Genomic DNA, 55,218 nt, shown 5'->3' with positions numbered 1-55,218 from the left:
ACTTCTTCGCCGGTGCCGGATCGCTCAACTACGGCCACAACAACCCGGTGCTGAAACGCGCGCTGATCGACTACATCGAGCGCGACGGCATCACCCACGGACTGGACATGGCCACGACCGCCAAGCGGGCCTTCCTCGAGACGTTCGAGAACGTCATCCTGCGCCCCCGCGACCTGCCCTACAAGGTGATGTTCCCCGGCCCGACCGGCACGAACGCCGTCGAGTCGGCGCTGAAGCTCGCCCGCAAGGTCAAGGGCCGCGAGTCGGTCGTCTCGTTCACCAACGCCTTCCACGGCATGTCGCTCGGCTCGCTCGCCGTGACCGGCAACGCCTTCAAGCGGGCCGGCGCCGGCATCCCGCTGGTGCACGGCACCCCGATGCCGTTCGACAACTACTTCGAGGGCAAGATCCCCGACTTCCTCTGGTTCGAGCGGCTCCTGGAGGACCAGGGTTCCGGCCTCAACAAGCCGGCCGCCGTGATCGTGGAGACCGTGCAGGGAGAGGGCGGCATCAACGTCGCCCGTGCCGAGTGGCTGCGGGCGCTGCAGGACCTGTGCCACCGCCAGGACATGCTCCTGATCGTCGACGACATCCAGATGGGCTGCGGCCGGACCGGCGGCTTCTTCTCCTTCGAGGAGTCCGGCATCGTCCCGGACATCGTCACGCTGTCGAAGTCGATCAGCGGCTACGGCCTGCCGATGTCGCTCTGCCTCTTCAAGGGCGAGCTCGACGTCTGGGAGCCGGGCGAGCACAACGGCACCTTCCGCGGCAACAACCCGGCCTTCGTCACCGCCGCCGCCACGCTCGACGCCTACTGGGCGGACGGCCAGATGGAGAAGCAGACCCTGGCCCGCGGCGAGCAGGTCGAGCAGACGCTGCTGGCGATCTGCGCCGAGGACGCGACCGCGCAGTTCCGTGGCCGCGGTCTGGTCTGGGGCCTGGAGTTCACCGACCCCGCGCGCGCCTCCGCGGTCTGCGCCCGCGCCTTCGAGCTGGGCATGCTGCTGGAGACCTCCGGCCCGCAGTCCGAGGTCGTGAAGCTGCTGCCGCCGCTGACCATCACCCCCGAAGAGCTGGACGAGGGCCTGCGCACGCTGGCCCGCTCCGTCCGCGAGACCGCCTGAGCGGGGTACTCCCCCGCGCAGGCACCAATGAGCAGGACAGAAGAGAAAGGCACCATCGCACCGTGATCGTCCGATCTTTCAGTGACATCGAGAACACCGACCGGCACATCAAGTCCGCTTCAGGTACCTGGGAGAGCAAGCGCATCGTGCTCGCCAAGGAGAAGGTGGGCTTCTCGCTCCACGAGACCGTGCTGTACGCCGGCACGGAGACGTCGATGTGGTACGCGAACCACATCGAGGCCGTGCTGTGCACCGAGGGCGAGGCCGAGCTCACCAACGACGAGACCGGCGAGAAGCACTGGATCTCCCCCGGAACGATGTACCTGCTGAACGGGCACGAGCACCACACCCTGCGGCCGAAGACCGACTTCCGCTGCGTGTGCGTCTTCAACCCCCCCGTCACCGGACGGGAGGACCATGACGAGAACGGTGTGTACCCGCTTTTGACAGAGGAGGGCTGAACCATGACCACCGATGTACGCGCCGACCTGTACCCCTCGCGCGGCGCCGCCGAGATGACCACTCCCCGCCAGGACCCGGTCATCTGGTCCGCGCCGGGCGCGCCGGGTCCGGTCACCGCGAAGGACCTCCAGGGCTTCGAGGAGAACGGCTTCCTCACCGTCGACCAGCTCGTCACCCCCGACGAGGTGGCCGTTTACCAGGCGGAGCTGGCACGGCTGATCTCCGACCCCGGTGTCCGTGCCGACGAGCGGTCGGTCATCGAGCCGCAGTCGCAGAGCGTGCGGTCCGTCTTCGAGGTCCACAAGCTCAGCGAGGTCTTCGCGAAGCTGGTGGCCGACGAGCGTGTGGTGGGCCGCGCCCGCCAGATCCTCGGCTCCGACGTGTACGTGCATCAGTCGAGGATCAACGTCAAGCCGGGCTTCGGGGCCTCGGGCTTCTACTGGCACTCGGACTTCGAGACCTGGCACGCCGAGGACGGCCTGCCGAACATGCGGACCGTGTCCGTGTCGATCGCGCTGACCGAGAACTTCGACACCAACGGCGGGCTGATGATCATGCCCGGTTCGCACAAGTCGTTCGTCGGCTGTGCGGGCGAGACGCCGAAGGACAACTACAAGAAGTCCCTGCAGATGCAGGACGCCGGCATCCCGTCCGACGAGGTCCTGACGAAGCTGGCCGACCGGCACGGCATCAAGCTCTTCACGGGCAAGGCCGGTTCGGCGACCTGGTTCGACTGCAACGCCATGCACGGCTCGGGGGACAACATCACCCCGTACGCGCGGAGCAACGTCTTCATCGTGTTCAACAGCGTGGAGAACACGGCACAGGAGCCCTTCTCGGCACCGGTCCGCCGGCCCGAGTTCATCGGGGCGCGCGACTTCACCCCGGTGAAGTAGGGGCGTACGACGGTGGGTCGAGGGGCGGGACGCGGTGCGTCCCGCCCCTTCGGCGTGCAACTCGCTGGACCGCGCTCCCCGCCGCCGGAGAGAGTACGGTCCATGACCTCGCTCGTACAGCACATCACCATCGACTGCTCCGACGCCTACGAACTGGCCCTGTTCTGGGCCGGTGCACTCGGTTGCCCGGTATCCGACGACGACGAGCCCGGTGACCCCGAGGCGCTGGTCGAGACGCCCCGGGGCGCGCTGCTCTTCGTCTCGGTACCCGAACCCAAGAGCACGAAGAACCGGATCCACCTCGACCTGCGCCCCGAGGACCGGACCCGTGACGAGGAGGTCGAGCGGCTGCTCGCGCTGGGCGCCACGCTGGTGGGCGACCACCGCAAGCCGAACGGCCGGGGCTGGGCGACCATGGCCGACCCCGAGGGCAACGAGTTCTGCGTGGAGTGCGGCGCCGGCGAACGGGCCGCGCTGACCGGCACCCGGCTGCCCCTCACCGCCGACGACGTGACGTCGGCGGTCCGGCTCGCGGTCGACACCTTCGAACAGGCGGGGGCGGACGACTGGCGGAGGCCGGCGGGGACCCTGGAGTGGACCTGCTGGGAGACCGTCGAGCACCTGAGTGACGACCTCTTCGCGTACGCCGTCCAGCTCGGCCCGCGCAGGCCGCCGCAGGACCGTGAGGTGTCGTACCACTACGCGCCGCGGCGCGAGGGCGGCCCTGCCAACTCGGTCTTCGCCGATGCGGCGGCCGGACCAGCGGGGCTGCTCGAGTCCCTCGAGGCGAGCGGGGCCCTGCTGACGGCCATGGTGCGGACGACCCCCGCCGACGTGCGCTCCCACCACGTGTTCGGGCTCTCCGACCCGGAGGGTTTCGCCGCGATGGGCATCGTGGAGACCCTGGTGCACACGCATGACGTGGCCACCGGGCTGTCCCTCCCCTGGGCCCCGCCCCGGGACCTCTGCGACCGGGTGCTGGCCCGGCTCTTCCCGGACGCCCCGGACGACGCGGACCGGTGGGGCGTGCTGCTCTGGTCGACCGGCCGCGCGGACCTGCCGGGCCGCGACCGTGTCACGTCCTGGAAGTGGCACGGCGCGCCGCTCGACTGAGAAGTCATCTCATTTGGTGAGTCTGCGGTAGCAGATGAGGGTGCAGGCGATGCTGGTGAAGGCGAGGAAGGGCCGGCCGCTCAGGAGCGGCAGGTTGCCTTCATCTGCGCGGCCGCGTGATGGGCCTTGCCCCAACCGCTGGACGAGTCGTCACCCCGGTCGAGGAGCTTCACGCCGATGGTGAAGCCCTTCACCGGGAACGTGCCGGCGTTGACCCACTGACCGCGCAGACCGGCCTGGTTGACGGTGAAGCTGCTGTACTTCGTCGACCGGTCGTTGGCGTCGACCAGCACGTGATAAGTGGAGGGGTGCCCTCCCACGTACAGGGTTGTGTTGCTGTGCGGGATGAACACGGAGATCTGGCACGTACGCGCTCCGGTGCCTGGCCGCCACCACCACATCACCCTGCTCTTGGCGTCTGTGGCCGTGGAACCGGACATGGGTACCGCAGCGTAACTGCCGTTGCACCCGTCACCTGTCCAGGCTCCGGTCGACCGGGTGTACCAGCCCGCTGTGCCATCGCTGAAGTAGTTGACCTGCTTGTGGCCGCCACCGGACGGGACGGGACAACCGTGGCCCACGACCCCCGTGTACACGACGGTGGAGGCGGCCTGCGCCTTCGGTGCCTGGGACGAGGTGCCGGATTCCGGAGTCGGCTTGTCCGCGGTGGAGGCGGGTGCGGTACCCGTTCCGGGCTCGCCGGCCCCGCCCTTCGCCTCTTTCTCCGGGATGTCTCCTCCCGCCGGGGAGCCGGCTTCGTCCGAGCCCGGGCCGGACACCTCCGCGCCGCTGCCCCGGACCGTGGCCCCGCCGTCCCGCTGGGCATCGGGTGAGGCCGCAGTGAAGGATCCGGGCGCGCCCGTGCCGCCCCCGAGCACCGTGCCGGGGACCTCGCTCGCACCGGGGCGCCTACCGTCCCCGTCGTCACCGACGGCGATCAGGAAGGGGATACTGACAAGCAGGACACCGACGATCGCCGCGGCTGCCAGTAGGGCCTTACCGGGGCGGCCCACTTCCTCGGGAGCGGGTGCGCCGCCGTCCGCACCTGTTGCTGCGGGGCTGGATTGCGCCCCGTCACCATCGGCGCCGATGGCTGCCGTGGCCGGCCGCCCAACGTCCTCGGAGACCAGGGACGCCCCGACCGGCGCGGCCCCGGCGGCAACTCCGGCCCCTCCGGCATCCCTGCCCCCTCCGACATTCACGGCTATTTCGGACTGCCCTGATTCCTCTGATTCCACAGGCTTCCCGGCCTTCGCGGTGCCCTCGGCCGCCACCGTGCCCACCCTGGGCTTCTTCGGCTGCACAGGCCCTTCGGTGCTGACGGTACCGGCAGCCGAGACCTCGGTTCCGGCCACTCCGCCCCTCGGTTCCGGAGCGGAGGCGGGCATGGATCCGGCCGCAGGATCCCGCTCACTCGACTCCGGCGCAGGAACCCGGTCCGGAAGGCCGGCACCACCCTTCTGAGGGGTCGGGTCTTTCCGCTCGGCCGCCGCCTCTTCGTGCTGGGGCATGGTGATGGGCTCCTCCGGGTGACAACTGGCGGGGACGGCATCGCGCGGCAGGCAGAGCCACGGAGTGCCCGTCGGCGACAGTCCCCGCCCCTCGGGCGTCACAGCGGGCCCAGCCGAGAACAGCACGCAGGTGGCCTCCCGCCATACGCGCCCGTCCCCGCGGGCACGGTGAATGATGCCTTCGAGTCCTGCGGCCGATGGATGCGAGGCAAACCGTATCGTGTGCCTGCTCGAGGAGGATCGCTCGGCCTCCCGAAGGCACAACGAAGGTGAACAGACCTCGTAGGAAGAACACCTGACGGTGCCTCTGAACGAAGACCACCGGTCAGCCCGGCCGGCAGAAGTGACGAACCCTTGAGAGGCCATCTCATTTGGGTGACGCAGTTATTCTGTGAGTCACGGTGGGGATCGTCGAGCGGCTGGTGCCGGAGGCGCCGTCGCGGCCTCAGGGCGGTGGTCGGCGTCGGCGCGGCGACCGGGAAGTGCCGGCCGCGATCGTCTTCGTGGCCACGTCGGGTTGTACCTGGCAGCAGGTGCCGTCGGCGTCGTTCGGCCCCTCAGGGGCGACGGCTCACCGTCGTTTCTCCGAGTGGTCGAAGGCCCGGGTGACCTGCGGCGACGGTTACGCGAGCGCGGCATCACCCACCGCATCGCCCGCAAGGGAGTCGAGTCCTCACAAAGACTGGGCCGCCACCGCTGGACCGCTGAACGCACCATGGCCTGGCTCGCCGGCTGCCGCCTCCACCGACGCTGCGAACGCAAGGCCGACCACTTCCTCGCCTTCACCAGCATCGCCTGCACCCTCATCTGCTACCGCAGACTCACCAAATGAGATGACTTCCAAGGACTGTCCCGTAGGGCTCTTGTTCGGATCAGGCCGGGCTCGCGGGCGGCGCCGGGCATCGCCGTGGCCGGCTCCGCTTGTCCGCCCGTCCCGGGGGTAGCAGCGGAGCATCGGCCGACAAGAGGAGCTCGAAGTGTCCGAAGCGCGTGACGTGGTAGCCGCGATTCTCGAGGACCACCGCACCATGGAGGAACTCCTGCGGCGGATGCGGAGTGTCGAGGAGGACCGGGAGTCGGCGTTGAAGGAGTTCGCCGCACTCCTGGTCGCCCATGGAGAGGCGGAGGAGACCGAGGTGTATCCGGCGCTCAAGCGGTTCCGGAACGTGGACGACGAAGAGGTGGACCACGGGGTGGAGGAGCACCAGGAAGGCAACGAGGCGCTCCTCGCCCTGATGGAGGTGGAGGAGGTCGGCTCCGACGACTGGGACGAGAAGCTGGAAGAGCTCGTGAAGGCCATCACGCACCACCTCGACGAGGAGGAGCGCACGATCCTCAACGGAGCCCGGGAGAACGTGCCGGACGAGCGCCGGACCGAGCTGGGTGCGGTCTTCCTCCGTGACCGGGAGAAGCACCTGAAGGCCGGCTGCGGGAGCGTCGACAGCGTCCGCAGGACGGTCGAGGCGCACTGAACGCCGCTGTTCGCAGCGGTGCACGGCGTCGGACCGCCGGGTCCCCGGGGCGCGGTGACCGCCCCAGGGACCCGGGACCCGACGGGCGAGGCCGTGGGGGCGGTCCCGGCTTCGGTGTCAGCCGACCCGCCGGGCCAGCACCTGCCCCGGCCAGGTCCCGGACAGGAACGTGTCCGTGGGGACGAAGCCGTTGCGCTGGTAGAACGCGACGAGTCCGCCCCCGCCGCCCGCCCAGCAGTCGACCCTCAGCAGATCCACGCCTGCCCGCCGGGTCTCCTCCACGGCGCGGGCCAGCAGTGCCGCACCGATGCCCAGACCCGCGTGCCGGCGGTCGGAGACCAGGAGGCGCACGTACCGCTCCGGTTCCCCGGCCGCGGCGATCGGCATCTGCGGGCTGGGCCCGGAGTCCAGCACCATCGCACCCGCGGGTGCGCCGTCCAGCTCCGCGATGTACGGCGAGTTCTGTGTGGTGTAGCGCTCGACCCGCGCGGCGCCGCCGGACGTCTGCGAGTACGGGGTCGTCCCCCACTGTTCGGTGTTGCCACGGGCGTTCATCCAGGCAACGGCGGAGTCGAGCATGTCCAGGACGGCGGGTGCGTCTGCCGGGCCACCGGGCCTGATCCGTAGGCCGTGCGTCGTGCCGTGCGTCGTGTCGTCGTTCACGGCGGAAGTCTGCCACGCGGGCCGGTGCGCGCCCCGGCCCGCGGCCTCCCGCCCCGGGCTCCGCCAACCCGGGTCCAGTCGACCTCGACCTGACGGACGGTGCCGTACCGCGTGATGCCGGGCGGATCAGACCGGACCAGGGAGCGGGGTCCGGTGGCGGTGGCGGTCCGGCGCCGTTCAGGCCGTGGTCTCAGCCCGAGAGCACGTCCAGCGCCCGGTCGACGTCGGCCTCGGTGTTGTACAGGTGGAAGGCCGCGCGCAGGTTCCCGGCCCGGTCCGAGATCCTGACCCCCGCCCGCGCGAGTTCGGCCTCCCGGCTGCCCAGTCCGGGCACGGCGACGACCGCCGACCCACCCGGGACCGCCTCGTGCCCGATGCCGGCCAGCCCGGCGCGGAAGCGGGCGGCGAGCCCGGTGGCGTGGGCGTGCAGCGCGTCGACCCCGATCTCCGCCAGCAGCTCCAGGGACCGTTCCGCCCCGTGGTACGAGAGGAAGGCGACCGGTTCGTCGAACCGCCTCGCGGTGAAGGCCAGTTGGCCGACGGGCCCGTACGTGCTGTTCCAGCGGTCCTCCGCCGACACCCAGCCCGCGTAGAGCGAGGGCAGCGTCTGCTGCGCCTCCTCGGTCACGGTCAGGAACGAGGCTCCCCGGGGGCAGAGCAGGAACTTGAAGCCCCCGGTGACCGTGTAGTCGTACGCCCCGGCGTCCAGCGGCAGCCAGCCGGCCGACTGGCTGGCGTCCAGCAGGGTCCGGGCGCCGTGCGCACCGGCAGCCGCCCGGACCGCGTCCAGGTCGGCGACCCTGCCGTCGGCGGACTGGACGGCCGAGAAGGCGACGACTGCGGTCTCCGGCCGCACGGACGCGGCCAGTTCCTCCAGCGGGACGTATCGCATCCTCAGGTCGCCCCGGACCGCGAACGGGCTGACGACCGAGCTGAACTCACCCTCCGGGGCCAGGACTTCGGCACCCGGCTCCAGCGAGGCGGCGACGAGCCCCACATGGGCGGCGACCGAGCCGCCGACGGCGACCCGGTCCGGGGTGACACCGGCGAGCCGGGCGAACCCGGCCCGCGCGCCGTCCACCGCGTCGAAACCGCCCGCACCGGCCCGGCGGCCCGAGGCGTTGTCGTCGGCGAGCGCCTTGACGGCCTCGACGGTCCGCCGGGGCAGCAGACCGTAGCTCGACGTGTTGAGGTACGTGGCCTCCGGTGCGAACTCGGCGGCCGTGACCAGGTGGATCTTCGACGTCTCCATGCGTCCCAGCCTGGCGCCCCCTCGTCTCCCCCGTCAATCACGGGGAGTCAGGGGGGTGCCCTCAGGGAGTGCTCACACGTGCTGCCCCGGCGCGCCCTGGGGGACCTCGCAGGCCCCGTCCGGGCCGCAGGCCGCGGCGTCGTCGCCGAGCGTGGTGAGCGCGCTGACCGGACGGTCCTTCCAGGCCCGGTCAAGCGCCTGGGCGAAGACCTCGGACGGCTGTCCGCCGGAGATCCCGTAGCGCCGGTCGAACACGAAGAACGGCACCGCGTTCGCACCCAGCTCGGCCGCCTCGCGCTCGTCGGTCCGGACGTCGTCCGCGTACGCCTCGGGGTCGGCCAGCACCGCGCGCACCTCGTCGGCGTCGAGACCGGCCTCGACGCCGAGTTCGACCAGCACCGCGTCGTCGAAGACGGAACGCTCCTCGGCGAAGTTCGCCCGGTAGGCGAGGCTCAGCAGTTCGTCCTGGCGCCCGCGCGCCTTGGCGAGGTGCAGCAGCCGGTGGATGTCGAAGGTGCTGCCGTGGTCACGCCCCTCGGAACGGTAGCCGAGCCCCTCGGCCTGCGCGTTCGCGGCCACGTTGGCTTCCATGCCACGGGCCTCCTCGGGGGTGCGCCCGTACTTCTGCGCCAGCATGTCGACCACCAGCTCGGTGTCGCCCTTGGCGCGGCCGGGGTCGAGCTCGAAGGAGCGGTGGACCACCTCGACCTCACCCCGGTGTGCGAACCCGGCCAGGCCCTTCTCGAAGCGTGCCTTGCCTATGTAGCACCAGGGGCAGGCGATGTCGCTCCAGATCTCGACGCGCATGACTCTTCTACTCTCCAGCTCTGCTGTACGGGTACGGAGGGGACCTCCGCCGCCCGTGCAACGTTCGGCCGGGGCGGCTGATTCCCCGCAGCGCCACGGGGCCACGCCCGGCCCACGTCGGACCGGGCCCGGCGGCGCTCCCCGCGCGGCTCGGTGCCCTCGGCCCTGAGCCTGTCACGTGGCCGAGCAGCGGTAGGGGCCCGGAATCCCTTCGGACTCCGGGCCCCGAGCGTGCTGTCCCTCCCGCCGGTCAGCTGCCGTCGCGCAGGCCGCCGGGGCCGGTGGGGCGGAAGGCGACGCGGTCGAAGACCGCTTCGCAGCCCTTGCCGGTGGGCGACTGGACGAGGAAGCCGACGCGTGCCGACGCGCGCTCCCGCTCCGTCCCCAGGGTGAAGAGACGGACGAAGGTCCAGCGTTCACCGTCCTCCGAGGCGTGGAAGGCGAAGGCGCCGCCGATGCGGCTGAGCCGCAGCCAGTGCGTGTCCCCCTCCACGACGGCGGAGTTGACGTCGTCGGAGTGGCCCCGGGTCACCACGGTGCAGACCGTGGGGAGTTCCGGGGAGAGCTCCAGGCAGAGCTTCGCCCAGTCGCTCTCCCCCACGTGGAGGTAGAGCACGCCGGCGTCGAACGCCGAGGCGAAGCCGACGCGCACCCTGGCGATCAGCTGGAAGTCGCCCTCCGGGACCGCGCCGAGGAGGCGCGGCGCGTCGGACGCGGGTTCCAGGGCGTCGCCGCCGGGCGGGACGAACCGGTCCTGCTCGGGGCCCGCGGATCCGGTGAGCACCCCGTCCTCGTACGCCCATCCCCCCTCGGGCCCGTACGACTCCAGGGCGAAGGGGAGTTCGGGGAGGCTCGGCGCCGTCATGCGCTCCGCCCGTCCACCCGGCGGGGCAGGCCGAGCGGGTTGTCCTCGCGCAGCTCGGGCGGCAGGAGTGCCTCCGGTGTCGTCTGGTAGCTGACCGGGCGCAGCCAGCGCTCGATCGCGGTGGCGCCGACCGAGGTGGAGGTCGAGGTGGTGGCCGGGTACGGGCCGCCGTGGTGCTGGGCGGGGGCGACGGCGACGCCGGTCGGCCAGCCGTTGACGAGGACGCGCCCGGCCAGCGGGGTGAGCTCGGCCAGCAGTCCGGCGGCGTCTCCGTCGGCCTGCTCCGTGGCGATCTGGAGGGTGGCCGTGAGGTTGCCGGGCAGGCGGGAGAGCACGGCGGTGACCTCGTCGGCGGAGTCGTAGCGCGCGACGACGGTGACCGGGCCGAAGCACTCCTCCAGCAGCGCGTCGTGCGGGCCCTCCTCGGCCAGCCGCCGCGCCGGTACGGTCAGGAACCCCGGGGAGACGGTGTGTTCGCCGCCGGCACCCGGGGTGACGGGGGCCTCCACGTCCGGGAGCGCGGCCCGTTCGGCCACTCCGTGGACGAAGGCGTCCCGCATCCGGTGGTCGAGCATGATCCCGCCGGCGGTGCCGCTGACCGTCCGGGTGAGGGACTTGAGCAGCTGGTCGCCCGCCTCACCGGACGGGGCGAACACGAAGCCGGGCTTGGTGCAGAACTGCCCGGCGCCCATGGTCATGGAGCCGCCGAGCCCCTCGCCGATCTGCTCCGCCCGCTCGGCCGCCGCGGCCTCGGTGACGACGACGGGGTTGAGGGAGCCGAGCTCACCGTGGAAGGGGATCGGGGCGGGGCGGGCCGCGGCAGCGTCGAAGAGCGCCCTGCCGCCGCGGACCGAGCCGGTGAAGCCGGCCGCGGAGACGAGCGGGTGCTTGACCAGCTCGACGCCGGCGTCGAAGCCGTGCACCAAGGTCAGGACGTCCTCGGGCAGGTCGTGCCGTGCGGCGGCCCTGCGCAGGATCGAGGCGCAGAGCTCGGAGGTGGCGGGGTGGTCCGGGTGCGCCTTGACGACGACCGGGCAGCCCGCGGCGAGCGCGCTCGCGGTGTCGCCGCCGGGGACGGAGAAGGCGAGCGGGAAGTTGCTGGCGGCGTAGACGGCGACGACGCCCAGGGGGATCTTGTAGCGGCGCAGGTCGGGCCAGGGGGGCGTCCTGCTGCCGTCCTCGTGGTCGATGTGGACGTCGAGGAAGGCGCCTTCCTCGACGACCTCCGCGAAGGCGCGCAACTGGGCTGCGGTGCGCGCGAGTTCGCCGGTCAGCCGGGCCGGGCCGAGCGCGGTCTCCGCGTCGGCGGCCTCGACGACGTGCTCCTTGGCCTCCGTGAGCAGATCCGCGGCGGTGCGCAGGAAGGCGGCGCGCACGGTGCGGTCGGCCAGCGCGCCGCGCACGGCGTGCGCCGCCCGGACGGCACGGTCGACCTCCTCCGCTGTAGCCTCCACCGCGACCTGCTCACGCGGGTTCCCCGTGCGGGGGTCGACGCTCCAGACTGGTGCTGCTGCCACCGTGTTTCCCTTCCGGTCCACTGCCACACATGAGAAGTTGTTCGGTATTCTGAACAGAGTTCCTGATCGTGAATACACAGGGACTCTATTTCCGGGTGTTCGGTATTGGCAAGAAGTCGCAGGGTCGTACAAGAAGGCTGGAAGGGGCATAAGGCATGTCGGTTGCCGAGTCGGGTGGGGCACAGGTCAAGTCCGCTGTTCGGACGGTGGAGCTCCTCGAATACTTCGCGGGGCGCCCCGGTATGCACTCGCTGGCCGCCGTCCAGGAGGCCGTGGGCTATCCCAAGTCCAGCCTCTACATGCTGCTGCGCACCCTGGTCGAGCTCGGCTGGGTCGAGACGGACGCGACGGGCACGCGGTACGGCATCGGCGTACGCGCCCTGCTCGTGGGCACGTCGTACATCGACGGCGACGAGGTCGTCGCCGCGGCCCGCCCCACCCTGGACCGGCTCTCCGACGACACCACGGAGACCATCCACCTGGCCCGGCTGGACGGGACCAACGTGGTGTACCTCGCCACCCGGCAGTCCCAGCACTACCTGCGCCCCTTCACCAGGGTCGGCCGTCGGCTGCCCGCGCACTCCACCTCGCTCGGCAAGGCGCTGCTGGCCACCCACAGCGACGAGCAGGTGCGCAAGATGCTGCCGGAGACCCTGCCGGCCCTGACCGAGCACACCCTCACCGACCGCGAGAAGCTGATCGGGGAACTCCACCTCATCCGCGAGCAGGGGTACGCGGTGGACCGCGAGGAGAACACGCTGGGGCTGCGCTGCTTCGGCGTCGCGATCCCCTACCGCACTCCCGCGCGCGACGCGATCAGCTGCTCGGTGCCGGTGGCCAGGCTCACGCCCGCGCACGAGCAGACGGTCAAGGACGCACTGCTCGACGCCCGCGACCGGCTCACCCTCGCGACCCGCAGGCTCTGAGGACGTGGACGTCACCCTGCGCGAGGTGCGCGACGCCGACCTGCCGCTGTTCTTCGCGTTCATGAGCGACCCGGAAGCGGTCCGGATGGCCGCCTTCACCAGCGCCGACCCCTCGGACCGGGCGATGTTCGACTCCCACTGGCAGCGGATCCGCGCCTCGGACACGGTGACCATACGGACGGTGCTCGCCGACGGCGTGGTGGTCGGCACCGTCGGGGTGTACGGGGCACCGGCCGAGCGCGAGGTGACCTACTGGGTGGACAGGGCGCACTGGGGCGAGGGCCTGGCGACCGCCGCGCTGCGGGCGCTGCTCGACGCCGTACCGGACCGTCCGCTCCACGCGCGGGCGGCGGCCGACAACACCGGCTCGGTAAGGGTGCTGCGCAGGTGCGGGTTCACTGTGACCGGCACGGACCGGGGGTACGCCGAGGCGCGCGGCGAGGAGACCGACGAGGTGCTCCTGCGGCTGGACGCCTGAGGGCCCCTCCACCGTCCCGGGGGCCGGGCCGGAACGTGAGAAAGCGGTGAGAAGGGACACGAACGGGAACGGCCGGGGCGGCCCCGTTCGTCCCTCCAGCGGGATGAACAAGACGATCAGGCGCGCCTCGGTCTTCTGCCTGCTGATGGTCCTCGCACTGCTCGTGCGGGCGACCTGGGTGCAGGTGTACGAGGCCCGGGCGCTCGCAGACGACGAACACAACCGGCGGAACACCATCGCGCAGTACGCGCAGCCGCTCGGCGACATCATCGTGGCCGGATCCCCGGTCACCGGTTCGAAGGAGACAAGCGGCGACGACCTCCGCTACAAGCGCACCTACCCGAAGGGTGCGCTGTACGCGCCGGTCACCGGCTACAGCTCGCAGGCCTACGGCGCGACCCAGCTGGAGGGCATCTACAGCCATGTGCTCGACGGGACCGACGACCGGCTCAAGAATCCCGCCGATCTGGTCACCGGCAAGCAGACGGCCCCGGGCGACGTGCTGACCACGATCGACCCGGCCGTGCAGAAGGCGGCCTCCGACGCGCTGGGCGACGACCGGGGAGCGGCCGTCGCGATGGACCCGAAGACCGGCCGGATCCTCGGGATGGTCTCCTCGCCGTCGTACGACCCCTCCGACATCAGCGGCACGTCGGACGGTGACGCCTGGCAGAAGCTGCTGGACGCCGAGGACAAGCCCCTGGTCAACCGGGCGCTGCGGCAGCCCCTGGCGCCCGGCTCGACGTTCAAGCTGGTGGTCGCGGCGGCGGCGCTGGAGAACGGCCTGTACGGCTCGGTGGACGAGCCGACGGACAGCCCCGACCCGTACACCCTGCCGGGCACGTCCACGGTCCTGAAGAACGAGAGTGCCTCCGCCCCCTGCGAGAACGCCACGCTGCGCACGGCGCTCCAGTACTCCTGCAACACCGTCTTCGCGAAGGCGGCGGCCGACCTCGGCCAGGACAGGGTGAAGGCCATGGCGGACGCCTTCGGCTTCGACACCGAGAAGCTGGACGTGCCGGTGCGGGCGGCGCGGAGCGTGTACCCGACCGGCATGGACGAGGCACAGACCGCGCTGACCGGGATCGGGCAGTTCGAGGTGACGGCGACCCCGATGCAGATGGCCATGGTCTCGGCGGCCCTCGCCAACGGCGGCGAGCTGGCCTCGCCGCACATGGTCTCCAAGGTGACGGACGCCGACGGCTCGACGCTGGAGGAGTTCCCGGACGGCGACACCGAGCGGGTCGTGAAGGAGTCGACGGCCGAGCAGCTGCGCAGCGCCATGGCCACCGTCGTGGAGAAGGGCACCGGAACCAACGCGAGGATCGACGGCGCCGAGGTGGGCGGCAAGACGGGAACCGCGCAGAACGGCGTGGACAACAGCAACACCCCGTACGCCTGGTTCACCTCGTACGCCCAGGACGACTCCACCGGTGAGCAGGTGGCCGTCGCGGTGGTCGTCGAGGACTCGGGAGCGGCCCGCTCCGAGGTGAGCGGCAACGGCCTGGCGGCGCCGGTCGCGCAGAAGATGATGAAGGCGGCCCTGGGACGCTGAGGAGGCGGAGACCCGCGACCGGGCTGCCGCGACCGCGCACCCGGTGGCTCGCGTAGCCCGGCACCCGTGGAAACCCGGAGTGGTTCCTCGGGGTCAGGGGGTTCAGGTTTTCGCCGTGTTACGCCTTACTGGAGACGCACCCTCGTCGAAGCGCTTCCGGGGTGCGCGTCGGTACGCTCTCGCCCCGCGCCGGGTGCGGGGAACGTACACAACCCGTGCGAGCACCCAGGCTCCAGTGCAGGGAAGAGGTACCCGTGGGCACGGTCGTGGACGATGCTGCTGCCGCCGAGTTCCATACGTTCTTCGAGGCGCACTACGCCGAACTCGCCCGACTCGCCCATCTGTTGACGGGCGAGGCCGACGCCGCCGACGATCTGGCCGCTGACGCGCTGATGGCGCTCTGGCGCCGCTGGGACCGGGTCAGAGGCGCCGATCACCCGGCGGCCTACGCGCGCGGGGTGGTGGCCAACCTGGCCCGTACACGCATCCGCAGCGCGGTGCGCGAGCGCCGGAGGATCGCGCTCTTCTGGGCGCCCCGCGGGGACGGCCACGCGGCGGACGGACCCGACGTGCCGGCCGTCGTCGACGTACAAGGGGCCCTGCGCCGACTGCCGTTCCGCAAACGCGCGTGCGTGGTCCTGCGCCATGCCTTCGATCTGTCGGAACGCGACACCGCCCTGGTCCTCGGGGTCACGGTCGGTACGGTGAAGAGCCAGACCTCGCGCGGGGTGGCGGAACTCCAGCGGCTGCTCGGACCCGAGTCCCCGGCGGCGCAGGTACAGGTGGCGGCCGCGGGCCGGCGCACCGGAGGAAGGCAGTGATGGACGAGGACCTGCGGGAGCGGCTTCGCGCGGCCGCCGCTGCGCACCGCCCCGACCGGGAACGGATGCTGGCCAGGATCGAGCGAGGCATGGCCGAGGAGCCCACGGCCCGTCCCGCACGCGCCACGCGCGCCCCTGTGCCGTGGCTGCGCGTCGCGGGCGCCGGCGTGGCGGTGTGCGGTGTCCTGGCCGCCGGAGCCCTCGCGGTCGCCTCGGCGGGTCACGAGGAGCCGCCAGAGGGACGGCAGGTCGCCGCCGATCCCGCTCCGCGCGGTCCTGCGACCGCGGCGCCGTCCCCCGGCCAGGACGGGGCGCTGCCCTCCGCGAAGGGGCCCCTGTCGTCGGACGGTTCGGTGGACCCGCACAGCAACCGGTACTGGGCGCAGAGCAATGTGATGGTCGAGGCCGCCGGGCCGCTGTCCTCGCTGACGGTCGAACTGCGCGTCGCGTTGAACGGCGGGGTGAACACCACCGGTTCCTGGCGTTCGCTGCCGGAGGGGGACTTCGTGGTGTCGGAACGCGAGGAGGACGGCTTCCTCGTCTACCGCTGGACGCTGCGGAGCGGCAGGAGCGTCCCCGCCGGTACGCACACCTTCGCGGGGCAGTACAACCACGCGGAGGGCGCCCGTGACGCCGGCCGGGACGACTACACCGCGCGGACCGACACGGCGGGCGAACAGGTCGCGGTGGGCGGGCACTTCACCGGGGAGCACTGAGGCCGGCGAGCACCGGACCCGAGGGACACCGGGGCGCGAGATGCGCGTCCGGGAAGGCGGAGCACGATCACGGCAACCCTTTCGCGGGCGGGCGACCCATGAGCGCGACAGCGGCAAGAAGGTCAAGCCGTGCGTCCGCTACACCGGGAACGACACCGGTGCCGAGCCGAGCGAGACGGGCAGCGGCCCGGACGGCGCGTACTGCCGCTACACCGCGTCGGACCTCAGCTACGACTAGGCGTCGGCGGTGCGGGGGCGCGGGCACCCGTCGTGGCCCCGCCCCCGCGTCGTACCGGTCGCGCCGCCCCCGCCCTGTCAGCGGCGGGGGCGCTCTCACGCGTAGGGGCGCCAGTCGCCGAGGTAGTCGGCGGGGGTGTGCGCGCGGGCCTCGGAGGCGGTCAGCCGCGGGCGGTTCCCGGGGACGACGACGCGTGCGCCGGGGCCGGTGTTGCGGTACTCGGCGAAACGCTGGTCCTGCCAGGGGAAGCCGGCGGACATCGTGCCGTACGGCGCCGCCGCGTCGATCCCCGCGCCGAGGTGGCTTTCGCGGACGGTCAGCATCGGGTGCGCGGTGAGGTCGGAGGAGGGCACCCAGGGGCGGGCCAGCTTGTAGTACCCGTCCGGGGCGGTGCTGGTGACGCGCGAGCGCCGGACCAGGTAGCCGTGGGGGTTGGCCCCGGCGGTGCTGGGTGCGAAGACGAAGCCGTACGGGGCGGCGGCCAGGTCGGTGCGGGTGAGCGTGCGGAAATGGCAGCGGTCGTAGACGGCGGTGGCGCGGCCGAACACGAAGTCGACGTCGCCCTCCACGTAGCAGTCGCGGTAGTACTGCCGGGCGAAGGCGGTCAGCGCGAGGGAGTCGGCGTACAGGGTGTCCTGGTGGCCGAGGAAACGGCAGCCGTAGAACGCCGACCGGTCGCCCTGGACCTTGATCGCGACGGCCTGGGTGCCGGTGTACTCGGGGTGGTCGGAGCGCAGCCAGTCGTTGGCGAAGGTCAGGTCGCGGGCGGTGAGGCCGGCCGCCTGGACGGTGACGGTGGCCGAGCCGCTGGTGCCGTAGGTGCCGGAGCCGTCAGGTCTGGGCGTGCCCGCGGCGTTGTCGTACACGACGACCGTGTCACGGGGGTCGCCGCTCGCACCGATCAGGGTGAGGTCCGTCTGTGCCGCGGTGACGGTGACCGTGCCGCGGTAGACGCCGGGGGCGATGACGAGGGTGCGTCCGGTTCCGGAGGCGGCGGCGACGGCGGACCGCACGTCGGTGTGGTCGCCCCGGCCGTGCGGGTCGACGTAGAGCGTCAGCGGGTCGAGGCGGCGGGACGGTGAACCGTGACGGCCGAAGGGACGGGGGCGGGCGGGCCTGGCGTGGGCGGCGGGAGTGCCGAGTGCGAGGGCCGCGCCCGCACCCGCGAGCAGGGACAGGGCACCGCGTCTGCTGGGCATGGCGTTACTCCTTGCGAGGAGGGGGCGGGCCGGAGCGGCGCCTTCCGGGGTGGTGGAAGGGTGCGGTGCCGCTCCGGCCGGTTCCGGGGTGGGGTCAGCGGAGGGACGGCTTGCCGGCGCCCGCGCCGAGGCCCACCAGCAGCGGGACCAGGAGCGGGTGGTCGACCTCGGTACGCAGCGCCGGCGTCCAGCCGGCGCCCTCGGTGAGCTGCTCGGCGGGCACGCCCGCGTTGTGCACGGCGATCAGGTCGGTCCTGCGCCCGTTGACCCAGTTGTCCTCCGCCGTGAGGGAGGACTCGGACCACTTCTTGAGGATGGTCGCCTTGTCGAAGCCGGCGGGCACGGTGAAGGCGTTGTGCTCCGCGACGAGCTTCGACTCCGCGCCGATGCCGTAGGAGTAGCCGTATGCGGCGCCCTTCGTCGCGACGAAGTGGTTGTTGTACGAGTCGACCTGGCCGAAGCGGACGCGGGGCGCGCGCTCCTTCACGTCCTTGAAGAGGTTGTGGTGCAGGGTGACGCGGAGCCTGCCCCGGTCGCTCGCCCCGGCGCCGTCGCTGTTGCCGATGAGCATGGTCTTGTCGTGGTCCTTGAGGACGTTCCACGACACGGTGACGAGGTCGGCGCCGCGCACGATGTCGAAGAGGCCGTCGTGCTGCTGGAACACCTGCCCGAAGTAGGAGGGCTGGTCGGCGTCGGGGCGGTCTCCGTCGCCGAAGGTGTTGTGGTCGACCCAGACGTGGCTGGAGCCGTACACGACGAGGTTGTCGTACTCGGAGTTCCAGGCGCCCTTCTCACCGTCGGTGGGGTCCCACTGGGGGAAGCAGTCGTAGGTGTCCTCGAAGGTGACGTTGCGGACGATGACGTTCGAGACGTTCTTCACCTGGAGGCTGGCGCCGATGATCGTGGCGTCCCTGCCGGTTCCGACGAGCGTGGTGTTGGACGGGACGTTCACGTTGACCGCGGCGGCCTGGAGCTTCGCGGAGGCGGCACGGGCGTCCTCCAGCGGGCCCGCCGGGACCTCCTCCGTGCCCCAGACGGCCGGGTCGTAGGCGGCGAGGTACTTCTCCAGGGTGTAGCCGTCCCGCTGGTACGCCTCGCAGCCGATCGGGTTGCCGTCGGCGTCGGAGTTGCCGTGGACGGTGCCGGCGATCCTGACGATCTTCGGCGCGTCCCCGGCGTCCTCGAACGCGGCGATGAGCTCGGCACGGTTGGTCACCGTGTAGACGTGGTCGGGGGTGGCCGCGGCGCCGCCCGTGGTGGAGCCGTCGGCCGCGGCCCAGCCGTCGCCCGCGGGGAGCACCGAGCGTTCGATCCCCCTGCCGTGGTGCGGAGGGGATGCCTGGGCGGGGACGGCCACGGCGAGGGCCAGTGAGGCGGAGCCCATCACCACGGCGATGGCTCGGACGTGTCTCATGCGTGCGGGCATGGCGAATTCCTGACTGTCGTACGCGGGAGTGGAGAGGGGAAGGGGAGGCGGGGATCAGGCCTGCGGCCAGGTGATCCACGCCTCGGGTACGGGCTCGTCGAGGCGGCGCAGATCGCGCCGGGCGAGCACGCGCCCGTCCAGCAGGGCGCGTGCGGTCGTCCTGGCCACCTCGACGGCGCCCCGGGGACGGAAGTGGGTGTTGTCCTGCCTGCCGTCCGGGTAGTTGGGCGACTCGCCCGGCTCGAGCCAGTTGAAGTACGGCTTCGTCCCGTCCGGGCCGAGCCGCTGCCAGTGGGCGAGGGAGAGCGCCTGGACGTCGAGCAGGGGCACGTGCTCCTCGGCGGCCAGGGCACGCATCGCCGCCGGGTACTCGCCGTGGGTCGCCTTCGCGGTCCCGTCCTCGGCGAAGCGGCGCCGCTCGACGGGGGTGATGAGCACGGGCTCCGCCCGGCGGGCGCGGGCGCCTTCGACGTACTGGCGCAGGTAGTCCTGGTAGGTGGTGTACGGGTCGGTGCCGCGGGCGGGGTCCTCGGTCTTCTCGTCGTTGTGCCCGAACTGGATCAGGACGAGGTCACCGGGGCGGACACCCTCCAGCAGGGCGGTGAGCCGGCCCTCGTCGACGAAGCTCTTGGAACTCCGCCCGTTCATCGCGTGGTCGGCGACGGCGAGGGAACGGCCGAGGAAGAACGGGAGGGCCATTCCCCATCCCGTCTCGGGCGCCGCGTCGGCGTACTTCAGGGCCGCCGTCGAGTCGCCCGCGATGTGCAGGGTGCGGGGCCGGGGTCTGCCGCCGCCGTGGGCCAGGGCGGGGGTTGCGGTGAGGGCGAGCGGCAGCGCGAGCAACGCGGCCGCCGTTCGTCTGCGGGTGAGTGACACGGAGGAACTGCCTCTCTCGTGGGACGAGCCTGAGGGTTGCTGCGCGTGAGGAGGGACCGGCGGCGGGGCGCGACCCGGCCCGCCGCCGGTCCCCCGGTCACCTGGGTGCCGGGCGGGTGTGCGGCCGGCTCAGCCGTTGCCGAGCTCCTGCCACTCCTTCTGGGCGGCGTTCAGCTCCTCGGCCATCTTGTCGAGGAACGCCTTGGCCGTGGTCTTGCCGAGGAGCAGCTTCTGGAACTCCGGCTCGTTGTCGGCCTTGCTGATGTTGTTCCAGTCGGGCAGGTAGTACGGCAGGTTGACGATCGTGGTGGAGCCGTCGGTGAGGGCCTTCGCGGCGAGTTCGGTCGGCTCGGTCGCGGAGATCCACGGGTCCTTGGCGGCCTCGGTGTTGGCGGGGATGGCGCCGGCGGACTCGTTCCACTTGCTGTTCGACTCGTGCGACGCCGCGAACTCGATGAACTTCCACGCGGCGTTCTTGTTCTTGCCCGAGCGGAACAGGCCGAGCCCGTCGACGGGGTTGGAGACCTGGACGCGCTTGCCGCCGTCCCCGACGGGCGCGGGTATCCCGGCGAACTTGTCCTCGCCCAGCGCCTTCAGGTGGTCCTGGTAGGAGCCGAGGTTGTGGCTGAGCATGCCGATGGTGCCGGTGTCCCACTGCGCGACCATCTTGGTGAAGTCGTTGTTGACGTCGGCGGAGGGCGTCGTCCTCTTGAACAGCGCGGCGTACTTCTCGAGCGCGGCGACGTTCTTCGGGTCGTTGAGCGTGGTCTTCTCGCCGTCCCAGAAGTCCGTGATCCCGCTCTGGCCGTAGACCGCGTCCAGCGCCTGGGCGATGGAGCCCGCGCCGCCGCGGATGGTGTAGCCGAACTTGTTGTTCTTCGCGTCGGTGAGCTTGTCCGCGGCCTCGTAGAACCTGGGCCAGGTGGTGGGCGCCTCCAGGCCCGCCTGCTCGAACAGGTCGGTGCGGTACCAGAGCGCACCGTTGTTCGCGGAGGTGGGGACGGTGTACATGTCGTCGCCGCGCCCGGCCGCGTCCCTGACGCTCTCCACCATGTTCTCGACGAGCTTGCCCTTCAGCGGCGACTTCTCCAGCCGGTCGCTGATCGGCTCCAGGGCCTCCTGGGACACGATGTTGGCCAGGTAGGCGGTGCCGACGCCACCCACGTCGGGCAGCCCGCCGCCGGCGATGGCCGTGTCGTACTTGGACTGGACGTCGGCGATCGGGATCGGGACGTACTTGACCTTGATGTCCGGGTTCTTCTTCTCGAAGTCCTTGATGATCTCGGTCCAGACGGCGGTGCGTGGACCACCGTTGTTGTCCCAGAAGGTGATCTCGCCCTTGCCGCTGCCCTCCGTGCCTGAGCTGCTGCCGTCGTCGCCGCAGCCGGTGGCCGCGAGGGCGAGCACGGCCGTGAGGGACACCGCGGTCGCGGTACGCCCCCGGAACGTCGTCGAGATGTTCATATCGGCTCTTCTCTCTCGGAATCTGTACGCGGGCGTGGGGGGAGGTCGGTGGGTCGTGCGGTGCGGAACGCGGTGAAGCCGGCCGTCCCGGAGGGCCCCGTGCCGGCCGGTGCCGTGGCGAAGAGGCCCAGCAGGGCGCCGACCCAGCGCCAGGGTGCGGCGGCGAAGACCTGGCCGGACGGGCGGAACCCCGCGCCGTCGCCGGTGTCGGCGTGGAAGCGGCAGCGCGCCCCTCGGGAGACTTCGACACGGACCCGGACGGACGCGTCGGGCGCGGGACGGGGGTGCGCGGCGTCCCGCTCGTGCTCGGCGACGGATTCGGCGTACCGGTGGACGAGCCGCGCCGTCCCGTCGGGTCCTGCCTCCAGGCCGATCCACGAGAAGGCGTCCCCGAGCACGGCGAGCCCGGCCTTGGCACCCGGCTCGACGGTGTCCAGGGTGATGCCGGTCTCGACGGTGAACTCCTCGGCGGGCATCCGCTGGACGAGGACGTTGGGCAGGGCGCGCAGGTCATGGGCGTACGCGGTGCGTACGCAGCTGAGGCGCAGCCCGTCGCCGGCGTGGCCGACCGTCCAGCCGGGGCGGGGGTTGGCCGTCCACTGCCACTGGCGGCCGTACCGCCCGCCGGGGAACTCGTCGCCGGACGCGGGTGCCTCGACGGCCTGTTCCGGGGCCTTGGGCCGGGGGTGTGCGAGGACGGGTTCACCCTCGTCGCCGATGACCGGCCAGCCGTCCTCCCAGCGCATCGGCTGGAGGTGGACCACTCGGCCGTACGCTCCACGGGCCTGGAAGTGCAGGAACCAGTCCTCGCCCTCGGCGGTCCTGACCCAGCCTCCCTGGTGCGGCCCGTTGACCTCGGTGCCGCCCTGGGCGAGGACCACGCGTTCCTCGTAGGGGCCGGTGAACTCCCGGGAGCGGAAGGCGCCCTGCCAGCCGGTCTCCACTCCCCCGGCCGGCGCGAAGATCCAGAAGTACCCGTCGTGCCGGTAGAGCTTGGGGCCTTCGAGGGTGAACCAGCCCGGGATGGTGTCGGCGTCGACCAGGGTGGTGCCCTCGTCGAGGAGTTCACGTCCGTCGGGGCTCATCCGGTGGCCGGTGAGCCGGTTCTTGACGCCGGACCGCGACTTGGCCCAGGCGTGCACCAGATAGGCCTCGCCGGTCTCCTCGTCCCACAGCGGGCAGGCGTCGATCAGCCCCTTTCCCGCCTTGACCAGGTGCGGAGTGCTCCACGGGCCGCGTACGTCCTCGGCGTTGACCTGCTGGATTCCGTGGTCGGGGTCGCCCCAGAAGATCCAGAAGCGTCCTGCGTGGTGGCGCAGCGAAGGTGCCCACACCCCGCGGTCGTGGCGGGGCACCGCGAAGTCGGCGTCGGGTACGAGCCGGTCCAGGGCGTGGCCGACGAGGCTCCAGTTGACCAGGTCGCGGGAGTGGAGCAGGGGCAGGCCGGGGACGCGGCCGAAGCTGGACGCGGTGAGGTAGTGGTCGTCGCCGACGCGTACGACGTCGGGGTCGGACCAGTCGGCGTTCAGCACGGGGTTGCGGTAGGTGCCGTCCCCGAGGTCCGCGGTCCAGGGTCTGCTCATGCGGTGGTCGCCACCCTGCGCGCGTGGGCGGCCGCGGCGTCCCTGTCGAGGCGGCCGTCGGCGACGACGGTGACGACGCGGCGCACGACGGTGGCTCCGGCGGCGACGGGGAGGCGGCGGTCGGCGGCGAGGGAGGAGCCGACCCCCGGGTACTGGGTGGTCCGTACGAACCACGGGTCGCGACGGGTCTCGTCGGTCGCGCCCGCGAAGACGAGCGTCCAGCCGTCCCCGGCGAGGGCCAGCCAGTCGGCGGTCCGGCCGTGCACGGCCTCCTCGCCGTCGAGGGTTCCGCTGAACACGGCGGGCGGTGTCGCCTCCTTGGGCGCGCGCCAGAAGAACCCGCCGTATCCCGCTCCGGGGCGGCCGTTGGTCGCCGGGCTGCCGATGGAGAGGTCCGTGCCGCCGCGGTTGGTGAGCGAGAAGGAGAAGTCCAGTGCCCAGGCGGTGTCGGAGAGCTCGCCGACCGCGACCGTGCGGTGCTCGCGCAGCAGTTCGGTGCCGGCGGCCTCCCAGCTGAGCTCCTCCACGAAGCCGTCCGGGTCGCGGAGCTTCCAGCCGAGGTGGCGCTGCACCCCGTGGTTGTCGAGCTCGGTGGGGCCCTGGCCGCGGACGAAGGTGCGCCCGCCCCAGAAGTTGTGCCCGGCGACGTCGGGCACGGCGACGGAGGCGCCCAGGTGGTGGACGTGGTCGGCCGGGCGCTCCTCGGTGACGGGGATGCCGGCGAGGGTGGTGACGGGGTGGAGGTAGGGGCGGCTGTCCGTCTCGGGCCCGTAGCCGTAGCGGCCGACGGGGCGTCCGGCACAGCTGAGGAGTGCGGTCGTCATGGGGTGGTCACCTCGCTGGGTCGCGCCCAGGAGGCGCCTAGTTCGGAGAAGAGGGTGAGGGTGTCGGCCGCCGCGGCGACCGTCCCGTCGATGCCGTGCACGATGCGCCGGACGCCGTCGCCCTTCCCTGAGGGCTCGGTGCGCCAGGCTCCGGCGGGCAGTACGGCGGGCTCGGGGGCGGTGCGTACCGCTTCGAGGACCCGCATGAACGCGCCGGTGCGCTCCGGCGGTACGAGCAGCGGGGTGTCCCGGACCAGGTGGTCGACCAGGTTCTCCAGGAGGTCGGTCCGCCCGTGGACGGACTCCTCGGGACCGTGTCCGGCGCGTTGGACGAGGACCCGGTCCTGCTTGTACCAGAAGGTGACGCGGCCCCGGTCGCCGTGGACGATCACGTACGGCTCCCCGGCGTCCTCGGCGCAGAGGGTGACCGCGACCGTGACCGGCAGCCCGTCGGCGGTCGTGACGCGGACGCAGCTGGTGTCGTCGGACTCGATGTCGTGGGCCCGGAACAGCTCGGTCTCGATGGACGCGACGTCCTCGGCCGTCCCCCGGCCGGCGAGTTCGAGCGCCGTGGCGACGGCGTGCGCGAGCGGGTTGGTGAGGACGCCGTCGACCACGTCGGTCCCGCCCATCCTGCGGCGCCCCGCCCAGGGGGCCCGCCGGAAGTAGGCGTCGTCGCGTACCCAGGCGCCGGCCGCCCCGATGCCGCGGACGTCGCCGATCGCTCCGGAGCGTACGAGTTCCTTGATCGCGGTCACGGCGTGCGAGCCGAAGGACTGGAAGCCGACCTGGCAGGCGATCCCGGCCTCCCGTACGCCTTCGGTCATGCGCGCGTAGTCGGCCCAGGTCGCGGCGGGGGGCTTCTCCAGGAGGAGGTGCACGCCCCGGCCCGCGGCGGTCAGGGCCAGCGCGGTGTGGGTCGGGATGGGGGTGCAGACGACGGCGGCGGCGGCGCCGGTGGAGTCCAGGAGTGCCCCGAAGTCGGCGGACTGCTCGGGCATCTCGTCGGCGAAGGACTCGAGTTCGCCGTCGGTCAGCGGGTTCAGTTCGCAGATGCCGACCAGTCTGACCAGGCCCTGGTGCTGGAGCCTGCGGATGTTGGCGAGGTGCCAGCGGCCGTGGCCCCGGGCTCCGGCCAGGACCACGGGGAGCGGGGCGGCGGTGCTCGACGGCCCGGTCGGGTGCGGCTTCGAGGTCATGTCCGTCATCCCTTCACGGCGCCGGCGCTGAAGCCGGTGATGAGCCACTTCTGGATGAAGGCGAAGACGATCACCACGGGCACGGCGGCGATGACACCGCCCGCGGCCAGTGCGCCCAGGTCGACGCTGTCGGCGCCGATCAGGGTGTTGAGGCCGACCGGGATCGTCTGCTTGTCCTGCTCGCTGAGGAACATCAGGGCGAACAGGAAGTGGTTCCAGCTGTGGACGAAGGCGAACGAGCCGACCGCGATCAGCCCGGGGCGCAGCAGCGGGAGGACGACGGCGCAGAACGCCTTGAAGCGCGAGCAGCCGTCCACCCAGGCGGCCTCCTCGAGGGAGACCGGCACGTTCTTGATGAATCCGCTGATCAGGATGATCGACAGCGGCAGCTGGAAGACGGTCTCCGCGATGACGACGCTCCCGAGGGAGTTGATCATCTGGAGGTTCTTGAAGATCTCGAAGAGCGGCACGAGCATCAGGGCGCCCGGGATGAACTGCGAGCAGAGCAGCGCCAGCATGAAGGCGCCCTTGATCCTGAAGTCGAAGCGGGCCAGGGCGTATCCGCCGGCCAGCGCGACCAGGGTCGTGGCGATCAGTGTGGCGACGCCGACGATCATGCTGTTCTGGAAGAAGAGGGCGAAGCTCCGCTCGTTCCAGACCTTGGAGAAGTGGTCCCCGGTCATCGGCCAGGGCACCAGCGAGGTGGAGCCGGCGGGCCGGACGGCGAAGAGGAACATCCAGTAGAACGGGATGAGCGTGAAGAGCAGGTAGATCCCGAGCGGCAGGTAGATCTGCCAGCGCGGTACGTCGTCGAAGGCGCGCTCGCGCCTGGCCCGGCGGGTCGAGGGGGGCGGCGGGGTGTCGCCCCCCGTGGCAGGACCCGGTGTGCGGGTGCTGTTCTTCTCTGCGAGTGCGGCAGTCACTTGTGGTCGCCTCCGAACTTGCTCAGGCGCAGATAGACGATCGAGCAGAAGAGGAGGATCACGAAGGCGACGGTGGTCAGCGCGGACGCGTATCCGAAGTCGTGGCCCTCGATGCCCGTGTTGGCGACGTAGAGCGGCAGGGTGGTGGTCTCGCCCGCCGGTCCGCCGCCGGTGAGGGTGTAGAGCAGGTCGACGTTGTTGAACTCCCAGACCCCGCGCAGCAGGGTGGCGAGGATGATCGCGTCGCGCAGGTGGGGAAGCGTGATGTGGAAGAACTGCCGCATCCGGCCCGCGCCGTCGACCGACGCGGCCTCGTACAGCTCCTTGGAGACGGACTGCAGGTCGGCGAGGATGAGGATGGCGAAGAAGGGCACTCCGCGCCAGAGTTCGGAGATGGTGGCCGCCCAGAAGACGGTCCCGGTGTCGGAGAGCACCGAGGTGCCGTACTCGCCGATCCCGGCATCCGCGAGGTAGCGGCTGAAGCCGGTCGAGGAGTTGTACAGCAGGATCCAGATGGTGCTGGTCAGCACACCGGAGACGGCCCAGGGCGAGAAGACCATGGCCCGGGATATGCCGCGGCCGACGAAGGTCTGGTTGACGATCAGGGCGAGCGCGAGGCCGAGCGCGAGCTGCAGGGTGACCTGGGTGAGGACCCACTGGGCGCTGAAGCCGAGCGTCGACCAGAACTGGTCGTCCTCCGTGAAGATGCGGGTGAAGTTGTCGAAGCCGGCGAAGCCGTTCCGCCACGGCTTGGTGACGTTGTAGTTCTGCAGGCTGTAGTAGAAGACGCTGATCACCGGATAGGCGATGAAGCCGAGCATCAGCAGGCCCGCGGGCGCGATCAGCAGATACGGCAGGCGGCGGGGGCTGGCCGAGCGTCGCCTGGGCTCTTTCGCCTCGGGGGGCGGTGTGGCCACGGCTGCGGATTGGGCCATGACGCGTCTCCGATCTCTGGGAAGTGCTGGATGTGCCGTGCTTTCGGTGCATCGCGCAAGCGCTTACCGCATGCCGTTCGGTATCCCGGACGTCGTGGTGCGCGGAGTTCTCTGCGGCCGTTTCAGCCGGCGTACGGGTCGGGCACGTCTCCCTGGCGGGCCAGGAACGCGAAGTCGCAGCCGGTGTCGGCCTGGGTGATCTGGTCCTGGTACAGGGCGCCGTAGCCCCGGCCGTACCGGGCCGGCGGTTCGGTCCACCCGGACCTGCGCGACTCCAGCTCGTCGTCGGACACCTCGAGATGGAGCAGGCGGGCCCCGACGTCCAGGGTGATCAGATCGCCGGTGCGCACCAGGGCGAGCGGTCCGCCGACGAAGGACTCGGGCGCGATGTGCAGGACGCAGGCCCCGTAGCTGGTGCCGCTCATCCGGGCGTCGGAGAGCCGCACCATGTCCCGTACGCCCTGCTTCAGCAGGTAGTCCGGGATCGGCAGCATGCCGTACTCGGGCATGCCGGGGCCGCCCTTCGGGCCGGCGTTGCGGAGCACCAGCACATGGTCCGGGGTGAGGGCCAGGGCCGGGTCGTTGATGGTGCGCTGCATCTCCCGGTAGTCGTCGAACACGACCGCGGGTCCGGTGTGGCGCAGCAGGTGGGGCTCGGCGGCGATGTGCTTGATGACCGCGCCGTCCGGGCAGAGGTTGCCGCGCAGCACCGCCACGCCGCCCTCGTCCGCCAGCGGGTTGTCGCGCTCCCGGATGACGTCGGCATTGTGCACGAGCGCCCCGTCGAGCTGTTCACGCAGGGTGGTGTGCGTGACGGTGGGGCGGTCCAGGTGGAGTACGTCGGTGAGCCGGGCCAGGAATCCGGGCAGCCCTCCCGCGAAGTGGAAGTCCTCCATCAGGTACTTCCCGCCGGGGCGGAGGTTGGCGAGGACGGGGACGGTGCGGGCGACGCGGTCGAAGTCGTCCAGGGTGAGCTTCACCCCGGAGCGGCCGGCCATCGCGATGAGGTGGATGACGGCGTTGGTGGAGCCGCCGAGTGCGAGGACGGTGGCGACGGCGTCCTCGTAGGCGTCCGCCGTCAGGATCTTCGACAACGTGAGCTGCTGCCACACCAGTTCGACGATCCGGCTCCCGGACCTGGCAGCCATCCGGTCGTGGCCGGAGTCGACGGCCGGGATGGAGGAGGCACCCGGCACCGTGACACCGAGCGCCTCGGCGGCTGCCGTGAGCGTCGACGCGGTACCCATCGTCATGCAGTGGCCGGGCGAGCGGGCGAGCCCGTTCTCCAGCTCCGCCATCTCGCAGTCGCCTATGAGGCCGGCCCGCTTGTCGTCCCAGTACTTCCACATGTCCGTGCCGGAGCCCAGGACCTCGTTGCGCCAGTGGCCCGGCAGCATCGGGCCGGCGGGCACGAAGACCGTCGGCAGGTCGACGGACGCGGCGCCCATCAGCAGCGCGGGCGTGGACTTGTCGCAGCCGCCCAGCAGCACGGCGCCGTCGACCGGGTAGGAGCGGAGCAGCTCCTCCGTCTCCATCGCCAGCATGTTGCGGTAGAGCATCGGGGTCGGCTTCTGGAAGGTCTCGGAGAGCGTGGAGACCGGGAACTCGAGCGGGAAACCGCCGGCCTGCCAGACGCCCCGCTTGACCGCCTGCGCGCGCTCGCGCAGGTGGACGTGGCAGGGGTTGATGTCGGACCAGGTGTTGAGGATCGCGACGACCGGCTTGCCCAGGTGCTCCTCGGGGAGGTAGCCGAGCTGCCGGGTGCGGGCGCGGTGGCTGAACGAGCGGAGCCCGTCCGTGCCGTACCACTGGTGGCTGCGCAGTTCCTCGGGAGCGATCCGGCGGCCCCCGGCCGCAGGGCCTTCCCCGCCGGTCGTACGGCCTTCCGTGCCGGTCATGCGGACCACCCGGCCACCAGGTCGGCGACCTCGGCGCGCCGCGCCTCGGGCAGCACCCGGCTCGGCGCGCGTACGTCACGGCGGCAGAGCCCGAGCGAGGCCAGGGCCTCCTTGACGACGCTCACGTTGTCGGCGGACTGCCGGTCGGCGCGCAGGTCCTCGAAGCGGCGGATCTGCTCCCAGACCTTCATCGCGGCGAGGTAGTCGCCCGCACGCAGGGCCTCCAGCATCGCAAGCGAGACTCCGGGGGCGACGTTGACGAGTCCGGAGGTGAATCCGGTGGCACCGGTGGCGAAGTAGGAGGGCGCGTACAGCTCGGCGAGCCCGGCGATCCAGACGAACCGCTCCGGGCCGGCGTCCCGCGCGAAGGCGCCGAAGCGGACGGCGTCGGGGACGGCGTACTTCACCCCGACGACGTTGGGGCAGCTGTCGGCCAGCTCGGCGAGCCGTTCGCCGGCCAGCAGCGGGTTGCGGACGTACGGCACGACACCGAGTTCGGGGACGGCCTCGGCGATGGCCCGGTGGTAGTCCACCCAGCCGTCCTGCGAGACGTAGGGGTGCACCGGCTGATGCACCATCACCGCCTCGGCGCCCGCGTCCCTGGCGTGCTCAGCGGTGGCGACGGCGGTCGGTACGTCGTGGCCGACACCCACCAGGACGGTGGCGCGGCCGCCGGCCTCCTCGGCGGTCAGTTCGGTGACGGTACGCCGCTCGTCGGGGGTGAGCGCGTAGAACTCACCGGTGTTGCCGTTCGGCGTGACGATGCGGACGCCGCCGTCGAGGAGCCGTCGCAGCAGGGCGCGGTGCGCCGGGACGTCGATGGCCCCGTCCTCGGTGAACGGGGTCACCGGGATCGCCACTACGTCTGCGAGGGCCGCCTTCAGCGGGGAGAAGTCCATGCGGACCGACCTTTCGTGGAGGTGCTGGTGAATCCGATCCAGCGGGTGGTTCACGCCGTGCCACCCCCGTCTTCGTCGTCGGGGAAGGCACGGCGTACGAACGATGCGATGTGGTCGTGCAGGGCCCCGGCGGCGGCTGCCGCGTCGTCGGCGAGGGCCAGCCGGAGGATCTCCCGGTGCTCGGCCGCCTCCCGCTCCCAGGAGGGGATGGCCGACCAGGCCACGGTCGACACCAGCGCCGCCTGGTCGCGGATCTCGTCGAGCATCCGGCCGAGGAGCGGGTTTCCGCAGGGCAGGTACAGGGCCCGGTGGAAGTCCCGGTTGGCCAACGACCTGTCGGCCTTGTCGATCGCCGAGTCGGACCGCTCCAGGGCCTCCTGGGCGGCTTCCAGCGAGGCCTTGCGGGTGATGGTGCGGCGCAGCGCCTCAGGCTCGAGGAGCAGGCGCACGTCGTACACCTCGCGGGCCATGGCCGCGTCGACGAGCCGCACGGTGGCACCCTTGTACTGGCTCATGACGACGAGTCCGGTGCCGGCGAGCGTCTTCAGCGCCTCGCGGACGGGAGTCTTCGACACCCCGAACTGCGCGGCGAGTTCGGTCTCCACGAGCGCCTGTCCCGGTCTCAGCTGCGCGGTGAGGATCGCGTGCTTGATCGCCTCCAGCACGTACTGGGTCCTGGACGGGATCGGGGCGGGCGCAAAGGTCATGGGTGAGGAACTCATCTCGCGTATCGCGTCTCATATATGACGTACGAAGTACGACGCGATGAAGCTAGAGCCGTGGGAATGTTTCGTCAACGCTTCCGACAAAAGATGTTCGGGCAACATCCTGGGAGCCTCCGCCCCGCCCGCCGCCCCGGGGCATCCGGCAGTCGACCGTCGGCACCGCTGCTACCGACGGTCGACTGCCGCGGGGGCCGTGCGCCTTGAGGCGCGGAACCACAGAGGGACGGGGCGGTCGGAGCGCGTGCCGGACGGAGTGCCGCCGGCCTACGGTCACGTGGGGTGGAGCGCCGCTGGGGCGGCTTCCGGCTCCTCACCGACGTGACCCGCCTGCCGCTCGCGCGAGGCGGGTGCGGCAGGCGGGGTCCGGGTGCGCAAGGGCTGTCCGGGGCGCGCCGCGAACCGCACCCGGAACGGGCCGCGGGGCGGCTCCGGGGGCCATGTGGCGGCTCCGGCGGGCCGCCCCTGTCGTCAGCGCAGGTGTGGCAGCGCGTCCCTGACGGCCTCCAGGTCCGGCCCGGAGGCCAGGCCCGCGTGGTAGAGCCGCAGTTCGTTCGCGCCGAGGGAGACGGCGTGGGCGGCGTCCCGCACAAGCGTGCCGGGGCTGCCGCCCATGCCCGTGACCACGTTGAAGTTGGCGGCCAGCACACCGGCAAGCCCCGCGAACGGGCCGAGCACCGCCTCGCGTGCCGCGTCGGCGCCGGTGCAGGGGAGCACCACGCCGTCCGCCGTGGACATGATGTGGGCGGGGTCCGTGCCGACGTTGGCACCCGTGCGGTACGGCGCCGGATCCGCGTGCAGCAGGACCTGGAAGCCCGGCCCGGGTGCCGCGCCGCGGACCGCGGCGACGGCCGCCTCCTGAAGGCTTCGGGCGATCCCGCCGCGCCATCGAAGGGTGGCGTCGGCGAGCCCCGGGCCGAGGAGTTCCTCGACCGCCGGCCAGCCGGAGCCGGCGGATCCCGAACCGGCCCAGACCGGTTCCAGGGCCAGCCGCACCGCGGTCCGCAGCTCGTCGGGGTCCAGCCCGACGGAGCCGTACCCGGTCCGGCAGTCGGCGCAGAAGCAGAGCGACATCAGGTACTGCGCGGCGTCACCGAGGCCGACGCCGGTGGTCTTGTCGTGGGCGTGCAGGTGGGCGAAGCCGTACCAGCCGCACGATTCCAGCTCGGTACCGGACGTCCCTGGGCGTACGGCCGCCTCGGCCGCCAGCTCCACCAGGTAGGCGCGGACGGCCGGCCGGGCGATGCAGGGCGCCCAGGGGTAGCGGTCACCGTAGGCGTTGACCACGGAGGTGTCCGGGTGCTCGGCGCCGAGCCGGGAGCTGTGCGCGAGGACCACCCAGGAGTGCACCTGGAGACCGGCGCCGGCCAGGGCCTCGGCCGCCTCCGCGTACGGGTCGTCGCCCGGGACCCAGGACTGCGCGTAGGGGCGCAGCGCGTGGCCCGCCCAGCGCGCGGCGTCCGGTGGGTAGAGCACCGCCGCGTGTTCGGCCGTGACGATCCTGCGCTCCGGGTGACGCGGGGTCAGGGCCCGGGTGGAGTGGTAGGCGGAGGCGAGCGTCACCTGCTCGACACCGAGCCCGGCAAGGCGGTCGGCGGCCTCCGGGTCCCCTACGACGTCCCAGGGGTACAGGAAGGCGGAGGTCCTCACCTCGCCTCCCGCGCCGGGTGCTTCTCCAGCAGGGCGCGGCCGTCCGCGATGATCGCGGCCAGCTCGTCGACGTGCGCGGCCGGGGGCTCGGTGAGCGGCGTGCGTACGGGCCCGACGTCCAGCCCTTCGAGCCTGACCCCCGCCTTCACGAGCGACACGGCGTAGCCGTGGCCCTTGGCGCGGAGTTCGACGAGTGGCCGGTAGAAGTGGTCGAGCAGCGCGTTGACCAGCTCGTCGTCGCCGGTTTCCAGAGCCCGGTAGAAGGCGAGGGCGATGTCCGGGGCGAAGGCGAAGACGGCCGAGGAGTAGAGCGTGACGCCGATGCCCCGGTAGGCGAGCCCGGTGAGCTCGGCGGTGGGCAGCCCGTTGAAGTACAGGAAGTCCTCGCCGGGCAGCCCGGTGCGTACGGCGCTGACGATCCGCTGCATCAGGTCGAGGTCGCCGCAGCCGTCCTTGAGGCCGATGATCCCGGGGGTGCGGGCCAGGGCCACGACGGTCTCCGGGGTGAAGACGGCGTTGTCCCGCTGGTAGACGATCGTCTCCAGGGAGGTGGCGGCGGCGAGGGCGGTGTAGTGGCCCAGCAGCCCCTCCTGCCCCGCGACGACGAGGTAGGGGGGCATGGCGAGGAGCCCGTCCGCACCCGCCTGCTCGGCGAGCTCCGCGTAACGGACCGCGAGCGCCGTGCCGTAGCCGGCGCCCGCGACCACGGGCACCTGCCCCGCGGTCTCCTCCACGGCCGCGGCGACGACCAGGCGGAACTCGTCCGGGTCCAGCGCGTGGAACTCACCGGTCCCGCAGCAGGCGAACACGGCTGCCGCACCGGAGTCGACACCCTTGCGCACGTGCGCGCGGAAGGCGTCGAGATCGACGGAGCCGTCCGGGCCGTAGGCGGTGACGGGGAAGAAGAGCGGCCCGGCGGCGTCGGCGAGGCGGGCGGCAAGGGGGGCTGAGGTCACGGGCGCTCCCTGAGCAGGTCCAGACGTGCACAATTATGATCCGCGTCCATATTTCTGAACGCTGACACGCTAAGGCAGCCGCGCGGCGCAGGTCAAGGCGAGAATGCCCGACCCCGGGACGGACAGGCCGACACGGCCCGACACTTGACCGATCGGCCGCGACTTCCTAGCGTGTCCACGCATGTGAATTCCGTCCATGAATTTGACGCATCGGGTGGTTGCGTCGCGTCCGCGTGCCACGCGTACCCCGCTGCCGGTGCACCGCCTCCGTGGGCCGGCACCGCACCGCCCGAGCACCTCCCGAGCCCACCCCGCGCCCGCGCACCGCGCCCGCACCGAGGAGATCTCCGTATGCCCGCTCCCCGCACCGTCCTGCTGACCGGCGCCGCCGGCGGCCTCGGCACCCTGATGCGCGGGCTGCTTCCCGCCTACGGCTACGACCTGCGGCTCTTCGACCTCACTCCGATCGAGGGCGAACCGGACGCCGTGACGGCCGACCTCGGCGACAAGGACGCGCTGCGGGAGGCCGTGCGGGGCGTCGACGCGGTCATCCATCTCGCGGGCATCTCCCTCGAGGCCTCCTTCGACAAGATCCTGCACTCCAACATCGAGGGCACCTACAACCTCTACGAGGCGGCACGCGAGGCCGGCGTGGGCCGCATCGTGTTCGCGTCCTCCAACCACGCCATCGGCTACACCCCCCGCCCGGTTCCCGGCGATCCGCTCATCCCGGTCGGGACCCCCCGGCGCCCCGACACCCTCTACGGTCTGTCGAAGTCCTTCGGCGAGGATCTCGCCCAGTTCTACTGGGACAAGCACGGACTGGAAACCGTCTCGGTGCGCATCGGTTCCTGCTTCGCAGAGCCGACCTCGGTGCGGATGCTGTCCGTCTGGATGAGCCCCGGCGACGGGGCGCGCCTGCTCCACGCGGCGCTCACCGCCGAGGACGTCGGGCACACCGTGGTCTACGGCTCGTCCGACAACACCCGGCTGTGGTGGGACCTGACGACGGCGCGGTCCCTGGGCTACGAGCCGCAGGACGACTCCGAGCAGTACGCGGACGGACTCGTCGCCGCGCACGGCGAACTGGACCCGGAGAACCCGGAGCACGCCCACGTCGGCGGGCACTTCGTCACGGACCCGCCCATCTGGCCGTACTAGGCCGGGCGTGCGGGCGGGGTCGTGGGCGCCGGGGGGCGCCGACGGCCCGGCCGCGGAAATCCCGCGACGCGGCGCCGCCGGGCGGGCACCATACGACCATGCCGAGACCATCCGGATTCCAGTACGAGCAGCAGGGCGACGCGAGCGTCACCATCACCCACCACGGCCGTCCCGCGGGCACCCTGCGCGGCGGCCGGGCGGAGAAGTTCCTGGCCGAAGTGGGCTCCGGTGACGCCCAGCTGGTCATGGCGCGCTGGACCGGCGCGTACAGGCACGGCAACGAGCGCGTCGCCCGGGACCACCCCCGCAACCGGTCACGCGGAGCACGCTGAGCCGTGCCGCACAAGGCCCGTTGAGCCGTACGGAGCACGCGCCGGAAGGTAAGGGAACGGCAAAGCCGGGTCGTTCGTTACTCCGTGCATGACCGCAATGACCCCCGGCTCGAACATCCCTCTCTCCGCCGCCCGCGTGGCGGTGGACGTCGCCGCCCCGGTGCGGCTCGACGTCTCGGGCCTGCTGCTCACCGCCGACGGCAAGGTGCGCTCCGACGACGACTTCATCTTCTACAACCAGCCCTCGGGCCCCGGTGTGACCCACCGCGGAGGCGGCGGGTCCGCGCCGGACGCGATCGTGGTCGACACCTCGGCGGTCCCGCCGGGTATCGAGAAGATCGTGGTGACGGCCAGCCCCGACGCCGCCGGCCAGACCTTCCAGGGCATCGAGCCCACCGCCACCGTGCGCAACGCGGACGACGGCAGCGTGCTCGCCACCTTCACGCCTCCGCAGCTGGGCAGCGAGACGGCGCTGGTGGTCATCGAGGTCTACCTGCGTAACGGCGCCTGGAAGGCCCGCGCGGTCGGCCAGGGCTATGCGAACGGCCTGGCCGGCATCGCCACGGACTTCGGCGTCACGGTGGAGGAGCCCGTCGCCGCCACACCACCGCCCCCTGCCGCGGCCCCCGTCGCGGCTCCTGCCGCGCCACCGGCCGCCGCTCCCGTGGACCCCCGGATCGCTCCCCCGGCCCCCGTGGCACCGCCCGCGCCGCCCGCCCCCGCGGGTTCCGGCAAGATCAACCTGGACAAGGGCCGGGTCAACCTCCAGAAGAACCAGACCGTTTCCCTGGTCAAGGGCGGGAAGCCGCTGCTCTCCCAGGTCAAGATGGGTCTCGGCTGGGAGCCCGCGTTCCGTGGCAAGGACATCGATCTGGACGCCTCGGTCATCGCGTTCGGCCCCGACCGCAAGCACCTGGACAGCTGCTACTTCGGCAAGCTCTCCATCCTGAACGGCGCGATCAAGCACTCCGGCGACAACCTCACGGGTGAGGGCGCGGGCGACGACGAGGTCATCGTCGTGGACCTCGGCCGGATGCCGGCCGAGGCCACGGGGCTGGTCTTCACGGTCAACTCGTTCACCGGACAGAAGTTCACCGAGGTCGCCAAGGCGTACTGCCGGCTGATCGACGCCGCCACCGGTGAGGAGCTGGTCCGCTTCGATCTGACCGGCGCCGAGCCGCAGACCGGCGTGATGATGGCCAAGCTGATCAAGCAGTTCTCCGGCGAGTGGGAGATGACCGCCATGGGCGAGTTCGAGAAGTCACGCACCGTGCGCGGCATGGTCAAGCCCTCCGCGAAGGCCCTGTAGCCCCTCGAGGGTGCCCCGGAAACGGCTTCCGGGGCACCCGACGGGTTTCCCCTCAGGCGCCCCGGTTCCGGAGACTCTCCGGTCGGACGCTGTGCGTGCTCGTTCTCCCCCTCAGAGCTTGGTCAGCTTGGAGTACGGGCTCAGGATCCTTCCCTGTCGCCCCGAGAAGTCGATGAGCACTGCGTCGTTGTCGCCCTCGACAGCAAGGACTCGGCCGAGTCCGAACTGGTCATGCGACACCCTGTCGCCCACATCGAAGCATTCGACCGGTGGGGCCGCCTGGGCCGGGCGGTTGAAGGGACTGGAAGGCAGGTGACGCCGGGAACCGGCTGACTGTTTCATTACGGTCGAGTATGCGCCCTGGGAGCCCCCGACGCCATGCCCGACCGCTCCGGAGGGGCAGTAGTGCCGGATTCGTAATCAGCGGTTCAGGGCTCCGTCCGCGCTCATGGCCGCGTTCGGCAGGGCGCGCCGCCCGGAGCGCCGGGCCGGAAAGACCCCCGAACGTGTGGCGGTTCCCACTCCTCGGCGGCGCCCGCCGGGCCTGCTCACCCACTGCCCGCCCGACCGGTGTACCGCCCACCCGTTCCCGCTCCTGCCGGCCCGAGCCGGACCGCCCCGAGGTTTCGGGGACGGGAACACGCGTGCGGTCTTCTCGTCCGTCCGGAGGAGACCGTCAGCGCTGCTTGGTCGGCTGCCGCTTCCACGGGCCCGTGATGGCGAGCATGATGCCGGGCGTCTGGATGTTGGCGAACAGCGTCTTCCCGTCCGGCGAGAAGGTGACCCCGGTGAACTCGCTGTAGGAGGGGTCCTCCTCCGTGCCGCCGTTCAGTTCGTTGCGGGCGATCGGGTAGGTGCGTCCGCTGTCCGTCGCGCCGAAGAGGTGCTGGACGCCCTCGCCGTCCTCGGCGATGACCAGACCGCCGTAGGGCGACACCGTGATGTTGTCCGGGCCGTCGAAGGCACCGTCCTTCGACGGGTCGGCGTTGACGCCGAGGAGCACCTTCAGGGTCAGCGTCCGGCGCTTGGGGTCGTAGAACCAGACCTGGCCGTCGTGCGCGACCGGACTCTCGCCCCGGGCGAAGGAGGAGACGATGTAGGCCCCGCCGTCGCCCCACCACATGCCCTCGAGCTTGCGGGCCCGGGTGACCTGGGTGTCGGTGAACTGCTTGCGCACGGAGACGGTCCTCGCGTCACGGTCGGGCACGTCGACCCAGTCCACGCCGTAGACCGTGCCGGTCTTCGTGGCGCGCGACAGGTCGTCGACGAACGTGCCGTTCCTGTCGAAGCACCGGGTGGCCTGCAGGACGCCCGCGTCGTCGGCGAGGGTCCGCAGCTTGCCGCGGCCGTGGTTGAAGCCGTGCGGCGGAACCCATCGGTAGAGCAGCCCGTTGGGGCCCGAGGCGTCCTCGGTCAGATAGGCGTGGCCGAGCTTGGGGTCGATGACGACGGCTTCGTGGGCGTACCGGCCGAACGCCTTGATCGGGCGCGGGTCGCGGTTGGCGCGCTTGTCGTACGGGTCGACCTCGAAGACGTAGCCGTGGTCCTTGAGCAGGCCGTTCTTGCCGGCCTTGTCCTCGGTCTCCTCGCAGGTGAGCCAGGTGCCCCACGCGGTGCTGCCGCCGGCGCAGTTGGTCGACGTGCCCGCGATGCCGACCCACTCGGCGGTGCGGCCGTCGCGGCGGGTCTCGACGACGGTGCAGCCGCCGGCGGCGACCGGGTCGTAGACGAGGCCATCGGTGAGCGGTACGGGGTGCTCCCAGCCGGCCCGGGTGCCGCTCAGCTCGTGGTTGTTGACCAGGAGGGTGACACCGCGGGCGCCTTCGAAGGCGGCGGTGCCGTCGTGGTTGGAGGGGGTCGGCTCACCGGTCTCCAGCTTGGTGACACCGCTGTGCGTGACGACACGGTACGAGAACCCGGCGGGCAGCGCGAGGATGCCGTTCGGGTCGGGGAGCAGCGGGCCGTAGCCGAGCTCCTTGCCGTGCCCGTGGCCGTGCCCGTGGCCGTCGTCGTGCCCGTGGTCGCCGTGTCCGTGCCGCGCGTCCTCGGCCGCCAGGGCCCCGGGAGCCGTGGCCAGCGCGCCCACGGCTCCGGTCAGGGCGATACCGGCGCCGGTGAGGGCGGACTGTCGGGTGAATTCCCTGCGCGTGAACGACATCGCGGACTCCTGGTGCTGCGTGGCCGGGTGGGTTGGCCCGATCACGCTCCCGCCCCCGCACCAACGGGAGTTGAACGACGTACGACATCGAGTGGGCATGCACATCAAGCTGCACGACGTATGCGCACATTCCCTGCCACCCGCGGCCGTTTCCAGCCGCTCCCGGGTCGGCCAGGCGCGGCCCGGTCGGCCCCGCCTGGCCGAAAAGCCTCCCGCCGCTCAGCCCTTGTTGCGTGAGCGCGCCTTGAAGGCCGCCTTGCGCGCGTCCTTCGCGCTCCTGCGGTCGCGGTGCAGACGGCCCATCGCCTCGAGCACCTCGGCCGTCGCGGGGTGGTCCACCCGCCACGCCTCGTCGAAGAACCCGCTGTGCTGGCCGGAGAGCCCCTCCACGAGCTCCTGGAGCTCGTCCAGCTCGCCCTCGGCGTCCAGCTGCGCCGCGATCGTGTCAACGGCGAGCCAGAAGATCATCGGCTCCGGGGGGGCGGGTACGTCCGAGGCCCCGTGCTCCGCGAGCCAGACCCGCGCCAGGCCGCCGAGCTCGGGGTCGTCGAGTACCGCGCGGACGGCGGGCTCGGCCTCGGCCCCGGCGAGGGCGAGTGCCTGCTGGCAGTGCAGCCTGCGCAGCGGTGCGCGCCGGTCGGCGCCACGCGCCGCGTCGAGGAGCTCGGCCGCGGCGGCCCGTCCCCCGTCGGACCCGCGTCGGCCGAGCCACAGCCCGACCTCGGTGCGCGCCGCCTCCTCGGGGTAGTACGCGATGCCGTCGAGGAGCGCGTCGGCCCCCTTGTCCGCGAGGTCTCCCACGGCCGGTGCGTCCACCCCGGCCTCCAGCATCCGCTCGCGGATGCCGTAGAGGCCGAGCGGCGTCAGCTTCACCATGCCGTAGCGGGTGACGTCCTCGTCGTCGACCGGAGGGGTCGCCTCCCCGCCCTCCTCGGAGAGCAACGCCTCGTCCACCGGCAGGTACTCGACGATCCCGATGGGCTCGAGGACCCGGAACTGGTCGTCCAGCCGCATCATGGCCTCCGACACCTGCTCCAGGATGTCGTCGGTGGGCTCGCCCATGTCGTCGGGCACCACCATGGACGCGGCCAGGGCGGGCAGCGGCACGGGGGCGTCGGCGGGACCGGCCTCGGAGAGGGTCAGCAGGTAGAGGTTGCCGAGCACCCCGTCGAGGAATTCGGCCTCCTCCTCCGGGTCCCAGTCCAGGGCGTCGAAGTCGACGCTGCCGTCCTCACCGATGAGGTCGGCGAAGTCGTCGAAGGCGGGCGCGGTGGCGTCCGCGTGGACCGCGTCGAGGCCGTCGAGCCAGATGGAGAGGACGTCCTGCGGGGATCCGGAGGTCAGCAGGGCCAGGTTCTCGCCGACGGTGACGGTGCCCTCCGCGTCCTCGTGCGTGGTCCCGTCGCCGTCGCCGTACTCCTGGTCGTCCTGCGGGTCCTCGACGTCCACGAGCCCCGTGTCGACGGCGAGGCGCCACGCCTCGCTCGCGTACGCCGCGCCGTCCTCGTCACCGGCGAGGCCCAGGTGCTCGGCCGCCGCGGGCAGCTGCGCGTCGACGAGTTCGCCCCCCGCGCCCACCCGGGTCGCGGGACCCGCCCAGCGGGCGAGGCGGACGGCACGGGCGAGCAGCGGAGCGGCCAGCGCGTCCCGTGCCAGTTCGGCCTCGGTGTGCAGCCGCACCGGCGGCAGGGAGGGGCGCTCTGCGGACATCTGGGGGTTCTCCTCGGGGCGTGCGCGGGCTGTCTGCTGGGACGGGCTCCCGTGCGTACGGGGCCGGGCCGCCTCCCAAGCGTAGACGTATTTCGTCCGCTGCCGCCCGGTTCCGCCGTAGGCCCGCCCCGGCCCGGATCCCGCGCGTGCGGCGCCGGACGAAGCGGGCCCTTCGCGACCGCCCCCGTGCGTCAAGCGGGTTCCGGTCCACGGCCGTTCGACCGGTGGTCCCGGTCCGCCAGGGGGTCGTGTCCACCCCATCCACCCGCGCAGGTCGCGGCCCTCCCGCGGAAGGACGCGCGCCCTCGTCCGGGGCAGTCGAGAGTCCGGGGCCACCGAAAGTGCGGGGCCTGCGGTTCGTCGCCACCGCGTTCGGTCATGCCGGACGGGGCGGCGGCACGCCGGCTCGGCGGACGACAGTTCAGCTCTCCTTGCCCGTCACCCCAAGCAGATCTAAGTGGACCCGCACGGGCCGGGCGCCGAGACTGCGGAGATGAGATCCCACACGGCCGGGCCCTTCGGCCGCACCCTCTGCGCCATGATCACGCCGTTCACCGCCACCGGCGGACTGGACCTGGACGCGGCCCGCCGCCATGCGGCGGGACTGGTCGCGGACGGCTGCGACGGCCTCGTCCTCAGCGGCACCACGGGCGAGTCGCCGACCACGACGGACGAGGAGAAGTCCGCCCTGCTGCGAGCGGTCCGGGAGGCGGTCGGCGACTCCGTCCCGCTGGTGGCCGGGGTCGGCGGTCCCGACACCCGGCACACGGTGCGCCTCGCCCTGGAGGCCGAGGCGGCGGGCGCCGACGGGCTGCTGGTGGTGACCCCGTACTACAGCCGTCCACCGCAGGCGGCGGTGGAGGCGTACTTCCTCGGGGTCGCGGACGCCACGGGGCTTCCGCTGATGCTGTACGACATCCCGGGCCGCACCGGCACCAGGATCGAGCCGGCGACACTGCTGCGCCTGGCGGAGCACCCGGGCGTCGTGGCGGTCAAGGACTGCTCGTACGACCTGCTCGCGGCGACCAAGGTGATGGCTCGGACCCCGCTGGCGTACTACTCGGGCTGCGAGGAGCTGAACCTCCCGCTCTACGCGCTGGGCGGCGCCGGTTACGTCAGCACGGTCGCCAACGTGGTCCCGCGCAGGATGCGGGCCGTGCTGGACGCGTTCGACGCCGGTGACAGCGCGGAGGCGGCGCGCCTCAACGCGCTCAACATCGGCCTGGTCGAGGCGATGATGGCCTCGGGCCTGCCGGGCACCGTCACGGCGAAGGCGCTGCTGGACGCGGGCCCGGTCCGCGAACCGCTGCAGCCCGCCGGCCGCGAGGCGGCCGACGGGCTGCGCGGGGTCTACGAGGAACTCCTCGCAGCCCGGCACGGTCCGAACGAGAGGCGCTAGTTGTGGCTGTGCAGTACGTCGTTGAGCCCGTCCCACACCGCGTTGTTCGGCCGGGCCTCGACGGCGCCGGTGACCGAGTTGCGGCGGAAGAGGATGTTGGAGGCGCCGGAGAGCTCGCGGGCCTTGACGACCTGTCCGTCCGGCATGGTGACCCGGGTGCCTGCGGTGACGTACAGCCCGGCCTCGACGACGCACTCGTCGCCGAGCGCGATCCCGATGCCGGCCTCGGCACCGATCAGGCAGCGCTGCCCGATGACGATGCGCTCCTTGCCGCCGCCGGACAGCATGCCCATGGTTGACGCGCCTCCGCCGATGTCGGAGCCGTCACCGACGACGACGCCCGCGGAGATGCGGCCCTCGACCATGGAGGTGCCGAGGGTGCCGGCGTTGAAGTTGACGAAGCCCTCGTGCATGACGGTCGTCCCGGAGGCCAGGTGCGCGCCGAGCCTGACCCGGTCGGCGTCGGCGATCCGCACGCCCTTGGGCGCCACGTAGTCCGTCATCCGGGGGAACTTGTCCACCGAGGTGACCTGCAGGTGGAGGCCCTCCGCACGGGCGTTGAGCCGGACCTTCTCCAGGTCGTCGACGGCGACCGGGCCGAGCGAGGTCCAGGCGACGTTGGCGAGGAAGCCGAAGATGCCGTCGAGGTTCTGCCCGTGGGGCAGCACGAGGCGGTGCGAGAGCAGGTGCAGCCGCAGGTAGGTGTCGTGGGCGTCGAGCGGCTTGTCGTCCAGCGAGGAGATGACCGTGGACACGGCGACGATCTCGACCCCGCGGCGCGCGTCCACGCCGATGGCACGGGCAGCGCCCTCGCCGAGGCGGTTCACCGCCTCCTCGGGGCTCAGGCGCTGGGTTCCGGCCGGGCCGGGCTCGGCGGTGAGCTCGGGGGCGGGGAACCAGGTGTCGAGGACGGTGCCGTCACCGGCGATGGTGGCGAGGCCGGCGGCGACGGCGCCGGTGGTACGGGCGGAAGCCTGGGAAGTCGTGTCGGTCATGACCAGAACCTAACCGGCCGGGACCCGGGCGGGCGAACCGGTCTCATCGTCCGGGAGGGTTCACCCGCCCGGCGCGGTGCGGCCGGCGACCCGACCGCGCCGCCTCGGCGCGGCTCAGCCACCGGCTCCCCCGGCGACCCTGGCGAGCATCTCCCTGGTGTACGCGGCGTCGAAGTCGCCCCCGGTGAGCAGGACCTGCAGGCTGATGCCGTCCAGCATCGCGACGAGCGCCCGCGCGGTGGCCGGGTCCGTGCGCCGGGCGACGAGGCCGGCGAGCCCGTCGGCCCATTCAGCGGCGACCGGCCGCAGGGCGGGCCTGCGCAGGGCTGCCAGGTAGAGCTCGTACTCCAGCTCCATCGGTCCGCGTCCGCCGGCGAACCACTCCTCCAGCAGGCGGGTCAGCGCGTCGGCGAGCGGAACCCCTGGGTCGGAGAGGTAGCCGCTCTCCCGCACCGTACGGGCGAAGTTCTCGTTGCACCGGCGCAACGCCGCGACCAGCAGTTCGTCGAGCGAGGCGAAGTGGTAGGTCGTCGAGCCCAGCGGCACATCGGCCTCGGCCGCCACCGTGCGGTGGCTGAGCCCCGCGATGCCGCGGGCCGCGACGACGCGGATGGCCGCCTCGATGATGCGCTCGCGCCGCTCGGGGTCGTACCGGCGGGCCATCAGTGCGCCCCTCCCAGATTGAGGACCACGACCCCCGCGATCACCAGCGCGATGCCGGCCAGCTTGACGAGGTTCGCGGACTCGCCCATCCAGATGATCCCGATGGCGGCCACGGCCGCCGTGCCCGCCCCGGCCCAGATGGCATAGGCGGTGCCGACGGACAGCGTCTTGAGGGTCTGGGCGAGCAGCGCGAACGCCACCACGTAGCCCACGACCGTCACGAGCGAGGGCCAGATCCGGGTGAAGCCCTCGCTGTACTTCATGGCCGTCGTGCCGGCCACCTCCGCCGCGATGGCCGCGGCCAGCAGTCCGTATCCCATGTGTACCAGCGTACACAGCGTTGTGTACTGCCGTACACAACTTGCGCGCATCCATGCCGTGACCGGCCAGGACGGGGTAAGGCGCCGCCGCGGGACGCTACGGTGTCCGCACCGGTGGGACCGGATGATGATCGGACCACGACAACATGACGGAGCGGCAGTGACGCAGGACGCAGGGTGGGGCGGCGGCGCGTACGGGAGCGCGCCGTACGGCGGAAGTCCGTACGGGGGGCCTCCGGGGTGGGGTGGCTGGATGCCGCCGCCGAAACCGGGGGTGATACCGCTCGCCCCCCTGAAACTGGGGGACGTCCTGAACGGGGCGTTCTCGACCATGGGCAAGTACTGGAAGCAGCTGTTCGGCCTGGCCGGCGCGCTGTACGGCGGCGCGGCGCTCCTGATGGCGGCAGCGGTGGCCGTGGCCTACTCGGCCGTCGCGGACCACCTGGACCAGGTGGTCTCGCTCGGCTACGAGGAGGAGGCGACCTCGGGCGACGTCGTACCGCTGGTGATCGCGGGCGGCGTCCTGGTGGTGCTGGGCATCGTCGTCATGTCGGTGGTCTCCGGACTGATGTACGCGGCGGTGCCCGCCGTGCTGCAGGAAGCGGTGCTGGGCAGGCCCGTCGCGTTCGCGACCGTGTGGCGCAGGGCCTGGTCGCACGTCGCGCCGGTGATCGGGGCGCTGGTCCTCACCGCCCTGATCGCGATCGTGCCGATGGTGCTGCTCATGATCGCCTTCATCTCGGTGATCGTCAGTGTCTTCGCCATGGACAGCGGCGGCGCCGGCTCCGTCACCGCGATGTCGCTGGGAGTCCTCGGCGCCCTGGCGACAGGGCCGTTGGCCGCCTGGCTCTGGACGAAGTTCTGCCTGGCACCGGCCGTCGTGGTCTTCGAGGGCCAGGGTGCCTTCGCCGCGATGCGCCGCTCGTCCCAGCTGGTGCGCGGCGACTGGTGGCGGATCTTCGGCATCACGCTCCTGGCGGGCGTGATGGCGTCCACGGCCGGCTATGTCATCCAGATGCCGTTCTCGATCCTCGGTCTCCTCCCCGGCATGATCGGCACCTCGTCGCTGGGCGACGACCCGAGCACGGCGGCGGTGCTCGTCGCGATGAGCGGCTACGTGGTCGCAGTGCTGCTGGGGCAGCTGGTGAGCCAGGTGATCTCGACGACGTTCCCGCAGCTGGTGACCGGTTTGCTGTACGTCGACCGGCGCATGCGGACCGAGGACCTGGGCCCGCTGCTCGCCGAGGCCGCCGGCGTCCCGCCACAGGGTCCCCCGCCGCCCCCCGCGTACGGGAGCGGCGTCCCGCAGGGCTGACCCCCGGCACGGGACCGGTCCCGTGAGCACCGGCTGCCGGGCCGCGCCGTGCTCACGGGACGCCGGGGCGAGCCGTGCCCCGGCGGCGGCTCGGGGGAAGATCCGGCCGAAATCCCCTAGTCCACCAGCGACTTCTTCGGCCGGAGCACGCAGAACTCGTTGCCCTCCGGGTCGGCCAGCACCACCCAGGTGACGTCCTCGCTCTGACCGATGTCCACCCGGCGGGCGCCGAGCGCGATGATCCGCTCGACCTCGACGGCCTGGTCGTCGGGGGCCAGGTCGATGTGCAACCGGTTCTTGACGCTCTTCCCCTCGGGAACGGGCAGGAAGCAGATGCCGGGCAAGGTCGTGTCGTCCGAGCCGATGACGATCTCGCCCTCGTCCTCGAAGAGGATCCGCCAGTCCAGCACCCCGCACCAGAAGTGGGCGAGGGACGGCAGGTCGTGAGTGTCGACGGCGAGTTGGTACAAGCGAACGGCCATGCCCGCCAGTCTGCTGGGGGTGCCCCCTGCCCGCAAGAGCAGGGGGCAGGACACGGTTGTCCGTTGCACGACGCCCGCGGGATCGCCCCGGGTGGATCAGCTCCCCACGGTGAACCGGACGGCGCGGGACTTCTTCCACTCCGCGTGGTCCAGGTCCTTGGCCTCGGTGCCGTCCCCGTACAGGTCGGCGGCGCCCGCGTCCGTGATCACCTGGGCACGGGCGCCGGGGACCGTCAGGTCCGGCACCGCCACGACGGCTTCCCAGCCGCCCGGGTCGGTGGTGGGCAGGGCCGCCCGCTGGACCGGTGTGTGTCCGGCGACGCCGTCCCAGCTGTAGAGCGCGTACGGGTCGGCGTTGTCGTCGGCCTCCCAGGAGCCGGCCACGATCAGGTACTGGTCGGCCGTGTTCTTGCGGATGTCCCGGATCGTCAGCCCGCCGAGGTCGAGCTCGATCGGCGTGCCGAAGACCGCCTTCGCCCCGCTGCCCGCCACCTTGTCGAAGTTGGTCACGGGCACGATCAGGGCCTTGCCGCCCGACTCCGGCGGCACGAGGGGCGCGCGGAAACCCAGGTACGCGGTGGTCGTCGAGCCGGGCGCGAACTCCAGCCCCTCCACGTTGAACCCGTCGATCTGCTTCGGCGCCTCGCCGTCCTCGGTGCCCGCTGCGAAGCCGAACCGGTCGCCGTTCGCCTCGTCCCAGGCCACCAGGTCGTCGCGGAGCTTGCGGTACGAGCCGCCGACCGTCAGCTGGGTCGTGGCACCGGAACCGGTCACCGTCGTGGTGAAGACGGTGTTGCGGTCGGCCTTGTACTCGCCGTCCTTGTTGTTCCCGAGCGAGCCGGTCCAGTAGACGGTGTTCCCGACGCGGGCCGCCCCCTCGATGTCGATCTCCTTGCCCGCCCCGAGCTTCGAGGCGACGTCCCAGGTCCGTACCGGCCCGCCGGAGACCGCGAGGTCGTACAGGCGCAGGGTGTTGGACTCGTCGTCGGCGACCACCGCGTAACCGCCGCCGACGTCGACGGCGGCCGAGGCGTCGGACGAACCGGTCGTGTAGCGGGTGTCGGCGGAGTCCCGCACGGCGGCCGACGCCGCGTAGTGCAGTACCTTCGTCGCGGTCCTGCCGCCGAGCCCGGTGACCTTGACGGTCAGGTCGGTGTATCCGCGGGCGCGGGCGGCGACGGAGACCCGGCGGGTCGCGCCGGTGCCCGTGACGGTCACGTCGGAGGTGCGGGCGACGGAGGACCTGGAACTGGCCGAGGCCGCCACGGTGAGCGCCGTGACGTCGGCACCGCTCTGGGCGACGGTCACGTCGACCACGGGGTCGCCGGTCGCGCCGACCGCGCCGGACAGGTAGGAGGCGGACAGGGCTATCGTCGGGGTCCCGTAACCCGCCGCGTGCGCGGGGACGTTGCCTCCCAGCGCGGCCAGTACGAGGAACCCGGCCGCGGCGACGGCCGCCCGGCGGTTCTGGAGCGGGAGCTGATGCAGCACTGCGTGCCTCTCGTCGGCGTGGTGTCGAGGAGCAGGCTCCGGCCCCCGTGCCAACGGAGGGCGCACGGCACGGGTACTGCGGGCGAACAACGCGGAACGGCCCCAGGCGCGCGCCGGGGGCCGTTGCGTGTCGTCGTCGGTCAGACGTTGAAGCCGAGCGCGCGCAGCTGCTCGCGGCCGTCGTCGGTGATCTTGTCCGGGCCCCACGGCGGCATCCAGACCCAGTTGATCCGCAACTCGCTGACGATGCCGTCGGTCGCGGACTTCGCCTGGTCCTCGATGACGTCGGTCAGCGGGCAGGCCGCGGACGTCAGCGTCATGTCGAGCGTGGCGATGTTGGCGTCGTCGACGTGGATGCCGTAGATCAGCCCCAGGTTGACGACGTCGATCCCCAGCTCGGGGTCGACCACGTCGTACAGCGCCTCGCGGACCTCCTCCTCGGAGGCCGGCTTGGTGGTAAGAGTCTCGTTCTCGCTCATGCCGTCTTCCCTTCGGACAGCGCCTGCGCCGTCGCGTCCTTCCACGCCATCCAGCTCAGCAGCGCGCACTTGACCCGGGCCGGGTACTTGGAGACACCGGCGAACGCGACCGCGTCCTCCAGCACCTCCTCCATCGCGTCGTCCGGCTCCAGCTGGCCCTTGGACTGCATCAGCTCCAGGAAGGTCTCCTGGATCTTCCGCGCGTCTGCGAGCTGCTTGCCGACGAGCAGCTCGTTGAGCACGGACGCGCTGGCCTGGCTGATGGAGCAGCCCTGGCCCTCGTAACTGACGTCGGCGATGGTCTCGCCGTCGTACTTCACGCGGAGCGTGATCTCGTCGCCGCACGTCGGGTTGACGTGGTGCACCTCGGCGTCGCCGTCCCGCAGGCCACGCCCGTGGGGGTGCTTGTAGTGGTCCAGGATCACTTCCTGGTACATGGAATCAAGCTTCACCAGTCAACCCTCAGCCGCTCTGCCATCTAACCGAAAAAGTTCCGCACGTGCTCCAAGCCGTCCACCAGGGCGTCGACCTCGGCGGGCGTGGAGTACAGATAGAACGACGCTCGCGTCGTCGCAGGAATTCCGTACCGCAGGCAGACCGGCCGTGCGCAGTGGTGTCCGACCCGGACGGCGATGCCCTGCTCGTCGAGTACCTGCCCCACGTCGTGGGGGTGGATGTCGCCGAGTGTGAAGGAGATCGTCGCACCCCGGTCCTCGGCCGTCGCGGGACCGATGATCCTGAGGTCGGGGACCTCCAGGAGCCGCTTCACCGCGTACTCGGTGATCGCCTGCTCGTGGCGGTGGATGTTCTCCATGCCGATGGCCGAGAGGTAGTCCACGGCCGCGCCGAGGCCGACGGCCTGCGCGATCGGGGGCGTACCGGCCTCGAACTTGTGCGGCGCGGGGGCGTACGTCGACGAGTGCATCGACACGGTCTCGATCATCTCGCCGCCGCCGAGGAACGGCGGCAGGTCCTCCAGGAGCTCCTGCCGTCCCCAGAGCACGCCGATGCCGGTCGGGCCGACCATCTTGTGGCCGGTGAAGGCCACGAAGTCGGCCTGCAGAGCCTGCACGTCGAGCACCATGTGCGGGGCTGCCTGCGACGCGTCGATGCAGACCAGCGCGCCGACCTGCTGGGCACGGCGGATGATCTTCTCGACCGGGTTGATCGTGCCCATGATGTTGGAGACCAGGGTGAAGGAGACGATCTTCGTCTTCTCCGTGATGATCTCGTCGATGTTCGACAGGTCGAGCCGGCCGTCGTCGGTGATGCCGAACCACTTCAGCTTCGCGCCGGTGCGCTGCGAGAGCAGCTGCCACGGCACGATGTTGGAGTGGTGCTCCATCTCCGTGGTGACGATCTCGGTGTCGCTGTCGACCCGGTAGGGCTCGTCCGCCCAGCCGAGCATGTTCGCCACGAGGTTGAGCGACTCCGAGGCGTTCTTGGTGAAGATCACCTCGTTGCGGCTGGGTGCGTTGATGAAGGCGGCGACCTTGTCGCGGGCGCCTTCGTACAGCGCGGTGGCCTCCTCCGCGATCGTGTAGACACCGCGGTGGACGTTGGCGTTGTGCCGCTCGTAGTACTCGTTCAGCGCGTCCAGGACCTGGCGGGGCTTCTGCGAGGTCGCCGCGCTGTCCAGGTAAACGATCTTCTTGCCGTCGTGGACCGTGCGGTCCAGGATCGGGAAGTCCTTGCGGATCGCCTCGGTGTCGAGGAGGCCGGAGAGCCCCTGTCGGGCGTCAGTCACGCGGAAGCGCCGCCCTTCGTGTAGGCCTCGTAGCCCTCGTTCTCCAGCTTGTCGGCCAGCTCGGCACCGCCGGAGGCGGCGATCCGGCCGTTGGCGAAGACATGCACGTAGTCGGGCTTGATGTACTTGAGGATGCGGGTGTAGTGCGTGATCAGCAGGGTTCCGACCTCGCCGGTCTCGCGCACCCGGTTGACGCCTTCGGAGACGGTCTTCAGCGCGTCGACGTCGAGGCCGGAGTCGGTCTCGTCGAGGATCGCGACCTTCGGCTTGAGGAGCTCCAGCTGGAGGATCTCGTGGCGCTTCTTCTCACCGCCGGAGAAGCCCTCGTTGACGTTGCGCTCGGCGAAGGCGGGGTCCATCTGGAGCCCGGCCATCGTCTCCTTGACCTCCTTCACCCACGTCCGCAGCTTGGGGGCCTCACCGCGGACGGCGGTGGCGGAGGTGCGCAGGAAGTTGGAGACCGAGACCCCGGGGATCTCGACCGGGTACTGCATGGCGAGGAACAGGCCGGCGCGGGCCCGCTCGTCGACGGACATCTCCAGGACGTCCTCGCCGTCCAGGGTCACCGTGCCACTCGTGATCGTGTACTTGGGGTGACCGGCGAGCGAGTACGCGAGGGTGGACTTGCCGGACCCGTTCGGGCCCATGATGGCGTGCGTCTCGCCCTGCTTCACGGTGAGGTCGACGCCCTTGAGGATCTCCTTCGTGGCGTTGTCGGCCTCGACGGAGACGTGCAGGTCGCGGATTTCAAGCGTTGCCATGGGTGACTCAGGACTCCTGGGTGACGGAGACGAGCACATCGTCCCCTTCGATCTTTACGGGGTATACGGGGACGGGGCGCGTCGCGGGAAGGCCGGACGGCTTGCCGGTGCGGAGGTCGAAGCTCGATCCGTGCAGCCAGCACTCGATCGAGCAGTCCTCCACCTCGCCCTCCGACAGCGAGACGTTCGCGTGCGAGCAGATGTCGTTGATCGCGAACACCTCGCCCTCGGTACGGACTACGGATACCGGCGTGCCGTCGAGTTCCACCCTCTTGGGGGTGTCGTCCTCCAGCTCGCTCAGCGCACAGGCTTTGACGAAGGCCATCTCAGACCGACGCCTTCAGCTCGGCCTCGATCTTGTCGAGGAGCCGGGCCTCGACGTCCGGCAGGCCGATCTGCTGGACCAGTTCGGCGAAGAAGCCGCGCACGACGAGTCGGCGGGCCTCCTCGGCCGGGATACCGCGGGACTGCAGGTAGAACAGCTGCTCGTCGTCGAAACGGCCGGTCGCCGAGGCGTGGCCGGCTCCGACGATCTCGCCGGTCTCGATCTCCAGGTTGGGTACGGAGTCGACCCGGGCACCGTCCGTGAGAACCAGGTTGCGGTTCATCTCGTAGGTGTCGGTGCCCTCGGCGGCGGCCTGGATGAGCACGTCGCCGATCCACACCGCGTGGGCGCCGTCGCCCTGGAGCGCGCCCTTGTAGGCCACGTTGGACTTGCAGTGCGGGGCGTTGTGGTCGACCAGGAGGCGGTGCTCCTGGTGCTGGCCCTTGTCGGTGAAGTAGAGGCCGAAGAGCTCCGCCTCGCCGCCGGTGGCCGCGTAGGCGATCCGCGGGTGGAGGCGGACCACGTCGCCGCCGAAGGTGACGACGATGGACTTGAAGGAGGCGTCCCGGCCGATCAGCGCGTTGTGCTGACCGACGTGGACGGCCTTCTCGTCCCAGTCCTGGACGGAGACGACGGTGAGCTTCGCCCCGTCGCCCAGGACGTAGTCGACGTTGGCGGCAAGCACCGCGTCACCGGTGTGGTCGATGACGACGACGGCCTCAGCGAAGGCTCCGAGCTCGATGACCTGGTGGCCGTAGGCCACCCCGCCCTCGCCGTGGACCGCGATCCGGACCGGCTCGGTGAGCACGGCGTCCTTGGCGACCGTGACGACGGAGGCCTGCTCGAAGGACGAGTAGGCCTGGGCGGCGACACGGTCCACCGGCATGCCGGCCTTGCCGAGCCGGGCGTCGTCGCGGCCGACGGTCTCGACCGTGACGCCGGAGGGCGCCTCGATCACGACCTTGACACCGTCACCGGTGGCGACGGCGGTGCCGTCGTGCAGTCCGCGCAGCCGCTCGAGCGGCGTGAAACGCCACTCCTCCTCGCGACCGTGCGGGACCGGGAAGTCCGCGACGTCGAAGGACGGGGGCGCGCTCATGCGCGTGGCGACGGTGGACTCGGCCGCCACCGCGATGGACCCGGCGGTGGTGGAGCCCGCAGGCAGGGGTCCCCCCGCTCGAGCGGAGTCGAGAGTGGGGGCGTTCAGAGCCTCAGCCATGGCTGTCGTGGTGCTCGCTTTCTCAGTCAAGAACTCTTCGGGGACGATCGGCGGACGGCGGGGCCGTCCTAGCCGACCGAGCCCTCCATCTGCAGCTCGATCAGCCGGTTGAGCTCGAGGGCGTACTCCATCGGCAGCTCCTTGGCGATCGGCTCGACGAAGCCGCGCACGATCATCGCCATGGCCTCGAACTCGGTCATACCGCGGCTCATCAGGTAGAAGAGCTGGTCCTCGGAGACCTTGGAGACGGTCGCCTCGTGACCCATCGACACGTCGTCCTCGCGGACGTCGACGTACGGGTAGGTGTCCGAGCGCGAGATGGTGTCCACGAGCAGCGCGTCGCACAGCACGTTGGACTTGGCGCCCGGAGCGCCCTCGCCGATCTCGATCAGACCGCGGTAGGAGGTGCGGCCGCCGCCTCGTGCCACCGACTTGGAGACGATGTTGGAGGAGGTGTTCGGCGCCATGTGCACCATCTTGGCGCCGGCGTCCTGGTGCTGGCCCTCGCCCGCGAAGGCGATGGACAGGGTCTCGCCCTTGGCGTGCTCGCCCATCAGGTAGACGGCCGGGTACTTCATGGTGACCTTGGAGCCGATGTTGCCGTCGACCCACTCCATGGTCGCGCCCTCGTACGCCACGGCGCGCTTGGTGACGAGGTTGTACACGTTGTTCGACCAGTTCTGGATGGTCGTGTAGCGGCAGCGGCCGCCCTTCTTCACGATGATCTCGACGACCGCGGAGTGCAGCGAGTCCGAGGAGTAGATCGGCGCGGTGCAGCCCTCGACGTAGTGGACGTAGGCGTCCTCGTCGACGATGATCAGCGTCCGCTCGAACTGGCCCATGTTCTCCGTGTTGATACGGAAGTAGGCCTGGAGCGGGATCTCCACGTGCACGCCCTTCGGCACGTAGATGAAGGAGCCGCCGGACCACACGGCCGAGTTCAGCGAGGCGAACTTGTTGTCACCGACGGGGATGACGGTGCCGAAGTACTCCTTGAAGAGCTCCGGGTGCTCCTTCAGCGCGGTGTCGGTGTCCATGAAGATGACACCCTGCGCCTCCAGCTCCTCGTTGATCTGGTGGTAGACGACCTCGGACTCGTACTGCGCGGCGACGCCGGCCACGAGGCGCTGCTTCTCCGCCTCCGGGATGCCGAGCTTGTCGTACGTGTTCTTGATGTCCTCGGGCAGGTCCTCCCAGGACTCCGCCTGCTTCTCCGTGGACCGCACGAAGTACTTGATGTTGTCGAAGTCGATCCCCGACAGGTCCGAGCCCCAGTTCGGCATGGGCTTCTTGCCGAAGAGCTTCAGGCCCTTGAGACGGAGGTTGAGCATCCACTCCGGCTCGTTCTTCTTGTCCGAGATGTCGCGGACGACAGCTTCGGACAGGCCGCGCTTCGCCGCCGCGCCTGCCGCGTCGGAGTCGGCCCAGCCGAATTCGTACGTGCCCAGGCCATCGAGCTCAGGGTGGGCAGTCTCCGTAGGGAGCGTCATGCGGGGTTCCTCCCGGCCGTACTTGCGGATGCTGATGTGGTGGTCTGTGAAGCCTGTGGTGCTGTGGGGCTGCTGCGCGGAACGAACGTCGTGCACACCCCGTCGCCGTGGGCGAGGGTGGCGAGACGCTGCACATGGGTCCCGAGCAGGCTGGAGAAGAATTCCGTCTCCGCCTCGCACAGCTGCGGGAACTGCTCGGCGACGTGCGCGACCGGGCAGTGGTGCTGGCACAGCTGCTCGCCCTGCCGGGGCCCCGGCGCGCTGCGCGCCGTAGCAGCGTAACCGTCGGCGGACAAGGCCTTGGCCAGCGCCTCGGTGCGCGCCTCGGGATCCGCGGCCTCGACCACGGCGCGGTACGTCTCGTACTGTGCGGCCATCCTGGCGCGGGCGAAGGCGACGAGCGCCTCGTCCCCCGCCGTCTCGGCGATCCAGCGCAGTGCGTCGACGGCGAGCTTGTCGTAGGACTGGTCGAACGCGTCCCGTCCGCAGTCGGTCAGGGCGAACACCTTGGCCGGGCGTCCGCGGGTGCGGGCGCCGTACACCCGCTGCTCGCGGGCCTCGACCACGTCGTCGGCGACGAGCGCGTCGAGGTGCCTGCGCACGGCCGCCTGGGTGAGGCGGACCCGCTCGGCCAGATCGGCGGCGGTGGACGGGCCGTGGTCCAGGATGGAGCGCGCGACCCGGTTGCGCGTCGAACGCTCACCGGTCGCGAGTTCCTCCTGGGGAGCCTCGCCAACGTATTTCACAACGCCATTGTTGCGTAATTCCTCCGGGCGTGACAACCCGCCCCCTGACCGGACACGGTGCCCTTCATCACTTAGGTACACCTAAGTTGACCTGCGGAAACGGATGATCACGGCAGCTCCCCGCAGGTGGGAGCCCTCCGGCCCGCCAGGCCGCAGGGACTGCCGGAACGCTCCGAAGACCCGCGGGAACCCGGCGCGCCGCACCCCCCGACCGGCCCGCCGGGGAGTACGGGGCAGCCCTTAGACTTTCCCGCCATGAGCAGCGAGCCCGTCGTACAGGCCAGGGGCCTGGTCAAGCGGTACGGCACGAAGACGGCGGTGGACGGCCTCGATCTGGTGGTCGGGACGGGCGCGGTGACCGCGGTCCTGGGCCCGAACGGCGCCGGCAAGACGACCACCATCGAGACCTGCGAGGGCTACCGGCGGCCCGACGGGGGGACCGTACGGGTCCTCGGCCTCGACCCGGTCGCCGACGCCTCCCGGCTGCGCCCCCGCGTCGGCGTGATGCTGCAGTCCGGCGGCGTCTACTCCGGCGCCCGCGCCGACGAGATGCTGCGCCACATGGCGAGACTGCACGCCCACCCGCTGGACGTCGACGCGCTCGTCGAGCGCCTCGGGCTCGGCGGCTGCGGCCGGACCGCCTACCGACGCCTCTCCGGAGGACAGCAGCAGCGCCTCGCCCTGGCCATGGCGGTCGTCGGCCGCCCAGAGCTGGTCTTCCTGGACGAGCCGACCGCCGGCCTCGACCCGCAGGCCCGCCGCTCGACCTGGGATCTGATCCGGGAGCTGCGGACCGACGGGGTGTCGGTCGTCCTCACCACGCACTTCATGGACGAGGCGGAGGCGCTCGCCGACGACGTCGCCGTCATCGACGCCGGCCGGGTCATCGCCCAGGGCAGCCCGGAGCAGCTGTGCAGGGGCGGCGCCGAGAACACCCTGCGCTTCACCGGCCGTCCCGGCCTCGACCTCGGCTCGCTGCTGAAGGCGCTGCCCGACGGCAGCGAGGCGGCGGAGCTCACGACCGGCGCGTACCGCATCACCGGGCGGATCGATCCGGAACTGCTGGCGACCGTCACGTCCTGGTGCGCCCAGAACGGCGTGATGCCGGACGGCATCGCGGTGGAACGGCACACCCTCGAGGACGTCTTCCTCGAACTGACCGGCAAGGAGCTGCGCGCATGAGCGCCGGTACGTACACCCCCCGACCCGGTGCGGCCCCGCTGCCCCGCATGATCGCCGCCCAGGCGGCGCTGGAGACGCGGATGCTCCTGCGCAACGGTGAGCAGCTGCTGCTCACCGTGGTCATCCCCACGCTGCTGCTCGTGCTGTTCAGCGCGGTCGACATCGTGGACACGGGCGCGGGCGAGCCGGTCGACTTCCTGACCCCGGGGGTCCTCGCCCTCGCGGTGATGTCCACGGCCTTCACCGGCCAGGCCATCGCGACCGGTTTCGAGCGGCGCTACGGGGTGCTCAAGCGGCTGGGCGCCTCACCGCTCCCCCGCTGGGGGCTGATGACGGCCAAGACCCTGGCCGTGCTGTTCACGGAGGTGCTGCAGGTCGTCCTGCTGACGGTGATCGCCTTCGCGCTGGGCTGGTCCCCCCAGGGCAACCCGTTCGCCGTGCTCCTGCTCCTGGTGCTGGGCACCGTGGCCTTCTCCGGGCTCGGGCTGCTGATGGCGGGAACCCTGAAGGCGGAGGCCACGCTGGCCGCCGCCAACCTGGTCTTCCTGCTGCTGCTGGTCGGCGGCGGGGTGATCGTGCCGCTGGACAGGTTCCCGGACGCGGCGGGGTCGGTCCTCGGGCTGCTGCCGATCTCGGCGCTCTCCGACGGGCTGAGGGACGTCCTCCAGCACGGTGCGGCGATGCCCTGGGGCGACGCGGCGGTGCTTGCCGTGTGGGCGGTGCTCGGGCTGGGCGCGGCCGCGCGGTTCTTCCGCTGGGAGTGAGCGGGAGGCGCCCGTGGCGACGTGCGTGGAGTGCCCGGGGAGTTGTCCGGGCTCACCCGGGAATGCCCACCCCTCGTGAAAACATGCACAAGCCGTTCCCTACGATAGGGCGCGTGGAAACCCCCATCTCCTTCATCGCCAAGCGCTGGACGCCGTCGGTGAGGACGGCGAAACGCGCCGCACTCGCCGCGGTGGTGATG

At 71.5% G+C, this 55,218-nt stretch carries 54 protein-coding genes and 3 pseudogenes (2 of these 57 only partly in view); 21 read left to right on the top strand and 36 right to left on the bottom strand.

Translation table 11 applies throughout. The features are described 5' to 3' along the window. The 4 genes from ectB to AB0I83_RS22590 form a co-directional block, all read left to right on the top strand. Positions 1-1,124 carry the 3' portion of a diaminobutyrate--2-oxoglutarate transaminase gene (gene ectB / locus AB0I83_RS22605; protein WP_356538062.1) on the top strand. Its footprint begins 139 nt before the window's first position, so the window shows 1,124 of its 1,263 coding nt (coding positions 140-1,263); its start codon lies off the left edge, out of view; it ends in the stop codon at positions 1,122-1,124. Positions 1,125-1,186: 62 nt separating this feature from the next. Beyond that, entirely contained in the window at positions 1,187-1,585 is a 399-nt protein-coding gene (locus AB0I83_RS22600) for an ectoine synthase (RefSeq protein WP_099176037.1), read from the top strand. A 3-nt stretch (positions 1,586-1,588) separates the two neighbouring features. Then, complete coding sequence (gene thpD / locus AB0I83_RS22595; RefSeq protein WP_363305880.1) at positions 1,589-2,482, top strand: ectoine hydroxylase; 894 nt, start codon at positions 1,589-1,591, stop codon at positions 2,480-2,482. 102 nt (positions 2,483-2,584) lie between these two features. Further along, complete coding sequence (locus tag AB0I83_RS22590; RefSeq protein ID WP_363305879.1) at positions 2,585-3,595, top strand: VOC family protein; 1,011 nt, start codon at positions 2,585-2,587, stop codon at positions 3,593-3,595. A gap of 80 nt (positions 3,596-3,675) precedes the next feature. Here the strand turns inward: AB0I83_RS22590 and AB0I83_RS22585 are convergent, their stop codons facing one another. Further along, positions 3,676-4,608: a hypothetical protein gene (locus AB0I83_RS22585; RefSeq protein ID WP_363305878.1), complete on the bottom strand. Its 933-nt coding sequence runs from the start codon at positions 4,606-4,608 to the stop codon at positions 3,676-3,678. 899 nt (positions 4,609-5,507) lie between these two features. Here AB0I83_RS22585 and AB0I83_RS22580 point away from each other — a divergent pair. The 3 genes and pseudogenes from AB0I83_RS22580 to AB0I83_RS22570 form a co-directional block, all read left to right on the top strand. Then, positions 5,508-5,654: pseudogene (locus AB0I83_RS22580) on the top strand (transposase); the annotation flags it as partial. Positions 5,655-5,716: 62 nt separating this feature from the next. Beyond that, a pseudogene (locus AB0I83_RS22575) lies at positions 5,717-5,938 on the top strand (IS5/IS1182 family transposase); the annotation flags it as partial. Positions 5,939-6,083: 145 nt separating this feature from the next. Next, on the top strand, positions 6,084-6,578 hold the full coding sequence (locus AB0I83_RS22570) for a hemerythrin domain-containing protein (protein ID WP_356841335.1): 495 nt from the start codon (positions 6,084-6,086) through the stop codon (positions 6,576-6,578). A gap of 117 nt (positions 6,579-6,695) precedes the next feature. Here AB0I83_RS22570 and AB0I83_RS22565 read toward each other — a convergent pair whose 3' ends face one another. From AB0I83_RS22565 to AB0I83_RS22545, 5 genes are all read right to left on the bottom strand, one after another. Then, positions 6,696-7,157, bottom strand: a complete 462-nt coding sequence (locus AB0I83_RS22565) for a GNAT family N-acetyltransferase (protein ID WP_363305886.1) — start codon at positions 7,155-7,157, stop codon at positions 6,696-6,698. A 274-nt stretch (positions 7,158-7,431) separates the two neighbouring features. Beyond that, positions 7,432-8,493 carry an aminotransferase class V-fold PLP-dependent enzyme gene (locus tag AB0I83_RS22560; protein ID WP_356841334.1) on the bottom strand — a complete coding sequence of 354 codons (1,062 nt, stop codon included), beginning with the start codon at positions 8,491-8,493 and terminating at the stop codon, positions 7,432-7,434. A gap of 72 nt (positions 8,494-8,565) precedes the next feature. Beyond that, complete coding sequence (locus AB0I83_RS22555) at positions 8,566-9,300, bottom strand: DsbA family oxidoreductase (RefSeq protein WP_356538074.1); 735 nt, start codon at positions 9,298-9,300, stop codon at positions 8,566-8,568. Between the two features lie 250 nt (positions 9,301-9,550). Next, on the bottom strand, positions 9,551-10,165 hold the full coding sequence (locus tag AB0I83_RS22550) for a DUF1349 domain-containing protein (RefSeq protein ID WP_363305877.1): 615 nt from the start codon (positions 10,163-10,165) through the stop codon (positions 9,551-9,553). Continuing rightward, entirely contained in the window at positions 10,162-11,682 is a 1,521-nt protein-coding gene (locus tag AB0I83_RS22545; RefSeq protein ID WP_363305876.1) for an aldehyde dehydrogenase (NADP(+)), read from the bottom strand. Before AB0I83_RS22545 ends, AB0I83_RS22550 begins: the two co-directional genes overlap by 4 nt. A 155-nt stretch (positions 11,683-11,837) precedes the next feature. Between AB0I83_RS22545 and AB0I83_RS22540 the strand changes: the two genes are divergently transcribed. The 6 genes and pseudogenes from AB0I83_RS22540 to AB0I83_RS22515 all read left to right on the top strand — a co-directional run. After that, positions 11,838-12,608: an IclR family transcriptional regulator gene (locus AB0I83_RS22540; RefSeq protein ID WP_356536938.1), complete on the top strand. Its 771-nt coding sequence runs from the start codon at positions 11,838-11,840 to the stop codon at positions 12,606-12,608. Between the two features lie 4 nt (positions 12,609-12,612). After that, positions 12,613-13,086 carry a GNAT family N-acetyltransferase gene (locus AB0I83_RS22535; RefSeq protein ID WP_356536937.1) on the top strand — a complete coding sequence of 158 codons (474 nt, stop codon included), beginning with the start codon at positions 12,613-12,615 and terminating at the stop codon, positions 13,084-13,086. 103 nt (positions 13,087-13,189) lie between these two features. Then, a complete protein-coding gene (locus tag AB0I83_RS22530; RefSeq protein WP_363305875.1) occupies positions 13,190-14,641 on the top strand; it encodes a penicillin-binding protein 2 in 1,452 nt (483 codons plus the stop codon). A gap of 254 nt (positions 14,642-14,895) precedes the next feature. Beyond that, positions 14,896-15,462 (top strand): SigE family RNA polymerase sigma factor, encoded by a 567-nt coding sequence (locus AB0I83_RS22525; RefSeq protein ID WP_356536933.1) that lies wholly within the window; start codon positions 14,896-14,898, stop codon positions 15,460-15,462. Further along, positions 15,462-16,178, top strand: a complete 717-nt coding sequence (locus AB0I83_RS22520) for a hypothetical protein (protein WP_363305874.1) — start codon at positions 15,462-15,464, stop codon at positions 16,176-16,178. The genes AB0I83_RS22525 and AB0I83_RS22520 overlap by 1 nt, the downstream gene beginning before the upstream one ends. A 106-nt stretch (positions 16,179-16,284) precedes the next feature. Then, positions 16,285-16,416 (top strand): annotated as a pseudogene (locus AB0I83_RS22515) (pectate lyase); the annotation flags it as partial. Positions 16,417-16,511: 95 nt separating this feature from the next. Here the strand turns inward: AB0I83_RS22515 and AB0I83_RS22510 are convergent. The 14 genes from AB0I83_RS22510 to AB0I83_RS22445 all read right to left on the bottom strand — a co-directional run bounded on the left by AB0I83_RS22510 (position 16,512) and on the right by AB0I83_RS22445 (position 32,970). Then, positions 16,512-17,615 (bottom strand): pectinesterase family protein, encoded by a 1,104-nt coding sequence (locus tag AB0I83_RS22510; RefSeq protein ID WP_356841326.1) that lies wholly within the window; start codon positions 17,613-17,615, stop codon positions 16,512-16,514. A gap of 94 nt (positions 17,616-17,709) precedes the next feature. After that, the gene (locus tag AB0I83_RS22505) at positions 17,710-19,041 is read right to left on the bottom strand and encodes a polysaccharide lyase family 1 protein (RefSeq protein ID WP_363305873.1); all 1,332 of its coding nucleotides are present in this window, start codon (positions 19,039-19,041) and stop codon (positions 17,710-17,712) included. Between the two features lie 54 nt (positions 19,042-19,095). Beyond that, on the bottom strand, positions 19,096-19,917 hold the full coding sequence (locus tag AB0I83_RS22500; RefSeq protein ID WP_356841324.1) for a rhamnogalacturonan acetylesterase: 822 nt from the start codon (positions 19,915-19,917) through the stop codon (positions 19,096-19,098). Positions 19,918-20,046: 129 nt separating this feature from the next. Then, the gene (locus AB0I83_RS22495) at positions 20,047-21,381 is read right to left on the bottom strand and encodes a sugar ABC transporter substrate-binding protein (protein ID WP_356536924.1); all 1,335 of its coding nucleotides are present in this window, start codon (positions 21,379-21,381) and stop codon (positions 20,047-20,049) included. Beyond that, positions 21,378-22,964 carry a family 43 glycosylhydrolase gene (locus AB0I83_RS22490; protein ID WP_356536922.1) on the bottom strand — a complete coding sequence of 529 codons (1,587 nt, stop codon included), beginning with the start codon at positions 22,962-22,964 and terminating at the stop codon, positions 21,378-21,380. The genes AB0I83_RS22495 and AB0I83_RS22490 overlap by 4 nt, the downstream gene beginning before the upstream one ends. Further along, on the bottom strand, positions 22,961-23,788 hold the full coding sequence (locus AB0I83_RS22485; protein ID WP_356841321.1) for a PmoA family protein: 828 nt from the start codon (positions 23,786-23,788) through the stop codon (positions 22,961-22,963). The genes AB0I83_RS22490 and AB0I83_RS22485 overlap by 4 nt, the downstream gene beginning before the upstream one ends. Then, positions 23,785-24,996, bottom strand: coding sequence for a Gfo/Idh/MocA family oxidoreductase (locus AB0I83_RS22480; protein ID WP_363305872.1), 1,212 nt, complete (start codon positions 24,994-24,996; stop codon positions 23,785-23,787). Before AB0I83_RS22480 ends, AB0I83_RS22485 begins: the two co-directional genes overlap by 4 nt. After that, complete coding sequence (locus tag AB0I83_RS22475; RefSeq protein ID WP_356536917.1) at positions 24,993-25,910, bottom strand: carbohydrate ABC transporter permease; 918 nt, start codon at positions 25,908-25,910, stop codon at positions 24,993-24,995. Before AB0I83_RS22475 ends, AB0I83_RS22480 begins: the two co-directional genes overlap by 4 nt. After that, positions 25,907-26,845: a sugar ABC transporter permease gene (locus AB0I83_RS22470; RefSeq protein WP_356536915.1), complete on the bottom strand. Its 939-nt coding sequence runs from the start codon at positions 26,843-26,845 to the stop codon at positions 25,907-25,909. The genes AB0I83_RS22475 and AB0I83_RS22470 overlap by 4 nt, the downstream gene beginning before the upstream one ends. A gap of 122 nt (positions 26,846-26,967) precedes the next feature. Then, a complete protein-coding gene (gene araD, locus AB0I83_RS22465) occupies positions 26,968-28,743 on the bottom strand; it encodes an L-arabinonate dehydratase (RefSeq protein ID WP_363305871.1) in 1,776 nt (591 codons plus the stop codon). Then, complete coding sequence (locus tag AB0I83_RS22460; RefSeq protein ID WP_356536912.1) at positions 28,740-29,642, bottom strand: dihydrodipicolinate synthase family protein; 903 nt, start codon at positions 29,640-29,642, stop codon at positions 28,740-28,742. Before AB0I83_RS22460 ends, araD begins: the two co-directional genes overlap by 4 nt. Positions 29,643-29,692: 50 nt before the next feature. Then, entirely contained in the window at positions 29,693-30,349 is a 657-nt protein-coding gene (locus AB0I83_RS22455) for a GntR family transcriptional regulator (protein WP_356536911.1), read from the bottom strand. A 486-nt stretch (positions 30,350-30,835) separates the two neighbouring features. After that, positions 30,836-32,014, bottom strand: a complete 1,179-nt coding sequence (locus AB0I83_RS22450; protein WP_363305870.1) for a hypothetical protein — start codon at positions 32,012-32,014, stop codon at positions 30,836-30,838. After that, on the bottom strand, positions 32,011-32,970 hold the full coding sequence (locus AB0I83_RS22445) for a 5-dehydro-4-deoxyglucarate dehydratase (protein ID WP_363305869.1): 960 nt from the start codon (positions 32,968-32,970) through the stop codon (positions 32,011-32,013). The genes AB0I83_RS22450 and AB0I83_RS22445 overlap by 4 nt, the downstream gene beginning before the upstream one ends. A gap of 351 nt (positions 32,971-33,321) precedes the next feature. Between AB0I83_RS22445 and AB0I83_RS22440 the strand changes: the two genes are divergently transcribed. The 3 genes from AB0I83_RS22440 to AB0I83_RS22430 all read left to right on the top strand — a co-directional run bounded on the left by AB0I83_RS22440 (position 33,322) and on the right by AB0I83_RS22430 (position 35,772). Further along, a complete protein-coding gene (locus tag AB0I83_RS22440; protein WP_363305868.1) occupies positions 33,322-34,131 on the top strand; it encodes an NAD(P)-dependent oxidoreductase in 810 nt (269 codons plus the stop codon). Positions 34,132-34,229: 98 nt separating this feature from the next. Next, complete coding sequence (locus AB0I83_RS22435) at positions 34,230-34,463, top strand: hypothetical protein (RefSeq protein ID WP_356536904.1); 234 nt, start codon at positions 34,230-34,232, stop codon at positions 34,461-34,463. 88 nt (positions 34,464-34,551) lie between these two features. Continuing rightward, positions 34,552-35,772 (top strand): TerD family protein, encoded by a 1,221-nt coding sequence (locus AB0I83_RS22430; protein ID WP_363305867.1) that lies wholly within the window; start codon positions 34,552-34,554, stop codon positions 35,770-35,772. A gap of 111 nt (positions 35,773-35,883) precedes the next feature. On the opposite strand, the gene AB0I83_RS22425 is transcribed toward AB0I83_RS22430, so the two are convergent. The 3 genes from AB0I83_RS22425 to AB0I83_RS22415 form a co-directional block, all read right to left on the bottom strand. Further along, positions 35,884-36,114 carry a hypothetical protein gene (locus AB0I83_RS22425; RefSeq protein ID WP_014156926.1) on the bottom strand — a complete coding sequence of 77 codons (231 nt, stop codon included), beginning with the start codon at positions 36,112-36,114 and terminating at the stop codon, positions 35,884-35,886. A 334-nt stretch (positions 36,115-36,448) separates the two neighbouring features. After that, positions 36,449-37,930 carry an alkaline phosphatase PhoX gene (locus AB0I83_RS22420; protein ID WP_363305866.1) on the bottom strand — a complete coding sequence of 494 codons (1,482 nt, stop codon included), beginning with the start codon at positions 37,928-37,930 and terminating at the stop codon, positions 36,449-36,451. Between the two features lie 219 nt (positions 37,931-38,149). Continuing rightward, on the bottom strand, positions 38,150-39,640 hold the full coding sequence (locus tag AB0I83_RS22415; RefSeq protein ID WP_363305865.1) for a hypothetical protein: 1,491 nt from the start codon (positions 39,638-39,640) through the stop codon (positions 38,150-38,152). A 493-nt stretch (positions 39,641-40,133) separates the two neighbouring features. Here AB0I83_RS22415 and dapA point away from each other — a divergent pair, with 493 nt between their 5' ends. Then, on the top strand, positions 40,134-41,039 hold the full coding sequence (gene dapA, locus AB0I83_RS22410) for a 4-hydroxy-tetrahydrodipicolinate synthase (RefSeq protein WP_363305864.1): 906 nt from the start codon (positions 40,134-40,136) through the stop codon (positions 41,037-41,039). On the opposite strand, the gene dapD is transcribed toward dapA, so the two are convergent. The 3 genes from dapD to AB0I83_RS22395 all read right to left on the bottom strand — a co-directional run bounded on the left by dapD (position 41,036) and on the right by AB0I83_RS22395 (position 43,017). Further along, positions 41,036-42,034 (bottom strand): 2,3,4,5-tetrahydropyridine-2,6-dicarboxylate N-succinyltransferase, encoded by a 999-nt coding sequence (gene dapD / locus AB0I83_RS22405; protein ID WP_356536896.1) that lies wholly within the window; start codon positions 42,032-42,034, stop codon positions 41,036-41,038. The two genes, dapA and dapD, sit on opposite strands and share 4 nt — an antisense overlap. Before the next feature lie 114 nt (positions 42,035-42,148). Then, entirely contained in the window at positions 42,149-42,697 is a 549-nt protein-coding gene (locus AB0I83_RS22400; RefSeq protein WP_363305863.1) for a TetR family transcriptional regulator, read from the bottom strand. Further along, positions 42,697-43,017, bottom strand: coding sequence for a multidrug efflux SMR transporter (locus AB0I83_RS22395; RefSeq protein ID WP_363305862.1), 321 nt, complete (start codon positions 43,015-43,017; stop codon positions 42,697-42,699). The genes AB0I83_RS22400 and AB0I83_RS22395 overlap by 1 nt, the downstream gene beginning before the upstream one ends. A 253-nt stretch (positions 43,018-43,270) precedes the next feature. Between AB0I83_RS22395 and AB0I83_RS22390 the strand changes: the two genes are divergently transcribed. Next, positions 43,271-44,332, top strand: a complete 1,062-nt coding sequence (locus AB0I83_RS22390) for a hypothetical protein (RefSeq protein ID WP_356536891.1) — start codon at positions 43,271-43,273, stop codon at positions 44,330-44,332. A gap of 116 nt (positions 44,333-44,448) precedes the next feature. Here AB0I83_RS22390 and AB0I83_RS22385 read toward each other — a convergent pair whose 3' ends face one another. The 10 genes from AB0I83_RS22385 to AB0I83_RS22340 form a co-directional block, all read right to left on the bottom strand. Further along, positions 44,449-44,814 (bottom strand): VOC family protein, encoded by a 366-nt coding sequence (locus AB0I83_RS22385; protein ID WP_363305861.1) that lies wholly within the window; start codon positions 44,812-44,814, stop codon positions 44,449-44,451. A 96-nt stretch (positions 44,815-44,910) separates the two neighbouring features. After that, positions 44,911-46,305 (bottom strand): hypothetical protein, encoded by a 1,395-nt coding sequence (locus tag AB0I83_RS22380; protein WP_363305860.1) that lies wholly within the window; start codon positions 46,303-46,305, stop codon positions 44,911-44,913. 140 nt (positions 46,306-46,445) lie between these two features. Then, positions 46,446-46,784: a metal-sulfur cluster assembly factor gene (locus tag AB0I83_RS22375; protein WP_014045248.1), complete on the bottom strand. Its 339-nt coding sequence runs from the start codon at positions 46,782-46,784 to the stop codon at positions 46,446-46,448. Next, on the bottom strand, positions 46,781-47,236 hold the full coding sequence (gene sufU, locus AB0I83_RS22370) for a Fe-S cluster assembly sulfur transfer protein SufU (protein WP_356536886.1): 456 nt from the start codon (positions 47,234-47,236) through the stop codon (positions 46,781-46,783). The genes AB0I83_RS22375 and sufU overlap by 4 nt, the downstream gene beginning before the upstream one ends. Positions 47,237-47,262: 26 nt before the next feature. Continuing rightward, positions 47,263-48,531, bottom strand: a complete 1,269-nt coding sequence (locus tag AB0I83_RS22365) for a cysteine desulfurase (RefSeq protein ID WP_329212273.1) — start codon at positions 48,529-48,531, stop codon at positions 47,263-47,265. Continuing rightward, the gene (sufC, locus tag AB0I83_RS22360) at positions 48,528-49,292 is read right to left on the bottom strand and encodes a Fe-S cluster assembly ATPase SufC (RefSeq protein ID WP_056783584.1); all 765 of its coding nucleotides are present in this window, start codon (positions 49,290-49,292) and stop codon (positions 48,528-48,530) included. The genes AB0I83_RS22365 and sufC overlap by 4 nt, the downstream gene beginning before the upstream one ends. 7 nt (positions 49,293-49,299) lie before the next feature. Further along, the gene (locus AB0I83_RS22355; protein WP_018555702.1) at positions 49,300-49,617 is read right to left on the bottom strand and encodes a bifunctional 3-phenylpropionate/cinnamic acid dioxygenase ferredoxin subunit; all 318 of its coding nucleotides are present in this window, start codon (positions 49,615-49,617) and stop codon (positions 49,300-49,302) included. A gap of 1 nt (position 49,618) precedes the next feature. Continuing rightward, positions 49,619-50,836 carry a Fe-S cluster assembly protein SufD gene (sufD, locus tag AB0I83_RS22350; protein ID WP_356536884.1) on the bottom strand — a complete coding sequence of 406 codons (1,218 nt, stop codon included), beginning with the start codon at positions 50,834-50,836 and terminating at the stop codon, positions 49,619-49,621. 68 nt (positions 50,837-50,904) lie between these two features. Beyond that, complete coding sequence (sufB, locus tag AB0I83_RS22345; protein ID WP_356536882.1) at positions 50,905-52,326, bottom strand: Fe-S cluster assembly protein SufB; 1,422 nt, start codon at positions 52,324-52,326, stop codon at positions 50,905-50,907. Then, entirely contained in the window at positions 52,323-53,072 is a 750-nt protein-coding gene (locus AB0I83_RS22340) for a metalloregulator ArsR/SmtB family transcription factor (RefSeq protein ID WP_356536880.1), read from the bottom strand. The genes sufB and AB0I83_RS22340 overlap by 4 nt, the downstream gene beginning before the upstream one ends. A gap of 255 nt (positions 53,073-53,327) precedes the next feature. Between AB0I83_RS22340 and AB0I83_RS22335 the strand changes: the two genes are divergently transcribed. The 3 genes from AB0I83_RS22335 to AB0I83_RS22325 form a co-directional block, all read left to right on the top strand. Next, positions 53,328-54,254 (top strand): ABC transporter ATP-binding protein, encoded by a 927-nt coding sequence (locus AB0I83_RS22335; protein WP_356536879.1) that lies wholly within the window; start codon positions 53,328-53,330, stop codon positions 54,252-54,254. Next, positions 54,251-55,018: an ABC transporter permease gene (locus AB0I83_RS22330; RefSeq protein ID WP_356536878.1), complete on the top strand. Its 768-nt coding sequence runs from the start codon at positions 54,251-54,253 to the stop codon at positions 55,016-55,018. Before AB0I83_RS22335 ends, AB0I83_RS22330 begins: the two co-directional genes overlap by 4 nt. Before the next feature lie 104 nt (positions 55,019-55,122). Then, positions 55,123-55,218, top strand: the beginning of a protein-coding gene (locus AB0I83_RS22325; RefSeq protein ID WP_356536940.1) for a COX15/CtaA family protein. The gene runs 888 nt beyond the window's last position; the window shows 96 of its 984 coding nt (coding positions 1-96); it begins with the start codon at positions 55,123-55,125; its stop codon lies off the right edge, out of view.

The organism is Streptomyces sp. NPDC049970, from assembly GCF_040660235.1.
GTDB lineage: Bacteria > Actinomycetota > Actinomycetes > Streptomycetales > Streptomycetaceae > Streptomyces.
Note: the sequence above shows the minus strand (reverse complement) of the source record. Positions and strands in the feature narration are given on the sequence as shown.

Bases quoted from the DNA above. Each gene is read 5' to 3' on its own strand.
- thpD (WP_363305880.1), top strand. From the start codon at position 1,589: ATGACCACCGATGTACGCGCCGACCTGTACCCCTCGCGCGGCGCCGCC.
- AB0I83_RS22590 (WP_363305879.1), top strand. From the start codon at position 2,585: ATGACCTCGCTCGTACAGCACATCACCATCGACTGCTCCGACGCCTAC.
- AB0I83_RS22565 (WP_363305886.1), bottom strand. From the start codon at position 7,157: ATGCTCGACTCCGCCGTTGCCTGGATGAACGCCCGTGGCAACACCGAA.
- AB0I83_RS22560 (WP_356841334.1), bottom strand. From the start codon at position 8,493: ATGGAGACGTCGAAGATCCACCTGGTCACGGCCGCCGAGTTCGCACCG.
- AB0I83_RS22555 (WP_356538074.1), bottom strand. From the start codon at position 9,300: ATGCGCGTCGAGATCTGGAGCGACATCGCCTGCCCCTGGTGCTACATA.
- AB0I83_RS22550 (WP_363305877.1), bottom strand. From the start codon at position 10,165: ATGACGGCGCCGAGCCTCCCCGAACTCCCCTTCGCCCTGGAGTCGTAC.
- AB0I83_RS22540 (WP_356536938.1), top strand. From the start codon at position 11,838: ATGTCGGTTGCCGAGTCGGGTGGGGCACAGGTCAAGTCCGCTGTTCGG.
- AB0I83_RS22530 (WP_363305875.1), top strand. From the start codon at position 13,190: ATGAACAAGACGATCAGGCGCGCCTCGGTCTTCTGCCTGCTGATGGTC.
- AB0I83_RS22520 (WP_363305874.1), top strand. From the start codon at position 15,462: ATGGACGAGGACCTGCGGGAGCGGCTTCGCGCGGCCGCCGCTGCGCAC.
- AB0I83_RS22510 (WP_356841326.1), bottom strand. From the start codon at position 17,615: ATGCCCAGCAGACGCGGTGCCCTGTCCCTGCTCGCGGGTGCGGGCGCG.
- AB0I83_RS22505 (WP_363305873.1), bottom strand. From the start codon at position 19,041: ATGCCCGCACGCATGAGACACGTCCGAGCCATCGCCGTGGTGATGGGC.
- AB0I83_RS22495 (WP_356536924.1), bottom strand. From the start codon at position 21,381: ATGAACATCTCGACGACGTTCCGGGGGCGTACCGCGACCGCGGTGTCC.
- AB0I83_RS22490 (WP_356536922.1), bottom strand. From the start codon at position 22,964: ATGAGCAGACCCTGGACCGCGGACCTCGGGGACGGCACCTACCGCAAC.
- AB0I83_RS22485 (WP_356841321.1), bottom strand. From the start codon at position 23,788: ATGACGACCGCACTCCTCAGCTGTGCCGGACGCCCCGTCGGCCGCTAC.
- AB0I83_RS22480 (WP_363305872.1), bottom strand. From the start codon at position 24,996: ATGACGGACATGACCTCGAAGCCGCACCCGACCGGGCCGTCGAGCACC.
- AB0I83_RS22470 (WP_356536915.1), bottom strand. From the start codon at position 26,845: ATGGCCCAATCCGCAGCCGTGGCCACACCGCCCCCCGAGGCGAAAGAG.
- araD (WP_363305871.1), bottom strand. From the start codon at position 28,743: ATGACCGGCACGGAAGGCCGTACGACCGGCGGGGAAGGCCCTGCGGCC.
- AB0I83_RS22460 (WP_356536912.1), bottom strand. From the start codon at position 29,642: ATGGACTTCTCCCCGCTGAAGGCGGCCCTCGCAGACGTAGTGGCGATC.
- AB0I83_RS22455 (WP_356536911.1), bottom strand. From the start codon at position 30,349: ATGACCTTTGCGCCCGCCCCGATCCCGTCCAGGACCCAGTACGTGCTG.
- AB0I83_RS22440 (WP_363305868.1), top strand. From the start codon at position 33,322: ATGCCCGCTCCCCGCACCGTCCTGCTGACCGGCGCCGCCGGCGGCCTC.
- AB0I83_RS22435 (WP_356536904.1), top strand. From the start codon at position 34,230: ATGCCGAGACCATCCGGATTCCAGTACGAGCAGCAGGGCGACGCGAGC.
- AB0I83_RS22430 (WP_363305867.1), top strand. From the start codon at position 34,552: ATGACCGCAATGACCCCCGGCTCGAACATCCCTCTCTCCGCCGCCCGC.
- AB0I83_RS22425 (WP_014156926.1), bottom strand. From the start codon at position 36,114: ATGAAACAGTCAGCCGGTTCCCGGCGTCACCTGCCTTCCAGTCCCTTC.
- AB0I83_RS22420 (WP_363305866.1), bottom strand. From the start codon at position 37,930: ATGTCGTTCACGCGCAGGGAATTCACCCGACAGTCCGCCCTCACCGGC.
- AB0I83_RS22415 (WP_363305865.1), bottom strand. From the start codon at position 39,640: ATGTCCGCAGAGCGCCCCTCCCTGCCGCCGGTGCGGCTGCACACCGAG.
- dapA (WP_363305864.1), top strand. From the start codon at position 40,134: ATGAGATCCCACACGGCCGGGCCCTTCGGCCGCACCCTCTGCGCCATG.
- dapD (WP_356536896.1), bottom strand. From the start codon at position 42,034: ATGACCGACACGACTTCCCAGGCTTCCGCCCGTACCACCGGCGCCGTC.
- AB0I83_RS22400 (WP_363305863.1), bottom strand. From the start codon at position 42,697: ATGGCCCGCCGGTACGACCCCGAGCGGCGCGAGCGCATCATCGAGGCG.
- AB0I83_RS22395 (WP_363305862.1), bottom strand. From the start codon at position 43,017: ATGGGATACGGACTGCTGGCCGCGGCCATCGCGGCGGAGGTGGCCGGC.
- AB0I83_RS22390 (WP_356536891.1), top strand. From the start codon at position 43,271: ATGCCGCCGCCGAAACCGGGGGTGATACCGCTCGCCCCCCTGAAACTG.
- AB0I83_RS22385 (WP_363305861.1), bottom strand. From the start codon at position 44,814: ATGGCCGTTCGCTTGTACCAACTCGCCGTCGACACTCACGACCTGCCG.
- AB0I83_RS22375 (WP_014045248.1), bottom strand. From the start codon at position 46,784: ATGAGCGAGAACGAGACTCTTACCACCAAGCCGGCCTCCGAGGAGGAG.
- sufC (WP_056783584.1), bottom strand. From the start codon at position 49,292: ATGGCAACGCTTGAAATCCGCGACCTGCACGTCTCCGTCGAGGCCGAC.
- AB0I83_RS22355 (WP_018555702.1), bottom strand. From the start codon at position 49,617: ATGGCCTTCGTCAAAGCCTGTGCGCTGAGCGAGCTGGAGGACGACACC.
- sufD (WP_356536884.1), bottom strand. From the start codon at position 50,836: ATGGCTGAGGCTCTGAACGCCCCCACTCTCGACTCCGCTCGAGCGGGG.
- sufB (WP_356536882.1), bottom strand. From the start codon at position 52,326: ATGACGCTCCCTACGGAGACTGCCCACCCTGAGCTCGATGGCCTGGGC.
- AB0I83_RS22335 (WP_356536879.1), top strand. From the start codon at position 53,328: ATGAGCAGCGAGCCCGTCGTACAGGCCAGGGGCCTGGTCAAGCGGTAC.
- AB0I83_RS22330 (WP_356536878.1), top strand. From the start codon at position 54,251: ATGAGCGCCGGTACGTACACCCCCCGACCCGGTGCGGCCCCGCTGCCC.